This is a genomic window from Shewanella sp. ENK2 (assembly GCF_043568515.1).
In the GTDB taxonomy this organism is placed as follows: domain Bacteria; phylum Pseudomonadota; class Gammaproteobacteria; order Enterobacterales; family Shewanellaceae; genus Shewanella; species Shewanella japonica.
In genome coordinates, this window is the sequence record NZ_CP171406.1 from 3,048,843 (window position 1) to 3,106,513 (window position 57,671).

Annotated in this window: 59 protein-coding genes and 1 pseudogene (1 of these 60 only partly in view); 25 read left to right on the forward strand and 35 right to left on the reverse strand. The window is 40.9% G+C overall.

What is annotated here, in order from left to right; genetic code table 11:
• Positions 1-239: 239 nt before the first annotated feature.
• Complete coding sequence (locus ACGEDC_RS13265; RefSeq protein WP_282167319.1) at positions 240-1,490, forward strand: sensor histidine kinase; 1,251 nt, start codon at positions 240-242, stop codon at positions 1,488-1,490.
• Positions 1,491-1,503: 13 nt separating this feature from the next.
• Entirely contained in the window at positions 1,504-2,025 is a 522-nt protein-coding gene (locus ACGEDC_RS13270) for a response regulator transcription factor (RefSeq protein WP_394493777.1), read from the forward strand.
• A gap of 48 nt (positions 2,026-2,073) precedes the next feature.
• Here the strand turns inward: ACGEDC_RS13270 and ACGEDC_RS13275 are convergent, their stop codons facing one another.
• Positions 2,074-2,988 carry a LysR family transcriptional regulator gene (locus ACGEDC_RS13275; RefSeq protein ID WP_394493779.1) on the reverse strand — a complete coding sequence of 305 codons (915 nt, stop codon included), beginning with the start codon at positions 2,986-2,988 and terminating at the stop codon, positions 2,074-2,076.
• 143 nt (positions 2,989-3,131) lie between these two features.
• Between ACGEDC_RS13275 and ACGEDC_RS13280 the strand changes: the two genes are divergently transcribed.
• Positions 3,132-3,572 carry a PACE efflux transporter gene (locus ACGEDC_RS13280; protein ID WP_394493781.1) on the forward strand — a complete coding sequence of 147 codons (441 nt, stop codon included), beginning with the start codon at positions 3,132-3,134 and terminating at the stop codon, positions 3,570-3,572.
• 57 nt (positions 3,573-3,629) lie between these two features.
• On the opposite strand, the gene ACGEDC_RS13285 is transcribed toward ACGEDC_RS13280, so the two are convergent.
• On the reverse strand, positions 3,630-4,079 hold the full coding sequence (locus tag ACGEDC_RS13285) for a hypothetical protein (protein ID WP_394493783.1): 450 nt from the start codon (positions 4,077-4,079) through the stop codon (positions 3,630-3,632).
• Positions 4,080-4,353: 274 nt separating this feature from the next.
• On the opposite strand from ACGEDC_RS13285, the gene ACGEDC_RS13290 reads away from it, so the two are divergent.
• The 3 genes from ACGEDC_RS13290 (at position 4,354) to ACGEDC_RS13300 (ending at position 6,705) form a co-directional block, all read left to right on the forward strand.
• Complete coding sequence (locus ACGEDC_RS13290; RefSeq protein WP_394493785.1) at positions 4,354-5,373, forward strand: M14 family zinc carboxypeptidase; 1,020 nt, start codon at positions 4,354-4,356, stop codon at positions 5,371-5,373.
• Positions 5,374-5,432: 59 nt separating this feature from the next.
• Positions 5,433-6,191, forward strand: coding sequence for an alpha/beta fold hydrolase (locus tag ACGEDC_RS13295; RefSeq protein ID WP_394493787.1), 759 nt, complete (start codon positions 5,433-5,435; stop codon positions 6,189-6,191).
• Positions 6,192-6,330: 139 nt separating this feature from the next.
• The gene (locus ACGEDC_RS13300; protein ID WP_394493789.1) at positions 6,331-6,705 is read left to right on the forward strand and encodes a hypothetical protein; all 375 of its coding nucleotides are present in this window, start codon (positions 6,331-6,333) and stop codon (positions 6,703-6,705) included.
• A gap of 11 nt (positions 6,706-6,716) precedes the next feature.
• Here ACGEDC_RS13300 and ACGEDC_RS13305 read toward each other — a convergent pair whose 3' ends face one another.
• Both ACGEDC_RS13305 and ACGEDC_RS13310 read right to left on the reverse strand, forming a co-directional pair.
• Positions 6,717-6,845, reverse strand: coding sequence for a hypothetical protein (locus tag ACGEDC_RS13305; RefSeq protein WP_394493791.1), 129 nt, complete (start codon positions 6,843-6,845; stop codon positions 6,717-6,719).
• Between the two features lie 49 nt (positions 6,846-6,894).
• Positions 6,895-7,086 (reverse strand): DCC1-like thiol-disulfide oxidoreductase family protein, encoded by a 192-nt coding sequence (locus ACGEDC_RS13310; protein WP_394493793.1) that lies wholly within the window; start codon positions 7,084-7,086, stop codon positions 6,895-6,897.
• A 339-nt stretch (positions 7,087-7,425) separates the two neighbouring features.
• Here ACGEDC_RS13310 and ACGEDC_RS13315 point away from each other — a divergent pair, with 339 nt between their 5' ends.
• Positions 7,426-7,599, forward strand: coding sequence for a hypothetical protein (locus ACGEDC_RS13315; protein ID WP_394493795.1), 174 nt, complete (start codon positions 7,426-7,428; stop codon positions 7,597-7,599).
• 121 nt (positions 7,600-7,720) lie between these two features.
• On the opposite strand, the gene ACGEDC_RS13320 is transcribed toward ACGEDC_RS13315, so the two are convergent.
• Entirely contained in the window at positions 7,721-8,611 is an 891-nt protein-coding gene (locus ACGEDC_RS13320) for a LysR substrate-binding domain-containing protein (RefSeq protein ID WP_394493797.1), read from the reverse strand.
• Between the two features lie 191 nt (positions 8,612-8,802).
• Between ACGEDC_RS13320 and ACGEDC_RS13325 the strand changes: the two are divergent.
• Positions 8,803-9,764, forward strand: a pseudogene (locus ACGEDC_RS13325) (TDT family transporter).
• On the opposite strand, the gene ACGEDC_RS13330 reads toward ACGEDC_RS13325, so the two are convergent.
• The 6 genes from ACGEDC_RS13330 to ppiC form a co-directional block, all read right to left on the reverse strand.
• Positions 9,761-9,919: a hypothetical protein gene (locus ACGEDC_RS13330; protein WP_394493799.1), complete on the reverse strand. Its 159-nt coding sequence runs from the start codon at positions 9,917-9,919 to the stop codon at positions 9,761-9,763. The pseudogene ACGEDC_RS13325 and the gene ACGEDC_RS13330 overlap by 4 nt on opposite strands.
• Complete coding sequence (locus tag ACGEDC_RS13335) at positions 9,916-10,524, reverse strand: penicillin acylase family protein (RefSeq protein ID WP_394493801.1); 609 nt, start codon at positions 10,522-10,524, stop codon at positions 9,916-9,918. Before ACGEDC_RS13335 ends, ACGEDC_RS13330 begins: the two co-directional genes overlap by 4 nt.
• A 29-nt stretch (positions 10,525-10,553) precedes the next feature.
• Positions 10,554-12,212, reverse strand: coding sequence for a penicillin acylase family protein (locus tag ACGEDC_RS13340; RefSeq protein WP_394493803.1), 1,659 nt, complete (start codon positions 12,210-12,212; stop codon positions 10,554-10,556).
• Between the two features lie 157 nt (positions 12,213-12,369).
• Positions 12,370-13,086 carry a DUF2057 family protein gene (locus ACGEDC_RS13345; RefSeq protein WP_394493805.1) on the reverse strand — a complete coding sequence of 239 codons (717 nt, stop codon included), beginning with the start codon at positions 13,084-13,086 and terminating at the stop codon, positions 12,370-12,372.
• A gap of 123 nt (positions 13,087-13,209) precedes the next feature.
• Positions 13,210-13,872 (reverse strand): sulfotransferase family protein, encoded by a 663-nt coding sequence (locus ACGEDC_RS13350; protein ID WP_394493807.1) that lies wholly within the window; start codon positions 13,870-13,872, stop codon positions 13,210-13,212.
• Between the two features lie 143 nt (positions 13,873-14,015).
• The gene (gene ppiC, locus ACGEDC_RS13355; protein ID WP_065109995.1) at positions 14,016-14,294 is read right to left on the reverse strand and encodes a peptidylprolyl isomerase PpiC; all 279 of its coding nucleotides are present in this window, start codon (positions 14,292-14,294) and stop codon (positions 14,016-14,018) included.
• Positions 14,295-14,598: 304 nt separating this feature from the next.
• On the opposite strand from ppiC, the gene ACGEDC_RS13360 reads away from it, so the two are divergent.
• Positions 14,599-15,096, forward strand: coding sequence for a DsbA family protein (locus tag ACGEDC_RS13360; RefSeq protein WP_394493810.1), 498 nt, complete (start codon positions 14,599-14,601; stop codon positions 15,094-15,096).
• Between the two features lie 171 nt (positions 15,097-15,267).
• Here ACGEDC_RS13360 and ACGEDC_RS13365 read toward each other — a convergent pair whose 3' ends face one another.
• Both ACGEDC_RS13365 and ACGEDC_RS13370 read right to left on the reverse strand, forming a co-directional pair.
• Positions 15,268-15,495, reverse strand: coding sequence for a cytochrome c3 family protein (locus tag ACGEDC_RS13365; RefSeq protein ID WP_055025796.1), 228 nt, complete (start codon positions 15,493-15,495; stop codon positions 15,268-15,270).
• Between the two features lie 396 nt (positions 15,496-15,891).
• Complete coding sequence (locus tag ACGEDC_RS13370; RefSeq protein ID WP_394493813.1) at positions 15,892-16,533, reverse strand: SOS response-associated peptidase; 642 nt, start codon at positions 16,531-16,533, stop codon at positions 15,892-15,894.
• Positions 16,534-16,967: 434 nt separating this feature from the next.
• Here ACGEDC_RS13370 and ACGEDC_RS13375 point away from each other — a divergent pair, with 434 nt between their 5' ends.
• Both ACGEDC_RS13375 and ACGEDC_RS13380 read left to right on the forward strand, forming a co-directional pair.
• Positions 16,968-19,205 (forward strand): acyl-CoA dehydrogenase, encoded by a 2,238-nt coding sequence (locus ACGEDC_RS13375; RefSeq protein ID WP_394493815.1) that lies wholly within the window; start codon positions 16,968-16,970, stop codon positions 19,203-19,205.
• A 239-nt stretch (positions 19,206-19,444) separates the two neighbouring features.
• Complete coding sequence (locus tag ACGEDC_RS13380; protein ID WP_394493817.1) at positions 19,445-20,020, forward strand: hypothetical protein; 576 nt, start codon at positions 19,445-19,447, stop codon at positions 20,018-20,020.
• An 88-nt stretch (positions 20,021-20,108) separates the two neighbouring features.
• Here the strand turns inward: ACGEDC_RS13380 and ACGEDC_RS13385 are convergent, their stop codons facing one another.
• Positions 20,109-20,354 carry an NINE protein gene (locus tag ACGEDC_RS13385; protein WP_055025792.1) on the reverse strand — a complete coding sequence of 82 codons (246 nt, stop codon included), beginning with the start codon at positions 20,352-20,354 and terminating at the stop codon, positions 20,109-20,111.
• Positions 20,355-20,370: 16 nt separating this feature from the next.
• Positions 20,371-20,673 (reverse strand): NINE protein, encoded by a 303-nt coding sequence (locus ACGEDC_RS13390; protein WP_055025791.1) that lies wholly within the window; start codon positions 20,671-20,673, stop codon positions 20,371-20,373.
• 375 nt (positions 20,674-21,048) lie between these two features.
• Between ACGEDC_RS13390 and ACGEDC_RS13395 the strand changes: the two genes are divergently transcribed.
• Positions 21,049-22,332, forward strand: a complete 1,284-nt coding sequence (locus ACGEDC_RS13395) for a metal-dependent hydrolase family protein (RefSeq protein WP_394498347.1) — start codon at positions 21,049-21,051, stop codon at positions 22,330-22,332.
• 115 nt (positions 22,333-22,447) lie between these two features.
• On the opposite strand, the gene ACGEDC_RS13400 is transcribed toward ACGEDC_RS13395, so the two are convergent.
• Together ACGEDC_RS13400 and ACGEDC_RS13405 are read right to left on the reverse strand one after the other, a co-directional pair.
• On the reverse strand, positions 22,448-23,776 hold the full coding sequence (locus ACGEDC_RS13400; RefSeq protein WP_394493820.1) for a histidine kinase dimerization/phospho-acceptor domain-containing protein: 1,329 nt from the start codon (positions 23,774-23,776) through the stop codon (positions 22,448-22,450).
• Positions 23,777-23,784: 8 nt separating this feature from the next.
• Positions 23,785-24,480, reverse strand: coding sequence for a response regulator transcription factor (locus tag ACGEDC_RS13405; RefSeq protein ID WP_055025789.1), 696 nt, complete (start codon positions 24,478-24,480; stop codon positions 23,785-23,787).
• Positions 24,481-24,607: 127 nt separating this feature from the next.
• Here ACGEDC_RS13405 and ACGEDC_RS13410 point away from each other — a divergent pair, with 127 nt between their 5' ends.
• Genes ACGEDC_RS13410 through ACGEDC_RS13420 form a run of 3 tightly spaced genes read left to right on the forward strand, consistent with a single transcriptional unit; the run spans position 24,608 to position 27,704 of the window.
• Positions 24,608-25,801 (forward strand): glycosyltransferase family 2 protein, encoded by a 1,194-nt coding sequence (locus ACGEDC_RS13410; protein WP_394493823.1) that lies wholly within the window; start codon positions 24,608-24,610, stop codon positions 25,799-25,801.
• Between the two features lie 56 nt (positions 25,802-25,857).
• Positions 25,858-27,243, forward strand: a complete 1,386-nt coding sequence (locus tag ACGEDC_RS13415) for an ArnT family glycosyltransferase (RefSeq protein WP_394493825.1) — start codon at positions 25,858-25,860, stop codon at positions 27,241-27,243.
• Positions 27,243-27,704 carry a GtrA family protein gene (locus ACGEDC_RS13420; RefSeq protein WP_394493827.1) on the forward strand — a complete coding sequence of 154 codons (462 nt, stop codon included), beginning with the start codon at positions 27,243-27,245 and terminating at the stop codon, positions 27,702-27,704. Before ACGEDC_RS13415 ends, ACGEDC_RS13420 begins: the two co-directional genes overlap by 1 nt.
• 363 nt (positions 27,705-28,067) lie before the next feature.
• On the opposite strand, the gene ACGEDC_RS13425 is transcribed toward ACGEDC_RS13420, so the two are convergent.
• The 6 genes from ACGEDC_RS13425 to ACGEDC_RS13450 all read right to left on the reverse strand — a co-directional run bounded on the left by ACGEDC_RS13425 (position 28,068) and on the right by ACGEDC_RS13450 (position 38,186).
• A complete protein-coding gene (locus ACGEDC_RS13425) occupies positions 28,068-30,146 on the reverse strand; it encodes a cation:dicarboxylate symporter family transporter (RefSeq protein ID WP_394493829.1) in 2,079 nt (692 codons plus the stop codon).
• A gap of 103 nt (positions 30,147-30,249) precedes the next feature.
• The gene (gene bshA / locus ACGEDC_RS13430; RefSeq protein ID WP_394493831.1) at positions 30,250-31,407 is read right to left on the reverse strand and encodes an N-acetyl-alpha-D-glucosaminyl L-malate synthase BshA; all 1,158 of its coding nucleotides are present in this window, start codon (positions 31,405-31,407) and stop codon (positions 30,250-30,252) included.
• A gap of 398 nt (positions 31,408-31,805) precedes the next feature.
• Positions 31,806-33,974, reverse strand: coding sequence for a cation:dicarboxylate symporter family transporter (locus ACGEDC_RS13435; protein ID WP_282167298.1), 2,169 nt, complete (start codon positions 33,972-33,974; stop codon positions 31,806-31,808).
• Positions 33,975-34,290: 316 nt separating this feature from the next.
• Positions 34,291-35,316, reverse strand: coding sequence for a dihydroorotate oxidase (locus ACGEDC_RS13440; protein WP_394493834.1), 1,026 nt, complete (start codon positions 35,314-35,316; stop codon positions 34,291-34,293).
• Between the two features lie 189 nt (positions 35,317-35,505).
• Positions 35,506-36,237 (reverse strand): oxidative stress defense protein, encoded by a 732-nt coding sequence (locus ACGEDC_RS13445; protein ID WP_394493836.1) that lies wholly within the window; start codon positions 36,235-36,237, stop codon positions 35,506-35,508.
• A gap of 293 nt (positions 36,238-36,530) precedes the next feature.
• Positions 36,531-38,186 carry an amidohydrolase gene (locus ACGEDC_RS13450; RefSeq protein WP_394493838.1) on the reverse strand — a complete coding sequence of 552 codons (1,656 nt, stop codon included), beginning with the start codon at positions 38,184-38,186 and terminating at the stop codon, positions 36,531-36,533.
• A gap of 306 nt (positions 38,187-38,492) precedes the next feature.
• Between ACGEDC_RS13450 and ACGEDC_RS13455 the strand changes: the two genes are divergently transcribed.
• The 10 genes from ACGEDC_RS13455 to ACGEDC_RS13500 all read left to right on the forward strand — a co-directional run bounded on the left by ACGEDC_RS13455 (position 38,493) and on the right by ACGEDC_RS13500 (position 47,132).
• Entirely contained in the window at positions 38,493-39,350 is an 858-nt protein-coding gene (locus ACGEDC_RS13455; protein WP_394493840.1) for a GGDEF domain-containing protein, read from the forward strand.
• Between the two features lie 173 nt (positions 39,351-39,523).
• Positions 39,524-39,904: a TetR/AcrR family transcriptional regulator gene (locus tag ACGEDC_RS13460; RefSeq protein ID WP_394493842.1), complete on the forward strand. Its 381-nt coding sequence runs from the start codon at positions 39,524-39,526 to the stop codon at positions 39,902-39,904.
• Positions 39,905-40,320: 416 nt separating this feature from the next.
• Positions 40,321-42,042: a pepsin-like aspartic protease gene (locus ACGEDC_RS13465; RefSeq protein ID WP_394493844.1), complete on the forward strand. Its 1,722-nt coding sequence runs from the start codon at positions 40,321-40,323 to the stop codon at positions 42,040-42,042.
• 2 nt (positions 42,043-42,044) lie between these two features.
• Positions 42,045-42,551, forward strand: coding sequence for a GNAT family N-acetyltransferase (locus ACGEDC_RS13470; protein WP_394493846.1), 507 nt, complete (start codon positions 42,045-42,047; stop codon positions 42,549-42,551).
• Positions 42,552-42,654: 103 nt separating this feature from the next.
• The gene (locus ACGEDC_RS13475; protein WP_394493848.1) at positions 42,655-43,455 is read left to right on the forward strand and encodes an SAM-dependent methyltransferase; all 801 of its coding nucleotides are present in this window, start codon (positions 42,655-42,657) and stop codon (positions 43,453-43,455) included.
• An 84-nt stretch (positions 43,456-43,539) separates the two neighbouring features.
• Complete coding sequence (locus ACGEDC_RS13480; protein ID WP_394493850.1) at positions 43,540-43,812, forward strand: hypothetical protein; 273 nt, start codon at positions 43,540-43,542, stop codon at positions 43,810-43,812.
• A gap of 117 nt (positions 43,813-43,929) precedes the next feature.
• Positions 43,930-45,606 (forward strand): GGDEF domain-containing protein, encoded by a 1,677-nt coding sequence (locus ACGEDC_RS13485; RefSeq protein WP_394493852.1) that lies wholly within the window; start codon positions 43,930-43,932, stop codon positions 45,604-45,606.
• 244 nt (positions 45,607-45,850) lie between these two features.
• Complete coding sequence (locus ACGEDC_RS13490; RefSeq protein ID WP_055025776.1) at positions 45,851-46,207, forward strand: DNA polymerase III subunit psi; 357 nt, start codon at positions 45,851-45,853, stop codon at positions 46,205-46,207.
• Between the two features lie 70 nt (positions 46,208-46,277).
• Positions 46,278-46,778, forward strand: a complete 501-nt coding sequence (gene rimI / locus ACGEDC_RS13495) for a ribosomal protein S18-alanine N-acetyltransferase (protein WP_394493855.1) — start codon at positions 46,278-46,280, stop codon at positions 46,776-46,778.
• Positions 46,779-46,913: 135 nt separating this feature from the next.
• Positions 46,914-47,132, forward strand: coding sequence for a DUF6500 family protein (locus ACGEDC_RS13500; protein WP_394498349.1), 219 nt, complete (start codon positions 46,914-46,916; stop codon positions 47,130-47,132).
• 127 nt (positions 47,133-47,259) lie between these two features.
• Here ACGEDC_RS13500 and lipA read toward each other — a convergent pair whose 3' ends face one another.
• From lipA to holA, 12 genes are all read right to left on the reverse strand, one after another.
• A complete protein-coding gene (lipA, locus tag ACGEDC_RS13505) occupies positions 47,260-48,225 on the reverse strand; it encodes a lipoyl synthase (protein WP_394493857.1) in 966 nt (321 codons plus the stop codon).
• Position 48,226: 1 nt separating this feature from the next.
• Positions 48,227-48,877 (reverse strand): lipoyl(octanoyl) transferase LipB, encoded by a 651-nt coding sequence (gene lipB / locus ACGEDC_RS13510; protein ID WP_394493859.1) that lies wholly within the window; start codon positions 48,875-48,877, stop codon positions 48,227-48,229.
• A 93-nt stretch (positions 48,878-48,970) separates the two neighbouring features.
• The gene (gene ybeD / locus ACGEDC_RS13515) at positions 48,971-49,237 is read right to left on the reverse strand and encodes a DUF493 family protein YbeD (protein ID WP_055025773.1); all 267 of its coding nucleotides are present in this window, start codon (positions 49,235-49,237) and stop codon (positions 48,971-48,973) included.
• 157 nt (positions 49,238-49,394) lie between these two features.
• On the reverse strand, positions 49,395-50,570 hold the full coding sequence (locus ACGEDC_RS13520) for a serine hydrolase (RefSeq protein ID WP_080917405.1): 1,176 nt from the start codon (positions 50,568-50,570) through the stop codon (positions 49,395-49,397).
• A gap of 224 nt (positions 50,571-50,794) precedes the next feature.
• The gene (locus ACGEDC_RS13525) at positions 50,795-51,607 is read right to left on the reverse strand and encodes a septal ring lytic transglycosylase RlpA family protein (RefSeq protein WP_394493862.1); all 813 of its coding nucleotides are present in this window, start codon (positions 51,605-51,607) and stop codon (positions 50,795-50,797) included.
• On the reverse strand, positions 51,597-52,634 hold the full coding sequence (gene mltB / locus ACGEDC_RS13530) for a lytic murein transglycosylase B (RefSeq protein WP_394493864.1): 1,038 nt from the start codon (positions 52,632-52,634) through the stop codon (positions 51,597-51,599). The genes ACGEDC_RS13525 and mltB overlap by 11 nt, the downstream gene beginning before the upstream one ends.
• A gap of 89 nt (positions 52,635-52,723) precedes the next feature.
• Complete coding sequence (gene rodA, locus ACGEDC_RS13535; protein ID WP_394493866.1) at positions 52,724-53,830, reverse strand: rod shape-determining protein RodA; 1,107 nt, start codon at positions 53,828-53,830, stop codon at positions 52,724-52,726.
• On the reverse strand, positions 53,831-55,687 hold the full coding sequence (gene mrdA / locus ACGEDC_RS13540; protein WP_055025768.1) for a penicillin-binding protein 2: 1,857 nt from the start codon (positions 55,685-55,687) through the stop codon (positions 53,831-53,833).
• A 95-nt stretch (positions 55,688-55,782) separates the two neighbouring features.
• Positions 55,783-56,253, reverse strand: a complete 471-nt coding sequence (gene rlmH, locus ACGEDC_RS13545; protein ID WP_055025767.1) for a 23S rRNA (pseudouridine(1915)-N(3))-methyltransferase RlmH — start codon at positions 56,251-56,253, stop codon at positions 55,783-55,785.
• A complete protein-coding gene (rsfS, locus tag ACGEDC_RS13550; RefSeq protein ID WP_394493869.1) occupies positions 56,253-56,582 on the reverse strand; it encodes a ribosome silencing factor in 330 nt (109 codons plus the stop codon). Before rsfS ends, rlmH begins: the two co-directional genes overlap by 1 nt.
• A gap of 88 nt (positions 56,583-56,670) precedes the next feature.
• Positions 56,671-57,324, reverse strand: a complete 654-nt coding sequence (gene nadD / locus ACGEDC_RS13555) for a nicotinate-nucleotide adenylyltransferase (RefSeq protein WP_394493871.1) — start codon at positions 57,322-57,324, stop codon at positions 56,671-56,673.
• On the reverse strand, positions 57,321-57,671 hold the 3' end of the coding sequence (gene holA / locus ACGEDC_RS13560) for a DNA polymerase III subunit delta (RefSeq protein ID WP_394493873.1). Its footprint extends 681 nt past the window's final position; only the last 351 of its 1,032 coding nucleotides appear in the window; its start codon lies off the right edge, out of view; it ends in the stop codon at positions 57,321-57,323. The genes nadD and holA overlap by 4 nt, the downstream gene beginning before the upstream one ends.

The following is a 57,671-nucleotide window of genomic DNA, read 5'->3' on the forward strand; positions in this document are numbered from 1 at the left end:
CTTAGTATTGGTTTTCATTATAAAAATTGATTAAAAAATATTCTTTGATTTCGGTCAGTTTAATTATTTCTCTTGCCTGTGTATGTTATGTAAATTACATATTTGTTGTTTTTGTGGTGTTAGGTAACGATTTTTTAAATTGATGAGGCATAAAAGTCGACTGAGTAGCGTTTTTATTTTTGGGTTCGTGATTAAATCTTTGGTACTTATCTATGCTATTCAAAGGTATCGAAGTATTCATGTTTGAAAAAACAAGTGGCTTTGAAAGGAACAAAGAGCAACTCGCACTACTTAGACTCATTAATTGGTTATTGAAATTAGGGTTGATTTTTTTCGGCACAGAGTTATTCGATTTAACTTGGCCGCCCAAAGAGTTGAGCTATGTACTTTTAGCCGAGTTCATTTATGTCGTAGCCTGCTTCCGATATCGATTCCAATGTATCAATACACCTTCCATTTTATTTAGTACCTTACTGTTAGATACATTGTTCTGGGCTATCTGGCTGTTTTATACAGGTGGTGCGACGAATGCGTTTGTATCATTATTGCTATTACCCATTGCTATTGGTGCTGTCACTCTTTCTCGCTGGGCCCCGTGGGTACTGACGTTCCTCTCTACTGGGTTATATACCTTGATGATGTTTACTATGCCTGAAAACCGTATCCGTCATCATGGTATGGACATGAGTTCGCATTACCTTGGAATGTGGTTTAATTTTGTTATTTCAGCCTTGGTGCTCACAATTACTGTCGGTTATATCGCTAAGCGAGTCAGGCAAAAAAATGCCCAGCTCAGCTACTTGCGAGAGGCGCAACTTAGACAAGAAAAGTTGCTTGCACTCGGCACAGCCTCTGCCCAAATAGCACATCAAATGGCTACGCCTCTGGCTACGTTACGCTTACTTGTTGATGAATTAGCTGAAGAAGGTGTCGCAACTGATATCGAACCTGATATGCAACAAGCCTTACTTCGATGTGAGGCGACATTGGCTGATTTGCGTCATGCAACAGAATCGATAAGAGAGCAAAAACGTGTTGCCACACCTATTCATCATTTTGTTGAAGATTTACGCGATAGAGTGCAATTACTGATGCCAGAAACGCAATTGGTGATTGAGCAAAGTGAATTGCTCCATTCAGCCACTATCAATACTGATGCCAGTGTACTGCCTGCTTTTTTAGCCTTAATCGACAACGCAGCTCGTGCGAGTGTTGAAAATATCAATCTTGCTAAAGTGATGCTGACTGTTGTGAGCTCTTCTCCACAAGAGGTGTGCGTTAATATTCGCGACTTTGGCAAAGGAATGGGGGCACAGCAGTTGGCTGAACTAGGACAGAATGTCGTAAGCGATCCAAAAGGAATGGGAATAGGGGTGTTATTGAGCCATGCCAGTTTTGAGCGTTTGGGCGGTCAGTTTAGTTTGTGTCAGCATCAAGAGGGCGGAACGATTGCATCAGTGACCTTGCCTGTGACCAATAATAATTTATAAGGTGGTGTGCAGTATGAACAAATTACTGATTATTGAAGATGACCAAGCATTATCATCAACTTTGGCAAGGCGATTAACTAAACAGGGATTTGAATGCGTTCAATGTCATGATGTAAGTAATGGGTTACTCATGGCGAGGCAGTTTATGCCGAGCCATATTTTACTTGATATGAAAATTGCTGATCACAATGGCTTAACCCTGATTAAACCGTTACGTCAGTACTTGCCAAAGGTCAAAATGGTACTGCTTACTGGATATGCCAGCATTGCCACAGCGGTTGAGGCAATAAGGTTAGGGGCGGATAATTACTTAGCTAAACCCGTAGATACGCAAACCTTGCTAAATGCGCTTGCAGCAGAAGTCGAACCAGAGGTTCAAGCTGAATTTACAGAGCAACCATTAAGTCCGAAGCGATTAGAGTGGGAGCATATTCAGCAAGTGCTGGCGAATAATAATGGTAATGTGTCAGAAACTGCCAGAGTATTGGGGATGCATCGCCGTACATTGCAGCGTAAGTTACTTAAAAGCCGGTAGCGGATAATCGATGTGCCTAATACGATTCTCCTTGTATTGTTTATTTAGTTAGTGGTTAATTTGGAAGTTATTGTGTAAGTTTTGCAGGTTCATATAGTCCTTAATCAACACCATAGCACGTTCATAAACTGGGCCTAATGGATAGCGGCGACTAGACAAGCAATCGACAGTGTTTATCCAGCCGTTGGGTTCGTAATCAATATCGAGTTTGATAAGCCTTCCTTGTTCAATGGCGCTTTGCACCATCTCCTCAGGCAATATCGACCAACCAATGCCTTGCTGAGTTAATTCATTAATGATGTTGTGATTGCTGGCATACCAATGTTGCGAGCTAATACCATTGCTAAACCAAAGCTCTTGCCCTTGAGTAGCACGAAGGACTACCTGACGATGATGGCGAAGGTCTATATCTTTAATACCGTGCATGTTTGATAACGGATGCTCAGGCGCCGCCACCGTGATAAAACGTGTATAACCCACCGTAGTAAAGTCAGCTTGATGGTGGATTTTACCATCCGCGTAAACAATGCCGATATGAGCGCTACCTTCTTCAATGAGTTTGCCGATATCTAGTGTCGATTCAGCAATGATTTCAATATTGGTGATAGGAAACTCATCAGCAAGCAATGCCAGTTGCCCCAGCAGGGCAGGGCTAATTAGACTTTCTTCAATGGCGATAACTAGCTCATGTTCATGTTGCTGCTCAAGCGAGGCAATTTTTTGTTCTAAATGGAGTTGTTGCAGCATCAATGCCTTTACGACAGGTAAAAGGGCTTCACCTTCAGATGTCAGCTCTGGAATATTGCCACTTCGGTCAAATAAGGTTTGATTGATACTAATTTCTAAATTGGCGATCGCTTGGCTAATGCCTGATTGAGCTCGGTTGAGTTTTCTTGCAGCGGCTGAAAATGACCCTGTTTCACATACTGTAATAAATATTCTTAGTTGCTCGAAACTATACATTGCTCGCTCTCAATCTTTATCTCAACCCTGTTAAGGTATCACTATTCGTGATGGCTGTTAACTTTTGTTGATGGATTACGCTTGCCATAATCTCGCTTGTTTTCAGCTATAGAGTCGAATCTATAGCATCAGCAGAGGTTAATATGTCTACGTTAGAGCGTGTGTTTCATGCGGTGTTGTTTGAGTTTTTGGCCATTATTGGTTCCGTGATTGGATTGATGTTGTTTACTGAACATGAATTGGCTTCCCTTTCAGGAACAATGATAGCTATTGCGACAATCGCCATGGGCTGGAATTTTGTATTTAATCTTGGGTTTGACCGTTTCTTTACTGGAGCTCGTGAAAAGAGAACCGTAAAACAGCGCGTATTACAAATTGCCTTGTTTGAAAGTGGCTTATTGATACTGACCATTCCTGTGATGGCCTATATTTTAGAAATTAGCCTGATAGAGGCTTTTTGGCTAGATATCAGTGTGACCTTGTTCATCACAGTCTATGCCTATGTTTACAATTATGCTTATGATCATATTCGCGCCAGCATCATCAGTAAACGGCAAGCTCATGAGCCCTTAGAGCTATCATGATATTGCCGCTTTCTAAGCGCATGTGCATATTGTAGTTAGTCGTATGCGCTAAAGGTGTTACTTTGGCGCATCGGCTTTTTTACTTGCGACTACTTCAGAAGCCAGCTTAACAATAGGAACTAATGCGGCGATTCCTCCTTCACTAAAGGCTTTAATATCTTTGCCAATGCGCTGCATTCGCTCGACTGTAATGGTGACATCTTCAGCAGTGTTCGTGAGTTCTGTTTTGAGGCTGTCAGCAAGTGCATCCCTAATTTCCATAGCAGCTGCATCAGTTTGATGATTTGAATGGGCAAGCAGCAATAATCCAGGAATAACTGTAAATGTGCCGTTCAAGGCCACTAACCACCATGCTTTTTGTGCATATATGCCTAGGTCTGCAATGCTTAGATAAATAGCGACATTTAGCGCTAATACGGTTAAGGCAAAAAAAGACATGGCAATGGCCAGTAAAAAAGCGGCTTTGCGTTGATGTTTAATCTCAGTTTTTAATAAGCTTTTTTTCAAGGCTATACAGCATTTGAATTTTTTCAAAATCCATCTTCATGTTGAGTCCTTTTGGAAAATTCTGTTGCAAAAATTAAATGAAAATATTTAGTGAATTTAATTTGTTATGGCAATCAACTAGAGCTGAGTATGGGGGAAATGTAACTTTGCTCGCTGATATGAGTCATTTAACGATAAAACATTAAACGCATTACCAGTGTTTGTCATCAAGTTGTATTACTGCCTCAATAACCTTATGCCAAGGTGACAAAAGTAAGTTAATTAGGCATAGAACATGGGAAAGTTTTCGTTTGAGCATTCTTTTGAAATAGACACTTTGCAGCGGCTGATTGCTAAACACCAAGGGCTATTTCGTCACCAATCATTATTTGATACCCATTATCGAGGAAAGCCGCTTTCAATTACCGCCATTGAGCTTGGGCATCAAGAGTCACCTTGCCCGACAGTGTTGTTTGTTGGTGGTATTCATGGGGTAGAGCGCATTGGCGCCCAAGTCGTATTGTCATTTTTAGACAGTTTATTGAATCGATTAGCGTGGGATAAGCACTTACAAATCTTGTTAAAGCAAGTGCGGTTAGCTTTTGTACCAGTGGCTAACCCTGTGGGCTTTTTACAAGGCTCACGCAGTAATGGTAACCATGTTGACTTGATGCGTAATGCTCCCATCGATGCTGAAGAAAAAGTTACCTTCCTAGTCGGTGGACACCGCATCAGTAGCAAGTTGCCTTGGTATCGTGGTCAAAATGGCATGGAGGCAGAAACTCAAGTATTAGTCGATTATGTGCGCGAGTTACAGGGCACCAGTACCAGTGTCATCGCGCTAGATGCGCACTCTGGTTTTGGCTTAGCAGATCATATTTGGTTCCCTTATGCTCATACTCGCAAGCCCTTTGAAGGCATGGGCTATATCTACCACTTAAAGCAATTGTTCGACCGTGGTTATCCGCATCATGGGCATTATAAAGTTGCACCGCAAAGTCACTATTATCAGACACACGGTGACATTTGGGATTACCTTGCCAAAACTCATCCCACTAAAGTCCCTTTTGTGCCACTGACATTAGAGATGGGCTCCTGGGCTTGGGTAAAAAAGAATCCACGGCAAATATTTAATTTTTCGGGTTATTTTAATCCGCAGAAACCCCACCGTCACCACAGGATATTGCGCCGTCATGTTGTATTGATGCAATTTTTGATTGATGCGGCTTTTTCTCAGACCCTCGAAGGAATCAGCGCCGAGCAATATTTAGGTTTACAAACTGATGCACAAAGGCATTGGTCTAAAAAACGTTAAGCGATATATTAGTGTCACTATAGTTTGTTGGTAGGTTAAATTTCACACTGGGGTAGTCGATGGCAACGTGGGTTTTACTGCGAGGGTTAATGCGAGATAGTCGTCATTGGTATGGCTTTGATACGCAATTACGTCAAGCGGGCATTAATTTGCTGACACCTGATGCCACTGGCAATGGGGAACTTGCTGATAGAAATAGTCCGTTAAATATCCGAGATTATTGCGATGATATCTGGCACCAAATAGATAAAGGCTTAGCTAAGAACCCAGAATATAGTCGAGAGTTAGTGGTCGTTGGCGTGTCGATGGGGGGCATGATCGCATTAGAAATGGCAAGACAACGTCACAAACAAGTACGTCATGCTGTATTGATTAATTCAAGTGCAGCTAACTTATCCCCTTGGTATCAGCGCTTTCAGTTAATGCCGTTAGTGAATGCTATTTGGCATCGCCATAAAGCAAAAGAGTTAAGTTTTGTAGAATCCTGCGTGCTTAACTACACCACAGTCACTAAAGCCCATGATGAAAAAGTCATTAAAGATTGGGGAAACATGCGTAGTCAATTACATACCCGAGTACTTAATGGCGCAAGGCAGATATATGCAGCTGCTCGTTACCAGTGTTCTTGGTTTGGTCACTGTAAAGTGAGTATTATCGTGGCGAATCAAGATAAGTTAGCCAACCCTAAATGTAGTGAAGCATTAGCTAAATTTTATCACACTGAATTGTTGCGTGTAGAACACTGCGGCCATGACGCAAGCCTAGATCAGCCTGAACAAATACAACAGCTTATTGAAATGGCGTTATCAAGGTCTTGATTTATGCTTTAGCGTTAATTGAGTCAACCTTGCTTGAGGTCACTGCTTTTGCTTATTACTGATTGCTGTGTGCTAGATAACGTTAAATTAATCAAAACACAGTATAATCAAAGCTAGGTTATGTTGATTGGAAGATGATGTGCTGACAAAAATACTAGTCACGTTATTAGTTATAGCGGGGGCTTTTGCCTATATTCGCAGTGGTCGAGGCACTAAAGTGAGCAACAATGATAAGTTGCTGGCAGGTGAAAATTCACCTTTTTTCAGCCGTGTTGTTATTTACGCCATGATTGCCGTATCCATGTTGGCCACTGCTGGATATTGGGGCTGGACTTGGTATGACGATAACACCATCGTTGAAGTCACAATTTCCTCTCCAGTTGAAGCCATGTCTGCTAGCTATCAAGTTCGCAAAAAAGACATTGAAGCCCAGCGCATCACCACAGTCGATGGTATTCAAATTCGATTATCAAACCAAGAACGGTTAACGGTAAAAGCAACAGAGAGTCAGTAATAGCCAGTAAACTATTGGTCTAAAAACTTATGTTGTAACGCAGCTGTTGGTACCATACACGCCTGTTTTTTACCAAATAGGCGGTATCGATTTTTGGCAACTAAACGATAGGCGTAATCCCGAATTATCTTGGGTAACACGCGAAACCCCTACATAAATGCCAAAATCCAGATAGATCTTTTGTTATCTCTAACGCTGCATCACTGCGTAAAAAAACTTATCACCTTTGATTAGAATAAATGAATCATTACTGACCGCCTCCAACTGATGTTTGGCGATTAGCGATTGTGCTGTTTGGCTTTGCATCGGGGTGAACAAAAACACATCTTTATGGTCACGTTGAATGATAAAGCTAACCGCACCATTGCAAAGATTGCACACGCCATCGAAGATAATAATATGCTTTGGGATGAGCTGAGCCTTAATGTCTTTTTATAGGGAAAATTATTGTACTCGAAATATTACCTTGGTTGTTTACTGAGGTATTATTAATTGGCTAAACTCAGGCGTTTCATTTTAAATGAGTTTGTAGCGTGCATTAAAACATGGATATAGCTCTTACAGCGACAAATTAAGCATAGTAGTCAGTTAAAGGGAGTTTAACGATGGCACTTTTTCTATTTCAATTGGGGCAATATTATTTTTAGTATCATTAATTTGGATGGTGTTATATACCCAATTATCTTCGAGTGATAACGCATTTTTTGGGTTATGGTGGGAATGCTACCGATTATATTCGGTTTATTTATTGCGATTCCTAGTACCTTATACCGCACCATTTTTGTATTAATAAATAAACCTAAGCAATCATTGATAGAGAAAGTCATTTTAACGATGGGCTTAGCAATGACACTGCTGTTTGGGGCTGCCTTAGTGGATATTATTTTTCGATAACTTACCGAAAAACAGCACTTCTACTCTTGACTCTCTACCGCTATCACCATTCGCCTAAAACCATACTTTCAGCCTATTCCATAGAGGGTAAAGCCTTATATCAATGACTCTATTTTTGTTGTTACTTGCCCCAATTGACACAATATTCAATAAAGTGTTTGAGTAGCGGGCTCTGATATTTGTCTTTGTGAAGTAATACCCAAAACTCTCTTGGCATTTCAATCGGGACATTCACCTTGCTGACGCGTTGGCTTTTTAATGCATGCTGGGCTGCGATATTCGATAAGCAGCCAAACCCAAGTCCTGCAGCCACGGAATTGATCAGTGCCTCTGTGGTATTAAGTTCAATACTTTGATGCCATTGTTTAATGTGTGGGGCTAAGTTTTGAATAAAACTGTCCCTAGAGCCTGAGCCTTGCTCTCTGAGTACCCACTCACTGTTTTCAAGTTCTGATAATGCAACATGTTCTTTTGCTGCTAATGGGTGCGATGGAGCACAAATAATACACATGGCATCGCCACTAAAAGGCACCGCAATGATATCAGGGTGATGTGGCTTACCTTCGATAAGACCAATATCGAGTTCATAATCAATGAGTTTTTGGCAAATATGTGCAGAGTTTGAGACAAACAAACTTTGGGTTTGCTGGGGTGTTTTTTGCTTAAATCCGCTTAATATACTCGGCGATAAATGATTACCTATGGTGTCACTGCTTCCGACCCGTAAAACGCCTGATAAGCCTTGGTCTTGGTCAAACACATGATTGATGTGTTGTAGGCGGTTAATTAACTCATCGGCCAAGGGGAGTAATTTTTTGCCTTCTTGATTCAAGATTAAGCGATTATTTACTCGGTCAAATAATGGGTGGCCGAGTTGTTTTTCTAGTTCGGCTAACGACAAACTGACAGCCGCTTTTGAGACAAATAATGTTTCAGCAGCAGCGGTGAGCGTTTTGTGCTGAGTAATCGCATTGAAAACATTGAGCTGTTTAAACGAGATATGTGCTGACATAACGTGAGCCTTAGTGGTTTATAAACCTTATTATAAACGGTTACCTTAACCGTTAAGTATATCTTAACCTGGGTTTAAAATTGTTAGATATAAATAAACGTTTAGCAAGCGTAAGATCAACTTAATTGAAAAAGACAGCTCGTTTGCTCCAATGGTTTTTGAGCAAGTAGATCAACGACATTGAGGTGATTATGTTACAAACCGCCAAAGTTAAATTGCTTGCAGCACCAACACCTATGGCAGGTCTTGCACTTGGCATTGCGAGTTTAGGTTGGTGCTGGGAAAATTATGCAGACATTCAAGGATATGGTCAGTTACTTGGCGCCTTGCTAGCCAGTGTGTTGCTGCTGGTGTTGACCGTAAAATATTTAATTCATTCTGACACCCTTAAAGCTGATTTAGCTCATCCTGTGGTCGGCAGCGTTGTGCCAACTTTTGCGATGGCCTTGATGGTCGTATCAAATGCGTTGGGGCATTACTCACTGATTTTAGGTGATAGTTTATGGCTTGTGGGTCTTGGGTTACATGTCGTCTTTTTAGTCACCTTTATCTATCATCGCGCAAAGGATTTTGAGCTCCACCACATGGTACCAAGTTGGTTTGTGCCACCAGTTGGAATTATCGTTGCTGACGTATCGTTTTCAGGTACAGGGGCGCTCAGTTTATTGGCAAATTCTGCCTTAATATTTGGTATGTTGGCTTATGCGGTAATGCTGCCGATGATGATTTATCGCTTAATGTTCACCCATGAAGTCCCAGATGCCGCGAAACCAACAATTGCCATTTTGGCCGCGCCTGCCAGTTTATCGTTAGCGGGATATTTAACGGTAACAGCGTCACCATCACCACTTATTGTTGCTTTACTATTTGGTATTGGCGTATTGATGACAGCGATTATTTACTTAGCTTTTTCAAATTACTGCAGCTCCCATTTAGCCCAGGTTATGCGGCTTTTACCTTCCCGATGGTGATTGGTGCGACAGCGTTATTTAAGATGATTGAATGGATGCAAAGCATTGGCATGGCCAGTCAATATATTCAGCAAGTACAGTTACTGGCAACGATTGAGCTGACCATTGCTACGCTAGCGGTGAGTTATGTGGCAATCAGATATGCGTACTTTTTTAACAGCCAGCGTCATTTAACGGTTTAATCTGCCGTTGACTTAACGGCTTCACTATCTTGGGTATCTGATTGAGCCTCAGTTATATCGGTTTCAGTTAATGAACCATGATTATCTTTTAATGGCTCAATCATCAAGGTGTGCTCAATCTCAGTAGGTAATAATGGTGTACTTTGATGTGTCACATATTGCTGATAACCACTTCGGTAGTAAGGCGACAAAGGGTGACCCGATTGCCCCCTGGTATGGTCATAATTGCATCTTTCTCAGCACCTGGCTGTACAATAAAGCGCTGTGAAGCACCAAACGATTTACCTTGAACTGCAGGCATAAAGCTATCACCAAAACCGTCAACACTTGGCATATCTAACCAACGACTGAGTTGAGGGATCTGTTTTGAAAAAGGGTGTTGGATTAGCAGTTGGTTGACCTTTCCCCAGCGTAGATCTGATAGCTTTTGATGCTTACTATATTTGGCGAATAAAGCCTGTTTGGCATCGTTATATGCGCTTAGTGCAAAGGCCTGCCAATGAGGTTGAGCTTTAGGTAGCCAACTGGCTGGTTGCTGCTCGATGATTTGCCACATTGGGGTTTCAAGGTATCGTTTTATCACTGACAAGCCGCTTTCTCTTTCTTTGAGCTCTGTTTCGATAGGGGCAAATGTTTGATCTATTAGCGCCGTTCTAAAGTGTCTGACTAATGTGTAGCCCACTGAATCAGCACAAGCGCAGTGGCCCCAATTGGCAATCAGTTTTATGTCTTCGGCATATTCGACAGGGTATTCACTCAATATTTGCAGTAAATATTGCTGCCAAGGTGCTAAAAAAGTGCTTCATTATCGAGCTGTAACTGATAAAAATCGGCTTCGCTAAAGTTGGAACTTGCTAATAGGCGATCACGTATCTGTACGCCGCGAGCGCCAAGCGCATAACCGCCATCTCCAAAGCGTAATTGCTCTTCGCTAGATAAAACGCGAGAGTTTGCTGTCCATATACGTTGGTTATCTGGATTTATCACCTCAGGCATAACGGCTTGTTGCAGTTGCCATTTTGATGATTGAAAATTGCTTGGTGACTGGGCTGTATTCGAAGGGTTATCACGAGCGGGAACTGCCCCTGCGATTGTCCAGCCTGCATTACCTTGATTATCTGCCAGCAACATATTTTGTGCTGGGATCCCAATTTCTGTTGCAAGTGCGCTGGCTTGCTCAACAGTCTCTGCGGTTTCTAATGACAATAACGCCATGTTAACCGCGTAATCAGCATGTCCCACCCAAGATAGTGCATAATTAACGCCGGCTACTGTTTTTACTGGACCAAATTCACTCACTTGAATCGTATAGTTCACTTGATCGTTAGGCAGTTCGATAGGTTCATATTCAATATCGATTGCTGTATCAGGGCTAATTTCAATCCAGTCCGCCGTGTCGATGTAACTGTTGGTAAAGCCCCAAGCGAGTTTGCCATTAGAACCAACGACTATCGCAGGTGCGCCCGGAAGGCTTACTCCTGTGATTTGGTGTGATGATTTATCTGAAACAGGTGGATTAGATTTTGCTGAATCTTGAGCTGCACTTGTTTGGTAATTGAGTTGTGCACGATACCAAATAATGGGTACCGCAAAGGATAAATGCATGTCATCGGACAACATTGCACGGCCGGAATCGGTTAATTGCCCCGTTACTGCCCAATTGTTACTGCCTACTTCTACTGGCTCTTCAATCGCCTGAGTTATCGCACTCAGTAAAATATCGTCCTCGAGTGCGGGAATATCTCCTTGATACAGCGGTATTTGGCTGTCATCTAAGGCGGCTTGGTGATGACTTGACTGGATTAGAAAATCGACCATTTCGTTGCCAAAGGCTTGCTGCAATTGGGTTAACGCCATATCACGTTTAATTGTATTACCTTGTAAATCTAGGTACATACTATAAATCACTAACAAGCTGTCAGTTTCATGCCATTCTCGTGGGCTAGACTGTGTCAGCAAGTACTCAAATGAGCGCACAGTTTGTTCTGCTAATGCATGATTTACCCCTTGGGTATATGCACTAAGCATGGCTTTATCTTGTAGTGGTAGTTGCTCAAAAATGTTTTGTGCTCGCATTCTTAATTGATGAAAACGTTTGTTTTTATCCAATTTAAGTGCGGCTTTGCCAAATATTTCAGCCAATTCGCCAGCGGCATTTCGGCGCAATAAGTCCATTTGAAAAAATCGATCTTGGCTATGTGCATATCCCAAAGCATAGGCTGCATCTTTGCGGTTACTGGCGGTAATGATTGCGGTGCCTAATGTGTCTCGTTCAATGGTTAGTGGAGCTGAAATGTCGTCACTCACTACCGTGGCTGATAACGAGGGCATGCTTAAACGCAGGGTGCTATAAATAGCCAGAATGATAATACCGACTAGCAATAACACTATGGCTAGTGAATATTTGGTGAACTTAGATTGTAAAACCCGGTTAAGGCTAAAAGACATGATTTCTTACCCAGTAAAGTGAACCTGTCTATCATAACCAAGGTTATCGAATTGTTAAAAGTGATTTTTGAATATAGTGTGTAAAAAAGCAAAGTAGAAAGAATCAGTTAGCCTCACTTTTGGGTAAAGCTAACGGTTTCGAAGAAGGCGGGTTGCGTTACTGACTTATTTTGGCTTTAAACTTCGCTTTGGTTTCTGCATTGGCTTTGCTGTACCAGTAATCCAGCATTTCACTGATTTCAGCTTGGTCTTCAGCAATTGTTTTTGGGGTAATCACCTGTGGTTGAGCAGGCGCAACTGTACTGGCTGACGCTACGTTAGTCGGTACTGTGTTCGTTGATACTGTATTAGTTGATACTGTGTTAGTCGGTACTGTGTTCGTTGGTGCAAATGCAGCAACCGAGGCAAGCTGTTGCGTTTGATTGTAGGTGAGTAATTCTTCTTGATAATCTCGACCTAGCTGTAATCCATTCTTACGTAAAATGTCGGCTTGATATGCCACTGAATTACTTTGATTACTGCTCAGAGTGACTGATGGGGTTTTATTGAATTTATTCGCTGCATTTTTATTGCGAATGCTAGGTAGCGATAATTCATATTCAGCGTTTTTGGCATCAAAGGTTAAAATGACAGGGTCTGAGTTAAACTGGGTTTGCATGCCACTATCGCGGTAATTTATGACGTAGCGAAACACGATTTGGTTAGTGCCTTCTACTAAAGTGACTTCACGGCCGCCATCAAACGTCTGGCCATTCAATACTTTGACTTCGGCACTGCTAGGCAATTTCAATATGCTGGCAGCAAAAGACATAGGGCTGACGAGTGATAAAAATAGTGTGATAACGAGTGTAGTGAAAAGTGGCTTAGAGGTCATAGTATTCTCATTTAGGCAAGGGTAGCTAACGCAGCTTGTACCTTGTATTAATGTATAAAAGCTCTGGTTAAGTTATAGCAAATCTTGCGATAGTTACATAATGACAAAATTGTTATTTAGCGATTAATGACTCAAACCTAGCTTTTTATAATCAAAGAACTTTCTATGTTCTGGACCTGCCAAATTAGTATTAACCTTATTAGGGTGCTTATGTTCGCCCCAACTAGCCACATGCGTGCCGACATTTAACACAGGAAAACTGTGGTTAAGGCTGGCATTAATACGATTTTCGCTTACTCCAATAAAACGTAGTAGTTGCGTTAGGCTGTCTGGTTCGCTTAGTGTAATTGTGAGTAAATCATCACGCTGCGCAAAATAATTGGATACACCTTGCTGATGCCTTAGATAGCATGCTTTAAGCCGTGCTTCATCGAGTAAGTTGTCAGCGTTAATATCCCCAAAAGTTTGTTTAAAGCTACGTTTTAATATTGGATGAAACGTGCCAGTTTTTTCTAGCAAGTTAGGTTTCATTTTAGTGAGTAACATTTGAATTGAGGATACCCACTTATCAAGCGGCCTATCGATATAAACAAATTTGGCATCAGGAAACAGCTTGTCTAATTGGGGATAATCACAAAAGCAAGGTACATCGGATACCACATCTGCAACTTCAAAGGCACGTTTAGTGAGCCCAATATGGGCGACTTTAAACCCGTAATCTAATAATGCAACACTGACGCTGGTGGTGCCGGTACGTGGCAAACCAATAATAAAAACTTTACTCATAAATGCACTCAGGTTGGCAAAGGGCGATATAGGGAAGGTGGTCAAGTACCACAATGACTGTCACTTTTTATGCTTGTATTTGACGTCACTGCTTGCTGCATTAGGCATTGCAACTATCAATAAATAGCAAGCCGAACCTTAACTTAGGTTCTGTACAGCACTTTTATGACATGCCAACCAAATTTGGTTTTAACAAGGTGAGGTGTGATGAGTTCACCTGTAAAGCACACTTTATCAAACTGAGGTACCATTTGACCTTTTTTGAACTCACCTAAGTTACCGCCATTTTTACCCGATGGACACGAAGAGTGTTTTTTGGCGAGCACATCAAACTTGGCGCCTTTCTCGAGTTGTTTGATTAAATCTTCTGCTTGTTGCTTATGTTTAACGAGAATGTGCAAAGCAGCCGCTGTTCTGGCCATGATAAATACTCATTTTGACGGGTTGGAGATGAATGACGGGATTATAGCGTGATTTGCCTATGAGCGGCTACCAATGGCGTTACACTTTAACCTTGTCCGTTATGTTGTAGATAGAGCAAGGATATTTTAAGCTCGAGAACTATCCCTTATAAATTGATAATTAAGCGTATTTTATGACTTCTGATACCACAAAACTTAAATATGTGTACGACCCTATGTGTAGTTGGTGCTGGGGGTATCGACCCGCTTGGATAGCACTCAAACAGTTAATCGCAGAGCGTGATAACGATATCGAAATTGAGTATTGTCTAGGGGGTTAGCAGCAGATTCTGACGTACCCATGCCTGATGAGATGCAGGGCTTTTTGAGCCAAACTTGGCATAAAATTGCAGCGCAATTAGGCACTGAGTTCAATTACGATTTTTGGCAAGTGTGTCGCCCTAGACGTTCAACTTATCCTGCATGTCGCGCCTGTATCGTTGCCAGAGACCATGGCCTTGAGCAGCAAATGATACTGGCAATTCAAACTGCCTATTATTTAGAAGCAAAAAATCCATCAGATATTGATACTTTAGTGGAGGCTGCGGTCAGTATTGGCATTGAAAGCGCTGCTTTTAGTAAAGCAATCATGTCAGATGAAGTAAATCAAAGATTGATGGCAGAGCTCACCGCAGTGCATCAACTGCCAATAAGAGGCTTTCCATCATTAGTGCTCGAATATAAAGGGCGAAATTACCCTATTGCGCTCGATTATCGAGAAGCGCAAGTGACCTTTAATGAAATTAAGGCATTGATGGCCTAGAAAGGGGGAGCTTGATGTGCTGGTTAAGGCCTGCTTAAATTGGGGGTATAAAAAAACCAGCTGAGCAATCAACTGGTTTTTATTCTCTTACAGAGATAACACTTGATTTAGTGAACGAGCAACGTCAAACCTGGTAAAAGACAGTTGCAGTAAATCAAGGTTTATACGAGATTAAAGCTCGTGACAATCAGCACATTCAGTGATTGTTAGGTCAGGAGTGTGCAAGTCTGCATCTAACTCATGAGCGTCAGCAAAGCTGTGACAATCATTACAAGTTTCGATGTTTGCTTCCATCTCAGCATGCTCTTCAACGTTGATTTTTTCGTGACAATCTACACAATCAACAGCAAAAGCAGAACTAGCGAAAACTAGTGTAGCGATCATAGCTAAATATTTCATAGTAACTCCATCATCAGTTAAGGGGCTTTATCGCCCGTGCTAAGTGCCAAATTCGGCCTTAACAAATCGCGCATAATCAATGTACAACTATCTTAATGAAAATAAATCCGTTACTTCAAAACTAAGAACACTGAAAATTGGTTAGCACATTTTAATTTATTGTTTAAAGCAATCTAATAAAATGAAAAAAGGCTGATTTCTGTCCAGAATCTTAAGCGCTTTCTTAAATTCCAAGTACTTTACTCAGCTACCATCTTATTGATTTAACTTAATTGAAACTTAAAATGGCCTGCAAAGCCAGTATTTTGCATTTTCTAGCATACTTATTTCTCAAGGTTGTGATCTGCTTAATAAAATTCTACATTTTTTAAATGTGTTTTGAGTAATGGTTGGACTTCAAATTTGTGTTGAATCAGTGATTTTAATCCAATGTTCAGGCAATGGATTGATGAGTTCAGACAGATTGTCGGCTGGCTGAGTTAGCCAATGATTTATCTGAGTTGAGGCGATAAATAAGGGCATTCTGTGGTGATACTGAGCACACTTAGTATTGGGTTTAATCGTTAACGTCACGACTTGTTGCCGATCGGGATACATCACGCCAGCCATGAATAATGGCTTATTTCCCGCATGAGAAAAGCGGTATTTGTGCTTTTGTTGCTGACTTGAAATAGGGCGAGTATCAGCGCCGTTTACCAGTTCTTGGTCAAGACTCAATAAGTCTGTTGTCGGTTCTTGTCGCCATTCAAACCAACCACTACAAGGAATAATGCAGCGATGCTGAGCAAATGTGCTAGAAAACGTTGGCTTTTGTGAAACGGTTTCAGCCTGAGCATTGATAATCAGTTTTTTCGACCAGTCAGGCTGTATTCCCCATCGCTGCTGGCTAGAAATGATTTTACCTTGTCGGTGACTAAGCGTCGTAATGGGATCGGTGGGACGTAAATCAAGGTTATCTTGAATCGTCAGCGGCTGCTCGAATAGATTGTCTAAGGTCGACTGCATTCCACTTAGTAACACCTCAATTCTACCGCACATTGGTTGTCTCCTTAGTCCCCATACTTTGGCACGTTATCACTGTAAGCTGCTGTTGGTTATTTTTCCAATCATTTTCGGCGATGTATGTAAGGTTTGCGTTAATCTCATCGACAGGGCTTATTGCGTATTGTTCAAATTTAATCGCGTAATTGAGTCAATAATCTCTTCCTATTTTTGACTCGCTATTTTGAAATGTCTCAGCCTAAATAGCATCGTTTTTGCTTAAAAAATGCAAAAATTCAAACGAGCGTATAAATTTTTTAATTTTTTTTCATTTCAGCGTACATGTGTAAGTCTATGAAAAGTTGGTAATTATTTTTGTTAGCTGCTTTGTTACTGTAAATAAAGGCTTTATTTTTGAATTAGAATATTTGATCTAATTTGTTTTTTGTGACGTAATGCACACTATTATTCTGGTCTGATGAGTATGAACTATGAGCATAAGAACAACATTTAAAAAAGTACTGCCGAGTATTTCAACGACTGAACAAGAAGCGTTAGATGCTGGTGACGTGTGGCTTGAAGGCTCTATCTATCAAGGTATTCCTGATTTTGCTGCATTGCGTGACATTCCTAATGCGACCCTGTCGGCGGAAGAGCAAGCTTTCTTAGATGGCCCTGTGCAAACCTTAATTGAAATGGTCGATGATTTCGATATTCAAAACGGGAAGCATTTGCCTGAAGACGTACTCACTTTCCTAAAAGAAAATAAATTCTTCTCTCTGATTATTCCAAAATCATATGGTGGACTCGAGTTTAGTCCATATGCTAACTCAACCATTGTTGCGACAATAGCGGCGAAAAGCTCGGCTGTTGCAGTAACAGTAATGGTACCTAACTCCCTAGGCCCAGGTGAGTTGTTAATGCATTACGGTTTAGATAGCCAACGTGACTTTTGGTTGCCTCGTTTAGCTAACGGGCAAGAAATCCCTTGTTTTGCATTAACAAGTCCAGAAGCAGGTTCTGATGCCGGTGGTATACCAGATATAGGTACTGTCACTATGGGCGAGTACGAAGGTAAAGAAGTACTTGGCTTATCGGTAACTTGGGACAAACGTTATATTACCCTAGCACCTATTGCGACAGTATTAGGCTTAGCATTTAAGGTTGAAGATCCTCAAGGTCTATTAGGCGGTAAAGAGCAACTTGGTATTACTTGTGCGTTGATCCCAAAGGCACATCCAGGTGTGCAATTAGGTAATCGTCACGATCCAATGGGTTGTCGTTTTTATAACGGTACGACACGTGGTGAAAATGTATTCATTCCAATGGACTTCATTATTGGCGGCCAAGACAATATTGGTCGTGGCTGGCAGATGCTTGTGAGCTGTTTAGGTGCTGGCCGTGGTATTTCGTTGCCTGCATTAGGTGTATCAGTGAGCCAATGTTCATTTAAATCGTCTGCTGAATATGCTGCAGTACGTGAACAATTCGGTTTATCAATCGGTAAGTTTGAAGGTATTCAAGAAAAGCTTGCTGATATTGCTGGTAAAACATACTTGCAAGAAGCGATGCGAGTGCTGACAACGGAAGGCTTAGGTCTTGGATTAAAGCCATCTGTAGTCACCGCGATTGCGAAATACCATATGACTGAGTTAGGCCGTGATATTTTAGATTCAGCGATGGACATTCAAGCGGGTAAAGCGATTCAACGTGGCCCTCAAAATACGCTAGCATCTGGTTATGTTGCACAACCAATTGCGATTACGGTCGAAGGCGCTAACATCCTAACCCGTAATTTGATGATTTTTGGTCAAGGTGTGATGCGTTGTCATCCTCATTTACAAAGCATGGTTGAGTCTATTCACAGTGATGCAAGCGATGCGGATAAAACCTTTAATCGTATCTTCAGACAAACCATTGGTTACAGTGTTGGAAACAGCCTACGTGCATTTAAATTAGGTTTATTACCATTTACTGCGCCAGCTCAATCAACGCTTCCTGAGGTTGTTGGTTACGAAAAGTCGGTACATAAGCTGGCATCTAAACTCGCTGTATATGCCGATTTCTCGTTACTTGTATTAGGCGGTAAGCTGAAACAAGCTGAAATGCTGTCAGCACGCTTAGGCGATGTGATGAGTTATTTATACGCTGCAATGGCATCAATTCGTTTTTACGAGCAAAAAGTGACAACTGATGAACGTAACGAAGCAAAGCCTTACTTTGAATACGCAACGCGTTGGGCATTATGCAAAGCGGAAGAAGCATTATTGTCTTTCCTTGAGAATTTCCCATCGAAGCCAACACGCCAGTTTATGCGTTTAATTACCATGACTTACTCAGGCAAAATGGTCAAAGTGAACGATGATTTAGTACGCGAATTAGCTGAACAAGCGCAACTAGATACTGCTTTCAAAAAGCAGCTGACGCATCTTGTTAAACCAGTTGCTGGTGATGGTAATTATATTAATGAGCAAGCTTACCTTGCTAAAATGACCTGTTTACCATTGCTTGCTAAAGTCAAAAAAGCACTTAAACAACGTATATTTAAAGCGGGTGTTCGTTTTTCAATTACCCTTGATAATGCATTAGATGCCAAAGTCATTAGTGCAGACGAGCATAAGTTGCTGCAAGATTATAACTTAAAGCGTGAACGTGCTATCCGTGTTGACGAGTTTGATTTTGATTTAAATCTTATCTCTGATAAAGCGGATTTAAAAATCGCTAATTAATTATTCGTTTCATTACGTTGAAATAAAAAGCCGCTAATTAGCGGCTTTTTTGTTGGCTCAAACTGTGCGCTGAATGAGTTTGTTGTCGATATTTCTTTGTTTGTTTTTTAACCTGATCACAGTTTGGTTATCTAGTTTCTCTATTTTAAAAACAAGCTTACAAAGTTTGATCTAGCTTGCGTTCCCATTACCAATAATAAGTGATGATTAATTAAGGTATCACTGAAATGGGAGGGCGTATGGCGGCAAAAAAGCTCATTAAAAGTCTGGTTATATTGTCTTTATTCCCGCAATTTTCTTATGGTGCTGATAAGATTATTGGTGGGGTTGTCGGTTATCATTATGCAGAGTTGTCAACATTTTCAGCCTTGCCGTCTAATGTAAATGATATCCAATTAGGTGGGATTAACTACCAGTTACGAAACGGAGTCGCCTTTGACCAAGCGAGTCGGCTATACGGCACTTACTCATTTAGTTCTGATGATTTAAGTCATCATCAAGGGGTTTTAGTTTCCTATGATTGGTTATTTCCCTTTGATAATGCCGGACTGGTTAGTTTATTTGTTGGGGCTTCTGCAGGGTTAAGTAGTCAAGAGACCCAATACACAGATAGTGAACAAAGCTATTTTGATACTCGTAGTAGCTATGTTTTTGGCGGACAAACTGGTGTTGTCTTTGAGCTGAGTGATCAGTTTACATCAGAGGTGGGTTTTAGGTATTTGATGCATAACTTTACTTCGTCAGGGGACAATGTGTCATCTCTGTCGGTAAATGATGCTGAACAAGTTTATTTGGGCATTGATTATATGTTCTAACGCTTAAATGCGAGTTTCAATATCGTTTCGCTCATAAAAAAGCCACGTTAATTAACGTGGCTTTTGAGTCTTTACGGATAAAACAAGATTAGCTTGCTTTAATCGCACGACCTTGTGAGTCTTTAAAGTTACCAACTGCAATAATAATGAAGTCGATTAACGTCCAAATACCTAAACCGCCAAGGGTTAACAGCATTAAGATCCCAGTACCAATTTTACCTGTGTAAAAACGGTGCACACCTAGAGAGCCTAGGAAAAAACACAAAAGAAGAGTAGGTACAAAACCTTTCTCACTTAGTTCTACTGGTGTTTCAGCTGTTTGTACTTCTGACATAATTAAAATCCCTTAGTTATAATTTTTGTCCCGGATAGGTGATTAACTTACCTTGTCCGTCTCTGTAGCTTCCAACTAGAAGCATAAATGTCACTACGACTGTATGAATGACATCAATAAAAATAAGACCTGCACCGATCAGGGTGAGCGTAACGTCTTCAAACTGCAATAACGTAATGCCAACAATGGCTAGTGTTAAATCAAAAAAACCATGCAAAACTCGGCCACAATAGAAATGGTGAACTCCAAAAATCCCGAAAATTCCCGATAAAATAACTGCAGTCGCATAATTTTTGTCAGATTTGACAGATTCAGTCACTTTCAACCTCCCTGATGAAAATCTTAAATCTTTTATATAGCAAAGGCTTAGGTTAATCAAATACAAATGTTAAATTTACCTATGTAATGTGCTCGAGATCTAGCGAATTGGGTTAACTTGGTTTGCAATTGAGTAAGGTTTGGTCGATGCGTTAGTGCTGGGTTAGTTTGAGGTTATAGCTTGTTGCGGAGCTTGATGGTAAATAAAAGTTGTTAAGCAAGATTGTAAAGCGCCCTTAAGTTAGGCATGTTAATAGCTTAGGACAATGAAACACATTCAGGGATTAATATGCCTCAAACAACGCGTAACGCTTCTATTTTAACGAGCTTGAAATCAACGCTTAAGGGTTATAAAAAAGCGACTAGCAAGGCAACTATGTTGCTATTGACCATAGGGATGTCTTCAGCAGCTTTTGCTGCCGACTACAAAGTGATTCATGCCGGTGAACTATTAACTGTAGCTGGTAAATCCACACTGAAAGCACATTCGGTTGTGGTTAAAGATGGCAAAATCTCTACCGTCGAAAAAGGCTTTATACAAATAAACGACAATGAATTAACAGCAGCTGACACGATTGAGTATGTCGATTTAAAACAGCAATTTGTAATGGCTGGCTTGATGGATATGCATGTGCATCTTCAAGGTGAACTGGGACCCAAAAATGACAGTGAATCTTTAAGGATGTCTGATGCCGACGTGGCGATGAGAAGTGCTTATTTTGCTAATAAAACCTTGATGGCTGGATTTACCACCGTACGAGATTTAGGTGCAAAACCTGAACAGATTTATGCGCTTAGAGATGCCATTAATAAAGGATGGTTAGCAGGACCTCGTATTATTGCTTCTGGTGGTGTTTCGGTGACTGGCGGCCATGGTGATGTAGATGGTAAAAGTCCTGATCTGTTGGATATGCTGACATCTAAAACCATTTGTGATGGCCCATTTGATTGTCGCCGAGCAACTCGTCGGGCAATTAAATATGGTGCAGATGTCATTAAAATCACCTCTACTGGCGGCGTTCTTTCCGATACCAATACAGGTACAGGTCAGCAGATGGCAAATGATGAATTAAAAGAAGTCATCGATGCGGCTCATGCACTGGGAAGAAAGGTTGCCAGCCACGCCCATGCTGCAGAAGGGATTAATGCTGCTCTACGTGCTGGTGTAGACAGTATTGAACACGGCAGTTACGCCAATAAAGAATCAATTAAGCTGTTTAAGAAGTCTGGTGCATATTTGGTTCCCACTTTATTAGCTGGTGATACGGTCGTACAAATGGCTAACTCCAGCGGTAACTTTATGTCGGAAGCAATTAAAGCCAAAGCTATTCGTGTGGGCAATGACATGCAAAACAACTTCGGAAATGCTTACAAAGCGGGTGTTAATATCGCTTTTGGTACTGATAGTGGCGTATCAAAGCATGGCCAGAATGCCAAAGAAGCCATACTGATGCATCAAGCTGGCATGTCTAATCAAGATATTCTTATTTCAGCCACGATTAATGCGGCTGACCTTTTGGGGATGTCAGATGATATAGGCACGTTAGAGCCTGGTAAACAAGCAGATATTATTGCACTTAACACCAGTCCAGTAGAGCAAATAGACGCCTTACTGGATGTACCTTTTGTGATGAAGTCTGGAGTCATTCATAAACGCTAACCCCCGTTGATACAGATAAACGAATGGCTAACGCTGTAATGAGAGTTAGCCATTTTTATTCTGAGCTGTTGTTTATGTTTTGGCTTAGCTTAATGGCTTAGCTTAATGGCTTAGATTAAAGGCTTAGAGCAGGTAAAGATAAGGTCGCAATGCAGCCTCTTGGGTGGTTTGATTTTAGGGTAAATTGCCAGTTATATCGATGGCATAAAGTATCAATAATCACTAAACCTAAACCGTGGCCTGACATATCGCTTTGTTGCTGACCTTTCTCAATATTAGATAAACCCTGTCCGTTATCTTCTACCACTATTTGATTGTCTAAAATGGTAATCTTAATCCAGCTCGTTTCATCGTCAGGCAAGTTATCACCGCGAGCATTAATTGCGTTATTCAGCAAATTACTAAGTAACATTTTAATCACGGCTGTATTGGGCTGCACATATGGGTTACCTTGCCAGTTAACCGTCACTTCAATATGCTGTTTTTTAGCTAAGTTCACTGCTGTTTCAATGGCTTGGTTGAGCTCTTTTTCAGTCAATTGACGTGGTGGATTACTATTGTCAGACTTTTCCTGCTTAACAATATTCAATAAGGCGTCTACTGTATTTTGCATGTCTTGGGCTGCACGAGTAATGCGCTCTTGCTGGCGCAACTGAAAATCAGCATCGGGCTTTTTAGAAAGCAATTTAGCCGCGCCAACAACGATACTCAATGGGGTACGTAACTCATGACTGGCATACCTGGCAAAGGCTTGTTCTTGTTTGATTAAGGTTTCATTTTGCTGACGATAACTATTTAAGCTATCGGTTAGAATACCAAACTCTTTGGCTGCACTCGTATTGACGCTAAATGTGGTTGGCAAAGGTTGCTTTGCGAGCTGTTTGCTTAAGTCATTGATGGGTTCAATTAAGCGTTTTGATAATTTGATCAGCGCATAGCCAAGTAAAATTAATAGCCCTAATGTGAATAGCAATGAGAAGGTACTAATACTTTTCCATTGGGCGTTAGAAAGTTCAACATTGTCAGCTGGCATAGTCAGGTATAACTGAACGACTTCTCCATCCAGTAAAAACTCATCTCGATGCAAAAACAGCTCATGAGAATCATCATTAATTTCACCATTAAAGCCAAGTGGATAGTTTTGAAGCTGACCATACTTTTTCGGAATAAAATTGGTACTGTAAAAGGCGGTAATATTAGGCGGCAATACCAAAGGTTCTGGGGTACCTGATTGAAATTGCTTTACCACATACGGGGCGCTTTCTCTGAGGTTATTTAAGCTTACTTCATCCTCAACCCATTGCAGTATGAAAATCATCGTGACATAAATGATCCCAGCAGCCAAAACACCAATGAATGCAAAGTAGACGCTTAGCCTACCAACAAAAGATCGCGCAGTGGTATTACTTGTGCTGGTACGACTTACTTTGGGTTGATTTAGCATAGTTGTATTCACTCGGTTAAATTCGTATCAGTAGAACCTTGGTCGAGGCGTAGACCGACTTTGGGGACTGTCACTAGCATAGGTTGACCAAACGGCTTATCGAGTTGATTACGAAGCTGATATACATGACTGCGCAAAATATCTTTTCCTGGTGGGTGTTGGCCCCAAAGCTCGTCGATAAGTTGCTCCCTTGTGACAACATTTGGTGCATTCTTAATGAGCAAACGCAGTATTTGATAGGTGGTGGGAGTGAGTGGCAATATCATACCTTGGCGTGTGACTTGGTGACGTGCGGTGTCGACTTCAAGATCGCCAAAGCGCAGCTTAGCTTGAGCTACATTTCCACGGTGGCGTTTAATCAACGCCTTGATTCGAACATCCAGCTCATCTAAATCAAAGGGTTTACCTAAGTAGTCGTCAGCACCACTGTCAAATCCGGTCATTAAATCCGCTTTATTGTCTAAGGCTGTTAGCATCAGTACTGGTGTAGAGCACCCTTGTTCTCGCAGGGCTTTACACAGAGTGAGTCCATCCATTTTAGGCAGCATTAAATCTAAAATAATAGCGTCAAAATCGTCAGCGAGAGCCAGAGATAGCCCAAGCTCACCATTCGTTGCAAAGTCAATTTCAGCATCTTGAGCTTCAAAGAAATCGCCTAAGATCCCCGCCACATCGTGGTTGTCTTCAATGATAAGTAGTTTCATTTGTTGCTCGTTGCCTTCGAAATGGAGGCTTATTATCAGTCATTTTTTGTCGAAGAAATGTCAATGACATTTCTTACACTCGCTATCATTCAAGATGTTGGCATATTTTGATTCACAGGAATAGTCCATGCGTCATCAATCCTCAGCCAGCCAGCAATCCGAAGTCTGCTTATCGATCATTATCCCAATGTTTAATGAGGCGCAAAGCCTTGATGTGTTGATGCAGCGCCTTGACCGAGTGCTCTCAACCATGCCCGAGCATTGCGAGTTAGTGTTTATTGATGATGGAAGTACCGACAACACTTGGGCGCTATTACAGCAATTACGCATGAGTCATGGCGAGCATCAATGCATTAAACTCAGCAGAAACTTTGGTAAAGAGGCTGCGCTTTCTGCGGGCCTTGCTCAAGCAAGAGGCCTTGCGGTTATTTTGCTTGATGCAGATTTGCAAGACCCACCAGAGCTTATTCCACAGATGTTAGCCACTTGGCGTGAAGGCTATGAAGTGGTGAATATGCGCCGAAAAAAACGGTTGGGCGAAACCTGGTTTAAGCGCTTTTCAGCAGGTTGTTTTTATCGATTAATGAATGTGATGTCAGACTCTCCTGTGCCTGAAAATGTTGGCGATTTTAGGTTGCTAAGTCGTCAGGTGGTTGATCATATTAATGCAATGCCAGAACGTAATCGCTTTATGAAAGGCATTTTAAGCTGGCCAGGATTTACCCAAACTACGATTGAGTTTGATCGAGATCCTCGCAGTGTAGGGGAAACCAAATGGAATTACGGCAAGCTGATTGGTTTAGCGATGGATGGAATTACCTCGTTTAGTTTTAAGCCCCTTCGTTTAGCCACCTGGTTTGGTGTCACCATTGGTTTAAGTTCGTTGATTTATGGTGTGTGGGTGGTATTGAAAACCTTGGTATTTGGTGAAGCTGTCGCGGGATATGCATCAATGATGGTGGTGCAATTATTTTTAGCGGGAATTCAATTACTGGCGATTGGTTTAATTGGCGAGTATCTGGGACGGGTGTTTATGGAGGTGAAGCAGCGGCCAGTATTTATTGTAGAAGAGGTATATCACCAACAAAGTATTCCTAATACGGTTGTGAGTTTTAAAAAGCCGCTCACGTCAATGACCAAAGCAACGACTCATAGCAAGCAAGCGCTAAAGCGTGCTAAGTCGATTTCTATAAACCATGTAAATCAATTCAGTAACGGTGATTTGCAAGCGAGTGTTCTGCAAGGGAGCCATTTGCAACAAGCATTTTTTGTACAACCAACAAGTTACAAGCAAACCTACAACTATGGTGGAAATGTCTAAATGAATGCGCTGCAATCACCCTCACATAAATCTAACCCATTGGGAACGAACTTATTATGGCTTTTAATGGGGGGTTATTAGTGCGATTAGTATCATTAGCCTTATACCCGTTAATGGATACGACAGAGGCTCGCTATGGTGAAATGGCAAGGCTTATGGCAGAAACAGGAAATTGGCTCACACCTCAATTTGATTATGGTGTTCCATTTTGGGGAAAACCGCCTTTGCAAAATTGGATGAGTGCCAGCTTTATTGAGCTGTTCGCCAATAATGAGTTCTTTTTACGTTTACCGCATTTCATTGTCGGTGTGCTGAGCCTTGCCTTGGTGGTTAAATTTGCGAAACGATTTTCAATCAATGGTTTAACCGTTGCCATCATCTATGCGACCACAACCGTTTTTTATGTGTGCTTAGGCACAGTTATGACGGATATGGGCTTATTACTCGGGTTAACGTTAGCGTTTATTGGTTTTTATTTAGCATGGCAAGGTGAGTATTTTTGGGGATACGCAGGCTTCGCTGGATTGGCCATAGGCCTAATGGCCAAGGGCCCTGTTGTGATTGCGATATTTGGCATCGGTGTTTCTTTGTGGATGCTTTGGGCTGTAGGCCCTATCAACATGTGGCGCGAGTTATGGCAAAAAGTCCCCTTGTTATCGGGCCTGACTTTGATGCTGAGCTTAGTGTTACCTTGGTACGTGATGGCCGAGCAGGCTACCCCTGGCTTTATTCAATACTTTATTGTTGGCGAGCATTGGTCAAGGTTTGTTGATAGCGGCTGGAAAGGCGATTTATACGGCACTGCCCATGATGAAGCACGTGGTACGATTTGGATGTATTTTGCCGTAGCGTGTTTACCTTGGTCATTTTTCTTGCCACGTGGACTCTATCGATTATATCAAAATAACAGTGGGGTAAATACTGAGGTTAGCCAGCAAAATAAAGGGTTTGATTCTTTCACTAAATTTCTGATCTGCTGGATGATATCGCCTATGGTGTTATTCACTTTAGCGGGAAACATTCTACCTGCTTATGTGTTACCCGCAGCGCCAGCGTTGGCATTACTTATTGCTTATGCTTGGAAAGGTGATGTGATTAGACGGTTTGTGACCATAGCAACTTCTATTCCCTTATTGCTTATGGTTGTCGTTGGGGTACTTAATACTGGTGTCAGTAAAGAAAAAAGTGATAAGTGGTTGTTAGAACAACGTTTATATGACTTACCAGTGTATTACTGGCTACAGCAACCATTTTCGTCTCGTTATTACAGTGAGGGTAAAGCGGTGGTGGTCAATGATGAAGATCAGCTAATTCGTCTGCAAAATACTCCTTATTACATTGTTGTGACTCAAACACAACTGACAAAATACGATAGTTTTGCCACCTGTAAGTTAGAAGTCGAAACAAAGAAAAAAGTGCTAATGTTGTGTGGTGAAAGCTAATGCCGCACACACCGATGTTATCCCAACCAGCCCAAGCTATGCCTGTGTTTAATCGGCAAAAACTTAAAACCATGAGCTGCTTTTTACTGGTAGGTGGTGGGAGTTTTTTAGTCGACTTAATGCTCTTTTTAAGCCTATTACATTTAGCTAAATGGCCTGTTTTATTGGCGAGGTTTGCCGGATTTAGTATTGGATTAGGGCTAACTTGGTGGGGGCATAGATGCGTGACATTTAGCCACCGCAAGCAGCTACAAACCTGTGCACAAATGAAATGGGTGGTTGCAGTAGCGATAGTCGCAGGAATGGCTAATTTACTGAGTTTTAGTCTCATCAGAACTTGGTTACCAACTTCGATTAGTTTTGAGGTATTTAGTGTTGCATTTGGGGTCCTGATTGGACTGATTGTTAATGGGTTAGGGGCTAATTATCTGACATATCGTTCACAACCCGATGGAGACTAATATGATTTATATTCAATATCGGCTTTATCTGGTTCAAGTGATCTTAAATACCGCGCTTTGGCAGTATTACGTCACTCATCGCTCGTGAGTATTGTTGCTCGTAAATAACGTAGCTCGTAAATAACGTAGCTCGTAAGTACCGTTGCTCGTGAGTATCTTGACTCTTGAATAAAATATAAAGCCTTAACTATTACAGTAAGGCTTTATGTTTAACTCGCTATTTTCCGCACTAGTCGACCCAATGTAATACATCCTTTATGACTGACCATCTTGGCTGCTTAGGCTGGGCGTTTTCTCCTAAAATCCAGTAACTATAAAGTGTGTCTACATAACCGGATGATTGCTGAATTGCCAACCAGCTATTTAAAAAGGTGTGCAATGAGGTATTCCCTTTTGCAACAGCGTAGGATGCTGGGAAAGATTTAATTTCTTCACGGTTATATAGGGTCGTGTATTCAGGGTATAAAATGGTCCAAGTTTGACCCGCTTCAAGGCTAATAAGCAGTCCGTCCCAGGTTTTGCCATCATCTTCAAAAAGAGTTTGTCAGAGTCGATTGAAGTAAATTCAATGTTATCGAACTTCTCTTTTAGGTAAGGGATAATTGAATATTCTCCTACAGACGCAACTCTGATTTTATCGGCTTGATGTATAAGTTCATCAGTTTTAAATTCATCAGCACGGTAATCTTTAACAACAAACGAATAGTGAAGATCGAGCACTGGGTTAGTGAAGTCGACTAAACCGATTCGAGTCGTGGTCATTTGCAAGCCTGAGACTGTGATATCAAACAAGCCACTGTTGATTGACTCTAAGGCATTTTCGCTTGAGTAAGGGATAAATGCGATTTGTAAATCAAGTTCAGCAGCCAGTTTTTTCATCAATTCGATATCAAACCCGACAAGTTCATGCTCGGCATTAAAAAATGAAAAGGGGACTTGAACAGGATTATATCCGACTCTTAACGTCCCGCTTTGCTTAATTTGTTCCACAGAGCGGGGGCCATTAACAACTAATTCTTCTGACCAATTAAAGGTTGTCACATCTTCAGGTACTTCTGCAGCAGAGCTCATTTGTGCTACCACTTCATCCATATTGTATTCAGTATCAACAATACTATTAAGCAGCCAGCTGGTTCCCAGTAAAGTGATGCCAAAAACAATCGGTGTCAGGGCGCTGCACATTATCAGTTTTTTCATGCTGACTTTTGCGATACCAGCCAGCATCGCTGTACCGCCAATCGCTAAAATAAAGATATTCATTGCAGCGAGTAATGAGGTAAAACGGCTAGTGAATAAACTCGACACCATATACAGCTGGAATAAATCCGAAGACAGCTCTAACGAATCCAATAGCATAGGAATGGTTAAATACACGCTGCCAAATAAACTGATTAAGCCATTAACAGACATCGGAAAATAACTAATAAAATCGAGCTCTTTGCCTGAAAACCAAGCGGCAAATAACACAAAAACGATGGTTAACAACTTGCCCAAATTAGGAAAGCTAAACACCACAGGAATAATAATATTGGCGTAATCATCGGTTTGCGCATTACCAATCTTGTATTTGTGGAATAGCTCCTTGGTGCGTTGAATAAGCAATGGCAAGATTATAAAAATATTACCGGCTGCAAATGCTGTAATCATGGCATCTTTCGCGATACCAGTAATGTCACGATAGGAGAATGGTGTGATCACCATAATGATGGCGGGTAAAACCCAGTATGTGAGCAATATTGTCATCACCACATGAGCGATAAAATAAACCTGTAATTTTTGAAACTCATCAAAATCCATCGTGCCAGCTGTCGCCGCTGTCATGGCAAAAATACCAATTGGCATCAGCATGACAATACTTTGTGTGACCTTATTAAAGGAGGCGCCAAGTAACTGCAATGGGCGCATTAATGACTCTTTATTATCAATGGATATCAGCGCAATCCCCGTGGCAACACAAAAAAGTACAATTGCAGGAATATAACTATTAGACAGTGAGAAAAACGGGTTAGAAGGGATATATAAATCCAAAAGGTTGACCGAATTAGGATCTTGTAATGCCGTTAAACTAAAAAATTCACCCGCTTGCCATTCAGGGAAGGTGTACTTGATCAAGTACATACTTAACAGACCGAAGAGCCATATCACTAGCATCAATTTACCGACTTTTACACCTAATGACTTGGCTTGTTCTAAGGTTAAACTGCCTAAACTAGAGATTAACGATACGATAATGTAAGGAATGATGGTCATCTGTAATAACTTGATAAACGCATCGCCTATGACCGACATCCACGCCAGCATTTCACCGAAAAACAATCCTGTAATAATACCGCCTGCAAATGACAGTAATACCCAACTCGACATACTGATTTTTTTATCTTTCTTAACCGGTGCTGATTGATTTTGTTGTTCGGTGTCCGTTTGCGTGCTGGCATTAGCCATATGATTCCCTTTTACTTATTGTTTTTGTCGACTTTCATGGACGTTGCTGACATGAGTTAACATGCCAGCATTACTGCTATAGCAATAACAAGCGTTAAATCGCTTAACTTGCGACAGCTGAGCGGCTAAATCTAGCTAAGGTCTGGCGGTAACAGTCAACGTATTGTTTGATTTTATTGTCGCAATTAAAGTGCGTTATGGCTCGCTCACGCCCAGCTTGACCGAGTCGTTGCTGTATTGAACTATCCGAGAGAATATGGCTAATTGCAGCTGCCATACTAGTTGAATTTTCAGGGGGAAATGAGTAACCCGTTACGCCTTCATCAACGACTTCGGGAATACCATCAACATTACTGCTAACCGTCGGAACCGCACACGACATGGCTTCTAAAATCACCATGCAGAATGATTCCCTAAAGCTAGGTTGGATAAGGCAGTCAGCATTGGCAATATAACGTTCAACCTTATTAACTGAACCGGTAAAAGTGACACGGTCGAGTATGTTTAATTGCTGGCATTGCTGTTTAATCTTTCCAATATCAGGGCCATCGCCCACTAATACTAACCTTACAGACTCACTGCAGGTTAGTTGGCTAAAGGCATCGACGACTGTTGATGTGTTTTTAAGGGGTCTAAAATTGGAGACATGCATTAAGATTTTTTCGTCATCTTGAGCTAACGTCGCTCTTAACGTTTCATCTTGAAGTGCTGGGGTGAAATCGTCTGCATCAATAAAGTTATGCACTACGTTAATCGGTTGCTGAATATCGAACTCTTGCAGCATGTATTGACGCTGAAATTCAGAAACTGTCGTTAATAAGGCACTTTGATTCATGCTAAATGTATTTAAGCGCTTAATCGCATCGTCTTGGCCAACGATGGTGACATCCGTGCCATGAATTGTAGTGACAATTGGGAAGGGATAACGAGCAATATTACTGGCTAAATGGGCGCAAAGTGAGTGTGGAATAGCATAGTGAGCATGCACAATATCTAACTGGTATTCTTCCGCAACTTCAACAATTTTTGCCGTTAACGAATAGGTGTGCAGCGGGCCTTCAAATAAGGGATAGTTCACTTCATCTACACAATGAAAGACAACATTCTCTATGTCTTCAGGTAATTTAAACGGGCGCTTGTGTGCAATGATATGCACTTCATGGCCAAATTTTGCCAAACCTAATCCCAATTGGGTGGCAACCAAGCCTGAACCGCCAATACTGGGGTGACAGACAATACCTATACGTAACTTATTCATCATTCTTCACTAGTATCTTTACTAATTGGAGCGCTAAATATCAACGAGGTGTTTAACAAAAATGCTACAGTTATTTTTAGGTTAACTTTACAAGGTTTGCAATATTTTTAATCGTTTTCAATCTATTGATTGTCACCTGATAGAAGGCAATAAATTCACAATTTATTGCAATCACCATAGCGTTATACTGTAGTCGGTGAATATGACAGTTTTAGGTAGGCTTAATTGCCGTAAACCTAGTGACAAAATGAAGTGAATATAAACATAAAGCCTAACAAGCAGATTTGTTAGGCTTTATGTTTTTTGGGATTGAGGCATATTATTCAAACTAAATAATATTCAAACTAAATAATATTCAAACTAAATAGTGTTAAATTACCAGCTTTGAGGGACTAAACGGGTTAATCAACCCAATGCAGTACATCACGAATGATTGACCATCGAGGCTGCGGTGTCGTGGCGCCTTTACCTAGCATCCAGTAATCATAAAACTCCTGTTGGTGACCATCGACTTTGCGAAGCTTTTGCCAGTTATTGATGTAATTCAATAATGATTGATTAGTTTGAGCAACAGCATAAGCAACTGGGTATCGATTTTTACCTTCTAAAATAGCGATACCGTAGCCAGGGAAGAACAATGTCCAAGCCGACCCCGCTTCAGCACTAATGACCACCGCATCATACTTATCGCCTTTCTGTCTAAAGAAGTCTTTGTAGCCATCAATTTTTACAAAGGTTAAGTGCGGTAACACCCGCTTTGCTTCTTTAATTTTGTCATCATGTTCGACGTAAGCAATGGTGGTATTTTCCATTTCTAAAATCGATTGATTAGTTTTAAAGCTATTAACTCTATGGTCTTTGGTGGCAATCGCAACGTTTAGCTCAAGTACTGGATCGCTATAGCTCAAGCTGTCCATTTGCTTAATATCCATTGCGAGTCCCGACATAGCAACATCAAAAAAGCCTGCATCTAGCGAGGCTGATAAGGTCTTTTTACGAAAAGGAATAAACTCTACTTCGACATTTAAATCTTCAGCCAGCTTCGTTGCCATAGCAGAGTCAAAGCCGACTAATTGGCCTGCGTTATTGTAATAACTGAATGGCACATTGCTTGGAATGTAACCAACTCGAAGTACGCCACGTTTAATAATGTCTTGTACGCCAGCGATTGGTTGCGAGGGGGTTTTTCCGACTTCAGGAAACTGTCGTTTAACTTTTGTAGGAACCTTATCAGCCACTTGCATATTGGCAATCACACCGCTGGTAATTTCAGGACTATGAATAAATAAGCCCATGCCGACTCGACATATCAATATCGTCACGACAGTGCTAATCAATAAACCCGCGGACATTTTAATTAATTGAGGGGGACGCAGTTTAAGACAGCCTTGGAATAAGCAAACGGTGAGCAAGGTTAAGGCAAATAGATTCATTACCGCAGCGATAGAGTTAAATTTACCGGTTATAAACCCAGACATCACAAACAGTTGGAATAGGTCTGAAGGTAAATGAACCAACTCAAGCATAAACGGAATTGCCACATAAACACTGCCAAATAAAGACAATAAGCCACTAATAGATAATGACGGCATTGCACTCACTTCAACAGGCGTTCCATTAAACCAGCCTGCAAAATAAACAAATAAAATGACGGTCAGTTTGCCAATATTGGGGAAGGTGAAGGCGATAGGTACGAGGATTTCAATTAGAGTTAACCCATCTTCGCTTAGGTTATTATGCTCACGCATGATTTGCTTACATTCTTCAATGATCACAGGGATCACAATAAAGATGTTACCTGTGGCAAATGCTGTGACTAAGCTGGCTTTTGTTATGCGCACTGTTTGGGCGTAAGTAATAGGCGTTAATGAGCACACAATCCAAGGTAAAATGACAAACGTGAGCAATAAACACAGTACAAAATAACTGATTAAGTACACCTGCATACTGGCAAATTCATCAACCCCCATCGTGCCTGCTGCTGCCGCTGACATAGCAAAAATACCAATAGGTAAAACTTTGACTAAACCTTGAGTAATACGAGAAAAGGTTTCTGTAATGGTATGCATGAATGACAACACTTGGGTCTTGTTGTCGCCTTCCATACCGATAAGCGCCAGTCCCATTGCAATACTGAACACCACCATTGCTGGTACATAGCCTGCAGCCATTGATTCGAATGGGTTTGAAGGAATATAGAGTTTGAAGTAGTTAATTGGCTCGACAGGTTCAACAATACTGGTACTAAAAAAGGAGGCCGATTCAATAAAGGGAAATGACAGTGGCATTAAAGCGGTAAGCACGATTCCGACGAGCCAAAGCAGCAGCATAATTAAGCCTGCTCGACTAAAAATAAGAATGGCCGTGCTTTTTTGGAGCTTACCTATACCGCCGATAAGTGAGACAACAATGTAAGGTAAGACGGTCATTTGCATTAACAAAATAACGCCATTGCCAATGGTGCTTAACCAGCCAACAGATTCACCAAAGAAAATCCCTACAGCAAAACCCACAAACATAGCGACCAGCATTTGGGTAGAACTGGTCATCGCAAGTAATTTTTTAAACACAATTAATATCCATTTATTCGATTATGCCTGCGGCGATTGAGTGCTATGACTCTGTATGATCTTTCAGCCACTTTTGATGAGGTTGCTAAAAGTTTGCTAACCATTAATTGTTAAGTGGTGAAACTGTTAATTTTTATCAATATTAACAGTGTTATTATCGAATAGTCAGGTTTTATGGAATAAAATTATCGTGAACTTTAAGTTAGCAATTGCTAATTAAAAGGCGGGTTGATTGGGGATATGTTAACAAGCAATAGCCAGAACAAAGGCGAACTGGCTATTGCAAAAAATGCACGTTTAAGTCTAATACGACCAACTAAAGCGGTTTTAATTTTCCTTTCGCATCTGCAATGCATTGGTAGTTTTTCGACTTCATAAACTCAGCAAGCTCTGTTTCAATTCGTTCAAAACAGGTCTCGCCTTCTTTTTCAAAACAAGTGGCTATTTGCACCGCATCAGCACCAGCTAATAAGTATTCAAACGCATCAATCCCCGTTTTTATGCCGCCTACGCCAATGATTTGCACATTGTCATCAAGCAGTTCTCGAAAAGCTCTCACATTTGCAAGACCAACAGGTTTGATATAGTCACCGCATAAGCCGCCGAATCCGCCTTTAGGTTTGATTATTGGCTGCTCTGTATAAGGATCAATGATTAAAGTGTTACCGATTGAGTTGATGCAGGTAATAAATTTAACGGGGTATTTTTTAATAACATTTGCGGCGGCGACAAAGTGGGACATATCAAAATAAGGAGCTAACTTAATCCCTATAGGCTTATTTCCTAATGCGGTAATCGCTGCTAATGCCTTATCTGTTTGTTCAAAGTCATAGGCAACTTGTGCTTTTCCCGGGATATTAGGGCAAGAAAAGTTCACTTCAATTAAATCAACATCACTTTGCTGAAAAGCCGTCACCATTTCGATGTTATCTTCAACGCTAAAACCCGATACGCTTACAATCACAGGTTTTCCTAAGGCTTTCAGTGCTGGGATCATTTCTAGATAAGCTTTATAGCCTAAGTTTGGTAAACCCATTGACTGAATTGAGCCAAGTGGCAAGTCTTGGTAACGAGGCTCTGGGTTGCCCTCTCTAGGGGCGATGGTACAAGATTTGGTGACCACAGCCGATGAATGAGATTGCGCTATGGTGTGTAATTCTTCCCAAGTGGTGCATTTAGGGCCAGAGGCATTCATCAAATAACTTTCTAGTTTAACGCCTGCAACGTGAGTGGATAAATCGATTTTCATTAATGCGTCCTCTTGACTAAATGAGTATGGATAAACATGACGACCGATTTGAGGAAATAACTGTAGGCTGCATTGTTGCGGTGTAAGGCGCATCTAGCTAGCTGTGAAATTAATCTCCGACAAATTGCGCCATAGTTTATGGAGCAAAACAATGGGGATATTGATTAGAAACAAGAAAACAGCAAAATAATGGTTAAATTGTCAATAGTGTTAAGCTGAGCAGACAAAAAGCGATCATGCTTAAGATGATCGCTTTTTAATATTACAGTGAACTGGCTAGTATTATTTTAAGCGATAAACCACTTCCACACGTTCTTCCACATTAACCTCCCCATATTGATAGCTTTCCATTGTGTCACTTTGCACAGCAGACATTCGCATCATTACAGGTTGTACAGGGTGTTGAGTTAAGTAACGGATCTCCCAAACACCATCTAGCTTACGGTCAAAACCCTGTGCCAAGGATTGGGCTTTTTGTTTAGCATCGTTAATTGCAGCTTGTCTCGCTTGTTCAATTGCTTTGGTTTCATCCGATGATTTAAGGGCAATATTTTGTACACGGTTTATGCCTTCTTCTAGTGCAGAGTCGAGAATGTCGTTGAGCTGGTTAAGCTTCATTACTGTCACTGTTAACTGACGGCTTGCATGATATCCGGTTAACTCTCTAGGCTGCTTTGAAGGATAATGATATTGCGGCTGGATTTGTAAATTAGCGCTTTGTATATCATCGGTGCTTACGCCAGCTTCTTTTAAGCGAGCAATAAATTTAACCACGGCTTCATCAACCGCCGATTTTGCCTCTTTCGCTGTTGTTTTAGTAAGGCTCACTTGCACAGAGATTTCAGCCATGTCTGGCGCTACCTGAACTTGGCTTATGCCGACAGTTTCAAGGTGAGGGAAATCATAATTTGCTGCTATAGCTGATTGGCTACCGATACCAAATAATAAGGCTGCACATAATGCTGAGGCAAAAATTTGAGTATTGAATAAAGGTTTTTTAACAGAATAAGTCATGGTGTTCTCCAACAATAAAACAGAAAAATCAATCGGTGTTATTGCTATAAACGAGAACAAATTGGAAAAGGGTTATTTTTCTTTTATTTTTCTTATTTTTCTTATTTTCTGTTACTTATTCTTCCTTGTTTAATGCACTTGTCTAAAGCACTTATTTAATACGGCGCTAGTTAACATACCTAATGGTTAACCAAATACTGGCTACGAAGATTTTATGGGCTTACTAAAAAAGCCCTACAATGCTTAAACCAGCTGAAGGGCTCTTGTTAGTATGTTTAATCTTGATTGATTAATTAATGAACTCGCTTGCCATTGACCCAAGTTTCGTTGACTGTGACTTTCCACATATCTTCATATGGGGTGGTAAAAATATCATCCTCAATCAAAATAAAGTCAGCCTTCATTCCAGGGCGTAGCTCACCAATCATTGATTCTTGATGCGCCGCATAGGCTGCATCAGAAGTAAAACTGGCTAAGGCTTCTGTTAGGTTCATTTTTTCCTTTCGATACCATCCATTAAACGGCTGGTTTTGATGATCTTGTCTGGTGACCGATGCATGTAAACCATAAAATGGATTTGGTGACTCAATAGGAAAGTCAGAACCTGCTGCAATAATCGCACCCGAAGTCATCAACTTTCGCCAAGCATAAGCTCCTTGAATACGGGTGTTACCAATTCTATCGACAGCCATGTTTTTGTCGCTGGTGGCATGGGTTGCTTGCATCGATGCAATCACATTAAGTTCTGCAAATCGAGGAATATCACTTAGCTGCAGTACCTGAGCATGCTCAATGCGGTGACGTAAATGACGTGACTGAGTTGTTGCTATGAGGCGCTGGTATTCATTTAATACAATGTGATTAGCAAGATCGCCAATGGCATGAGTATTGACCTGAAACCCAGATTTCATTGCAATTTCGATAGTATCGATTAAGGCGTCATTAGAATACAGCAGTAACCCTTTATGACCTTTTAAGTCGCTGTAATCTTCAATTAACGCTGCACCTCGGCTACCTAATGCGCCATCGGCTGAAATTTTAACGCTATTGATTTGCAGCTTATCTGAACCAGCAGCGATGGGGCCTGCCGTCATTAACTGAGCAAAATTCGGATCTTCGGCATCAATCATCGCATTCACGCGGATAGGTAACTTATTAAAGTTTTCTAGTGTTTGGTATGCCTTGATTGTGTCGGAGCCAACGCCTGCATCATGCACGCTAGTTAACCCCATTGCAGCTAACGCATTAAGTGCCGTAAGTAATACAGTTTGTTGCTCATCAACTGACAAGCTTGGAATATTGTTGGTGATTAAGCTCATGGCATTATCAACAAACACCCCTGTAGGGCGTCCATCACTGTGGCGTAAAATCTCTCCCCCTTCAGGGCTTATTGTCTTGGCATCTACCCCAGCAATTTGCATGGCTGCCGAGTTGGCCCATCCAGCATGTCCATCGACTCGTACAAGCCATACTGGTGTGTCAGGAAAGGCTTTATCTAACGATGCTGCAGTAGGGAAGGTGTTACTTGGCCATAAGACTTGATTCCAGCCTCTGCCTTGAATCCACTGCATATTGCTGTGTTGTTGACGAAATGCTTTGACCATATTCACCGCATCATTTTCTGATTGGCTAGTACGAAGTTGGGCACGCATTAAACTTAACCCATAGCTCAATACATGCCCATGCGCATCAATTAAACCAGGTAGTAGTGTTTGGCCTTTACCGTCTATTCGAACAATATTAGCTTGGGTGCTGTAAGGTAAAATGTCATGTTCGGTATACACTTCTTCAATGGTGTCGCCGTTAAATTGTAGCGCTTTAAATTGAACAAGTTGTCCATCTTTAATGGTATAGCCGTGGATATTACTTATTAACTGACTTTGTGCAAACAGCGAAAAGCTGCAAAAGCACAAACAAGTAATAACAATCTTTTTGCTGATATTAATCATGTTATTAATCGATCCGTGTTGTTATTATTTATTGTTTGATACTCAAAATGGGTAGAAGGTAAATCAACATCTTCCTGATTGATGTTGACATAATGTTAACTGCTTTTTAGGTGAAACACGAATTAGCTGATTTAAAGGCGAAAAAGTCGCTGACAGCCGCAAGTTAATGGATAACTGCTACACTAAATATGGAGGATTAATGGCACTTTTTTCGATTTTTCCACTTTACTGTCTGGCACTTAGCTTTGTATTCAGTCAAAACGGCTAAGCATAAAACAAACAGCACTGATACCCACAGGAGTCCACATGGATTTTTTTGCGCTTACAATGGTATTACTTGGGCTTGTTGGTCTAGCACTGTCTTTACGACCCGCTTACGATATCTGTGCTTACTCGCAATTTAGTAGTAAAGGTTGGTTGGCTTTACTGATGATGATTGTGCTATTTGTGATTGGTTATTTCAGTTATTTATCTTTATTGCTGCAGCATCAAGACCGCGTTAATTTTATTGAAGTGATTGTGGCAGGTATTTTTTTAGCTGGTGGATGGTTTGTGTTTTTAGTGACCAATTTAAGCAAGCAGACTATTGAGAATTTGGATGACATTTTGCAGCAAAAAGCCCATCAAGCGAGCCATGATATATTAACTGGGCTCCCTAATCGGCAGCAGTTTTATCAGCAACTCGATAGTGCCATTGCACGAAAGCCAGACTCGTTTTATTGCATGATGTTAGATATTGATAACTTCAAAATGATCAATAACACATTTGGCCATGTCGAAGGTGATAAAGTGCTAGAAGTGATAGCAGACAGGATAAACCAAACCGTCCCTAGTGATGGCGTTATAGCCCGCATTGGTGGCGACCAGTTTGCCCTTATCGTACCTGATATTGAAGCGCAAAATATCACTGTCGTTGCCAAAGAAATAGAGCAAGCACTATTGGTCGATATTCCTTGTTCTGGTCATATGATAGTGGTTGGCGTCAGTATCGGTATTTCAAAATACCCCGACAATGCTCAAGATAGAAAAACGCTCATGAAAACCGCAGATAATGCGATGTATCATGCTAAAGAGCATGACATTGCCCATCATTATTATCAGACCGATTTACAATCCTCTCAATATGCGAGTTTTACCGCAGATCCCCATGGCCGTCGCTTTTAGCCTTTGTTATGTTTGTGACAGAAGTAGCTAATCGTATATCATGCCGTAACCTACTTAAATTACCGCTTTTATTGCCCTCACATTGTATTTTTTGAGTGACTGCGTACATTTGCTATACAAGTGTTAACTCAGGTGTTATACAATGTGGCCAAAATTAATGATATGGGGGTATCATGACAACAGAGCAACGTTTATTAAATGCAGCAAAAGACCTTATTCTAGAACATGGATTAATCAATTTTTCTATGTCTGATGTACCTAGAGCATGTGGGTTATCTCGCGCATGTTGTTATCAAAATTTTAGAGATAAAAATGAAATCCTTGCAGCGCTTTGTATCGAAGAAGTTCAAGTCAATATTAAAGCGATTCAAGAGCAACGATTTTCTGATTTAATTGGCACATTTAGTATGGTGCTTCGCCCGCTTATTTTTAATCATTTAAAAGACAAAGATCGCTTAGCATTAGATCACGTTTTTGCAGAGCTGCTCGCGCTTATCCATGGGCTTCCAGAAAAAATGAATTCCTCTTTTAAAGCGTGGTTTCGAGTTCATTGAATTAGAAAGAACTCAAATTAAAGCCAATATCGCTTAAACTTTCACTTCATCAATTGATTCATAACGTTAATGTTGTAAAGGACCTTTAGGTTTGTACAACATTAACTGTTTGCCTATTCCTACTCCCACCTCAGCCAAGCTTTAATACATCAGCCCTATATAGCCTTAGACTCGCTTTTCTCATCGGTTAAGGTGTCATTATGTTCATATTTGATGACAACTCTTAATGAGCTAAGTGTATTAAAAATAACCTAATAACCATCTAATGAGTGACAAAGGTCATCATGTTAATTTAAAGTAACGGTTCAAGGAGTCAAAAAGGCTCTTTTTAGATAATCTCTGTAAATTACTGAAAACCAGTAAAATACAAGCGATAGCATATTGAATAGTATCAATAGCAAGGAAGCAACACCTGCATGAGCAAGCAAGATCACAACGATACTGAGACTTTAGATGAAGCGACAGTTGCACTAGAACAAGCAATAAACCAACAAGCTGCACAACAAGCCTCTGATGATGATCACCATCAACACCTTCTAGGCCATTGCCATCATCATAATCAAATGCAGCAACATTTAGATGATCAAGCTAATCCTGAAAATCTTGATGATTATTGCTCTGAAAAAACATCTACAGCCAAATTCACCGCCCAATCAATACAGCCTAGAACCGTAAAGTTACCCCTAGTTAACGTGTTTGCCAAAGGTGGTTACTGCGTGCAAATGCGCCTCGGTAGTAAAGGTAGTCCTGCAAATCTAATCGTTGATACCGGTAGTAGTACTTTAGTAGTTAAAAAGCAGGTGTATCAACCACATCAAGATGATTACTTAGAATCTAGTACCTTTGCACAGCAGGTCATTTATGGCGCTGGTGGCTGGGATGGACCTTTAGTGCATACTAAGGTGAGTGTCAGCCAAGATGGGTTAAAACATGACTTGTTAGCGCAAGATTCATTAGATAAAAATACTTCAACCCATGTGCCGCATCTTAATCTCGCTCATCAGCCGCTTGATTTAGAAGGCTGTCCGGTAGCAATTGTACCCTCATTAGAACATCAAAAAACCTTTGCTGATGCCGATGGAATATTGGGTCTGGCTTATTATGGCTTGAACAAGAGCTACGATTTAACAGCCTATATTGAAGAGCATAAAATCAATCCAGCATCGACATTTCCATGGCCATTTTCAGAGCCAAATTCTGTGTGCCCAGCACATAGTGAGCATGAAACGAAGAGCTGTGATGAATCTGACGAGCAAGAACGCTTTAGTGGCGAAGATTTAAAACGCTTTAGGAAGTTTCTTAAAAAGCAGCCTCAGCAGACCGTCATACCTTATTTTACCCGTTTGAAAAATAATGGCTTAACGGATAATCGTTTTGCTTTTCATTCAAAACGCTCAAGTATTCATATTGCCAAAGATGATTATACCCAAGAGCAAATCGCAGCAGATCCACTTAACAAAGGCTGGTTGATATTGGGCGGTGGCAAAGAGCACACCGAGCTGTACCAAGGTAAATTTAAAACCATTGATGTCGTTCATAATCGCTATTACAACGTCAAATTATATTCCATGAGTGTCGGCGACCAAGAGCCTGTAGCCGCCCCAGCATTGCAAGATAAATACATTGCTTCCCATAAAAGTAACGCCATTATTGATACTGGCGTTTCAGGGATTTTGCTCACCAACTTATTGTATGAAGCTATGTTGAAAGGCTTTAGCAATGTATCAGAAGAGTTTGTGGAGTTAGTCACCCCGTTTAAAGATATCCGCTTGCAAGAAGAGGGGATTGATATGACTGAGCTATTTAAAGGCCGTGACATGACAGGCCAGCACCCAGATGATTTAAGCCATTGGCCTACACTGAATTTTACTTTTGATGGCGAAATCACCAACGAATGTCCTGATAAAGAAAATGAAGTGATTGATAAAGCGATAACCATCAGTTGTAAGCCTGAGCATTACTGGCAGTTGAACTCACCAAGGCCTGGTAAAGCATGTTTTAAAATTTTAAGTCAGTTACCACGTTGGCCTAATCAATGTTTATTAGGGTTACCATTACTCAATGACTATTACGTGGTTTTTGATCGTTCAGCCCATGAAACGGGCGTAATTCGATTTGCTGAGCAGAGTGAAACCTAATTATGGAAGATAAAAAGCATAGTTTTGAGACCGATAGGTTAATTATTAGGTTACTTGAAGAAGGTGATAGAGATTTTTTTGTGAGTTTATATACAGACCCCAAAATTATGCGTCATATTGGGGAGCCTTTTTCGGAAGAAAAAGCGAACTCATCTTTTAAAACTGCAATTAAGTTAAATACTGAAATCCCTATCAAGCAGTTACTTTGGGTGATTAACGACAAATCTTCGAGAGAAACTTGTGGGATTCAAAATTTGTCATTTCATTATGAAGACAAAGGTAAAGCTGAAGCAGGCTTGATTCTTGCTCGAAAAGCTCAAGGCAGATTTTATCCGGAAGAAGCATTAGTTGGAATGGTTAACTATGGTTTCACCCAACTCGGTTTGAGTTCTATATATGCTTATTCCTCAGTCAGGAATAGAGCTAGTAAGCGAGTTGTAACTAAAGCAGGCTTCCACCAGTTTGATGAAACTGAAAGTAAAGTAAGTTTTAAAATAGAATCGGAATGATAGATATAAATTGAACATTTTGCGAAGCAATTTCATTACAAGTTGATAACTGTTATCTTACAGTTAATTTGATGTTTTTCATTCAAAAAATAAGAGTAAGTTGATGACGGGTAGTTTAACTTGTGTGGGTTTAGGTATGACACTAGGGGCGCATATTTGCCCTATTAGTAAAAGTTACATTGAAAATGCGGATGTCGTATTTTCTGCTGCTTCCCATGGCGTTACTGAGTTGTGGGTGCAAGAAATGCACTCAAATGTTCGTAGTTTGCAAGAGTATTACCAAGAGGGTAAGTCGCGGCAAATAACCTATAACGAAATGGTTGATGCGATGATGACTGAAGTCAGAGCAGGTAAAAAAGTAGTAGGTGCTTTTTATGGCCATCCAGGAGTGTTTGCGCAAGCTCCGCATAAGTCAATTGCAATGGCAAAAGCTGAAGGATTTCCTGCAAAGATGATCCCGGGTATTTCTGCTGAAGATTGTTTAATTGCAGACTTAGGAATCGATCCTGGTCGTTTTGGTTGTCAGCAATTTGAGACAAGCCAATTTATGTTTTATAAACGCCAATATGACCCTTCTTGTTATTTGATTTTATGGCAAATAGGCTTAGCCGGAGATAGGTCATTGGCTAAGTTTTCAACGGGGGCTGCCCATCGACAAGTGTTAATCGAGTTGCTCGGTGAAGTTTACCCAATGGATCATCAAGTTATTTTATATGAGGCTGCGGTACTTCCCATAGATAACATTCGCATTGAAACTTTGCCTCTTGCAGAGTTGGTCACAGCTGAGATTCATATGCACACAACTCTTGTGATCCCGCCGAGTAAAAAAATGCAGCCAAATGAAAAGCTTGTAGCACGTTTGGCTGAAATTGAACAAGATTTAGCGCAGCAAGATATCGCGTAATCAAATAGTGTATTAGCATAATAACTTATGCTGCATTATAAAAAATGCCTATTTATCGGCAACTTAAAATTTCAAGGAGATATAATGTCAAGTGTAATCGATTTATTAGAATGTTTAGGGCAAGATGCAAATTTATCCACGGCAGATGAGTTTAATGAAGCAATAAACAAAGCTGATTTAACTCCTGAGTTGAAAAGTTCGCTTTTAAAGAGAGATGTAACTTCATTAACGAAACAATTGAACATAAGTGCTGAGTTAGTTTGTGGTTTATTACCTGCTGATGAAGACGAAGGAGAAGAAGAAGGTGAAACAGAATCACCGTCTGAAAGCAAATCGTATAATGAAGAAATAGCTTAAGAAGTGAAGCCAATGATTAAGTTGCTGTCGACGATTATTTTAATATACTTATCAATCAATTACTCATTAGCGGGTAATGCTGATTTCGAGCTTAAAAACTCAGATGTCGATTATTTATTGAGTGAAGCAGATAATATTAGAAGTCAACATCCTCAGCAATTTAATCAGTTTTTAGACAAAATAAAAACAAATGAATCTAGTTTAACAATTGAACAAAATGATTATTATCAATATCTATTGGCTTATCAATATGGCTATAACGGTGACTTTTATCAAGCCCAAGCTATATGGGAAAAAATTAGTGAAACAAGCTTATCTACAGAGCTTAAGTTTAGAGCAAATTTATCTTTGATTAATATCTTTGCATACACTAAACAGTGGAGTGAAGGTTTAACATATTTAGAAAATAACTTGAAGAATCTGCATTTAATAACTAATCCTGAAATAAGCCAGTTAGGTATATCTGCTGCCGCAATTTTCTATAACCAATTAGGTCAATATGAGTTGGCATTGAAGTATGCTAATCAACTTAACCTCTTAGAAATTGATGGCAGAAATTCTTGCATAGTAAAACAACAAATTATTGAATCTAAGTTCCATTTGAAAACTTTAAATATAAACTCTGAAGAAATCAAAAATGCTCTTAATTTATGTTTAATTAATAATGAAATTGTTTGGTTTAATTTAACTAATACTTTTATTGCGAAACTTCATTTACAGGAAGGAATGAATCAAAAGGCAATTGACCTCATTTTAGAAAATATAGCGGAAGTTAAAAAATCAAATTACATTCCTATACTTTCTCAATTTTACTCATTACTTTCAAAGAGCTACCTTGCTGTTGGGGAAGTTGATTCTGCTAAGTTTTATGGTAATGAAAGCGTATCAATCAGCGGTGGTATTTTAAATTCTGAGCCCTCAATGATAGCTTATGAAGTATTATATCAAGTTGCTGTTCTTGAAAAAGATTTTGAAACAGCGCTACTTTTCTACATCAAATTTGCAGAAGCAGAAAAGTCTTACTTTGATGATCTAAAAACCAAATATCTCGCCTTCCAGTTGGCGCAGCACAAAGCGGTTGAGCAAAAAGTCCAAATTGAACTGCTGAATAAACAAAATAAATTATTAAAAGCTAGCCAGCGTCTAGCTGACAGTGAAACCGAAAATAACCGCTTGTTTATGGCGTTATTAATCATGGTCATCAGTTTGCTTGCTATTGCGGCTATTCGTTCTAATCGAAATCAGAAACGCCTGAGACATTTAGCCGAGTACGACTCTTTGACTCAAATTTATAACCGTGGTCATTTCACCTCCGCTGCGCAAGATGCGATAGTAGCTTGTCAAACTAACCAAGATGACATTAGCTGTATCTTGTTTGATTTAGATAAATTTAAAACTATTAATGATAATTATGGCCATGCTTGTGGCGATTGGGTATTAAAAACCGTTGCTAGCACTTGTAAAAGCATTGGCCGTAAGAATGATATCTTTGCCCGCTTAGGTGGTGAAGAGTTTTGTATTATCTTGTCTCGTTGTGATGCCAATACGGCGATGAAAATTGCAGAAGATTATCGTAGAGCGATTGCTGCTATTGATAGCACGCCAAGTGGTAAAACATTCCCGATAACTGCAAGCTTTGGGGTAACAGATAGTCACCAGTCAGGTTACAGCCTTGAAGCGTTAACTGGCCATGCCGATAATGCTATGTATCTTGCTAAAGATACTGGCCGTAACCAAGTATGCAATTATGCCGATGTCGTAGCCAAAAACGATGCTGAACCGGTGGTGATTTAATTTAACGGCTAAGCTATTACTCTTGGGCACTGATTCTTAATCAATTATTCTTGGGCGCTGATTCTTAAACAATGCCCCTTAAATATTGACTCATTAAACAATCATAATTGTATATAGATAAAGCGATTACGTTGAAAAGCGTCAATCGCTTTATTTTTGGTTAACAATCCCGTTCATGAGCTGCTATTCTACTTGTTCTGTTATCAAGTCGTGTTAATCAAACCTTCACTGAGGGAGAATTCTTTTGGAAAAATCAGCTTATTTAGATGCAATGGGGGTAACTCGTTGGCGTAGTGCTGATGCGAAAGGAAAACCATATTTAATCATTTATGACAGCGAGGCTGATAATAATGGGGCTGATATTAGCCTGCACCCGTTAGTTACAGAGGTGCTATCTTTATTGAATATCGCACTTGCTGATTGTGATTTTGATACCGAAATGGTCAAGGGAATGCAGGTTGTCTGGGATATGCGTAAGTTAAAAGTGCGTCCCCGAGTGGCTTGGTTAGTATCGTCCCCTTTAGATGAACTGCAGCAAGGGCATCAAGCCAAACGTGAACTGTGGCAGCAGATTTACCAACATTTATCAAAAGCAGCTTAGGTTTTAGCGGTTTTTAATACCTAAAGTAAGTCATTCAATTCTCATCATTACCATATGAATCCAACATCTTATGTCTGATAATTCATCGCTACCTGAACATCAAAAAATACCTTCTTCTTTAACGATAACAATCCGTCTACTGGAGCTTGAGAACGCTCCTGAGATGTTTAATATTGAACAGCAGGCTCACAGTCACCCTTGGAGCCTTACAAACTTAGCAGACTGTTTTGGGCGTTTATATCGAGTTTATGGCGCTTATGATGGGCAGACATTAGTTGGTTTTGCCATAGTGCAGCAAATAGTTGATGAACTAACCTTGCTGGATATTTGTATTGTGCCAAATTATCAAGGATTAGGGTTAGGTAAGCAATTACTTGACCATCTTATGATTGATGCAAGGCAGTATGACGCAGTAGTTGTGATGCTAGAAGTTCGGCAATCGAATCAAGCTGCGATCGGCTTGTATCATAAATTAGGATTCAGTGAGTCTGGTAGGCGTAAGGGCTATTATCCGTGTGATACTGGCCGAGAGGATGCCATATTAATGGATTACTCGATTGAAGCTGTCTGATATGACCTATCATGTTAGGTTGATTTAACTAAGCATTATAGACGCCATTATATAAGAGTAAGAAGTCGTTAGGCTGTTTGAAACACGCAAAGGCGATGGCTGTAAGCACTAACTGAGTATGAGAATTAAGTGGATATGAGAGCATCATTAAGAGCCAAAATCATTGAAGTGTGTGATAAAAAAATTGCGGTGAAAGGGGATAATGTTGGCGTGTCATTTTATGCGTTTTTTGCTAATAAAAATGATGACCCTCAGTTGTTGATGGAAGCCGCAACTTGGTGGATTCAAACACATAAGCTCGACCATTTTGTTAAAGCCAAGATAATCAAAAACATGGTTCAACAAGGGCGATAAAATCAGCTAATGCAAATGAGCTGCCGTTTGCGGGTAAGCTTGTCATTTGCCAGTTAGGTTAACTTATGGCTCATAAAAAACGGCGCGATGCGCCGTTTTTTTGTTTAAATCGACCAGCTTTAACTACTTACTTCACTTCTTTACCTTGAGCTTGTAAGTCTGCATGGTAGCTTGAGCGAACTAAAGGGCCACAAGCTGCGTGGGTAAAGCCCAATTCGTCAGCTAAATCTTTTAATGCATCAAATTCTGCTGGCGGTACATAACGTTCAACAGGTAAATGGAACTTAGAAGGCTGTAAATATTGACCTAAAGTTAGCATTTCAACGTCATGAGCACGTAAGTCGCGCAGCACTTGAGCGATTTCTTCGTTAGTTTCACCGAGTCCCATCATTAAGCCCGATTTAGTCGGTACATTAGGGTGGCGCTCTTTAAAACGTTTCAATAAATCGAGTGACCATTGATAGTTCGCACCAGGACGCGCTTTACGGTAATGCTTAGGCGCTGTTTCTAAGTTGTGGTTAAACACATCAGGTGGCTCAGTGGCAATGATGTCTAATGCTGCATCAATACGACCACGGAAATCAGGCACTAAAATCTCGATTTTGATATGCGGATTTAAAATACGGATTTCACGGATACAATCAGCAAAGTGCTGTGCGCCGCCATCACGTAAATCATCACGGTCAACAGAGGTAATAACCACATACTTAAGCTTCATATCCTTGATGGTTTGCGCTAACTTTTTAGGCTCTTCTGCATCAGGTTTTAGCGGACGCCCATGGGCAACGTCACAGAAAGGGCAGCGACGAGTACAAATGGCACCTAAGATCATGAATGTAGCTGTACCATGGTTAAAACATTCAGCAAGGTTTGGGCATGATGCCTCTTCACAGACTGAATGTAAGCCATTTTTACGCAGTGCTGATTTAATTTCAGTAATACGTTGGTTCGATGCAGGTAGCTTCACGCGTAACCAATTAGGTTTGCGCAACATGGTTTCTTTTTCAGAAGGAACCACTTTTACTGGAATACGTGCGACTTTTTCGGCATCACGCAGTTTTACACCAGGTTGTAATCTTTCAGGCCTATTCATATTATTCTGCTAATCCTTGATGATGTACAAGTTCTTGGTAGCCCAATACTTTGCTTAATGTTTGAATCAGTTTTTCGCCAGCTTCCTCAACGGTTTGTGGACCGCCTAACGCTTTGCATTGCACCATTTCAAGCCCTGCATAACCGCAAGGGTTAATACGCTGAAACGGCGCTAAATCCATATCGACATTGAGGGCAAGGCCATGAAAAGAGCAGCCTTTACGAATTCTAAGCCCTAAAGAAGCCACTTTGCGTTCGTCAACGTAAACACCTGGAGCATCAGCTTTAGCGTATGCATTGACATCATACATAGCCAACATATCGACAATGCTTTGCTCGATGCTATTGACCAGTTGTCGTACGCCTAGTTTACTGCGCTTGATGTCGATAAGAGGGTATACAACCAGTTGACCTGGACCGTGATAAGTCACTTGACCGCCGCGGTCGACTTGTATGACGGGAATGTCACCAGGGTTGAGGATGTGCTCGCTTTTGCCTGCTTGGCCTTGGGTGAATACGGGCGAGTGTTCAACAATCCATAATTCGTCATTGCTGTCGCTGTCACGATTATCGGTATAGGCTTGCATTGCATGCCACACTGATTCGTAATCTTGGCGTCCAAGATGTCTGATATGTAACGCTTGAGTTTGCAAGGGCAACCTCTCCCCTCAAAAAAGATGGCTTATTATACGCACCTAACACTAAAAAGACATTAAAGTGTTAGGTTGATCACGTTTTAAACGCAATTAAAGTACGCGGTTAACGCCTTCAATTGCTGCAAGATCTGTATAAACTTTTTCGATGTGCTCTTTGCTCGTTACAGTTATACGAATAGAAATAGCGTAGTACGTACCTTTGCTTGACGATTTTACTGTTGGGGCGTAATCGCCTGGAGCAAGCTGTTGTGCAACGGCAACAACACGATCGGCTAGCGTATCATCTGCTGCGCCAATGACTTTGAATGGGCAAGAATTCGGGAATTCCATTAATTCGCCAAAGTTTGTATCTATCATGTGTGTGCTCTCTGCGGTTGTGTTTTGTGCTTTGTGTTCTATATGGGGTAATTATACTGTAATACAAGGCTAATGCGGTTAAATAAAGCGGTAAAAAATAAAGTCACCCTAAGGTGACTTTATTTATATGAAGCGAGGTTATGGTTTTTAGCTAGGTTTAGCCAAACCAACCTTCAAACATTTGCTTGAAGTAATCCATAAGTTTACTAAACCAGCTGCCTTCGTTCACTTCATTAAGAGTAACAAGTGGGAACTCAGCAATATCTTTTCCGTTAAGTTGGAAGAAGATACGGCCAACCGTCTCACCTTTAGCTAAAGGCGCAGATAAAGGCTTAGTTAACTCGAAGTTAGCTTGTAAGTTTTTAGCTTGGCCACGATTAATGGTAATTGGGGTGTCAGTGACCACACCTAAATCTACCGTTTCACGATCGCCATACCAGATTTTTTGAGTTACAAAGGTGTCACCCGCTTTATAAGGGGTAATCGTTTCAAAGAAACGGAAACCATAATTAAGTAACTTTTTGCTTTCCGCTTTACGAGCTGACTCACTGCCCGTACCCATCACAACAGTGATTAAACGCATGCCGTCATTGGTTGCAGAAGAGACTAGGTTATATCCAGCGCCAGAAGTGTGGCCTGTTTTAATACCATCAACATTTAAGCTGTTGTCCCATAGCAAGCCATTACGGTTGTACTGTTTAATACCGTTAAAGGTAAATGACTTTTCAGAGTAAACACGGTATTCATCTGGTACATCACGAATTAATGCAGCACCTAATAATGCCATGTCGTATGCAGTTGTTTTGTGGTTGTCAGAATCAAGACCGTGTGAGTTTTCAAAGTAACTTTGGGTCATACCTAGCTGTTTTGACCAAGAGTTCATTAAATCGACAAAGCCGTCTTCTGTTCCGGCAATATGCTCAGCCATGGCGACACAAGCATCGTTACCCGATTGAATAATAATGCCTCGGTTTAGGTCTTCAACAGTGACTTTTTTACCTACTTCGATAAACATTTTCGACGAATCTGGGAAGTTTTTAGACCATGCTTTTTTACTTATGGTTACTTCGTCATCCAGCGAAATGTTGCCAACTTTAACTTCATGACCAATAACGTAGCTGGTCATCATTTTGGTTAAGCTAGCAGGGTTAAGTGACTCATAGGCATTATTTTCAGCAATAATGCGGCCAGAGTTGTAATCCATTAATACGTAAGCTTTAGCGGCTACCGTTGGCGCATTTGGCATAACCATAGGTGCGTTGGCTGCTTGAGAAGAAAAAGATACAGCGGAAAGCAGCAGCAAAGATTTAAGCGGTGTGTTTACAATTTTCATCATTGAGTTTGCACATCTCTGGTTAGTCATGAAAGAAGTCGAGTCGTTAATCAATATTTAATGATATTACAGCGAGTTAAACATAAAGTAGCTAACTACTTCAGTTGATTTACACACTAAAACGACACAATTAAAACAATTATATCATTAGTCGACCATAAATTGGCATTTAGGTTCATTAACAAGGGTTAATTTACAGTCGGTAATGACAGGTTATTATCGATTTATTTTTTTGTCGGTGTTCTCAGGTAACTTTGTGGGTAACCGTCTTGTTTTATCTGGGTTAATAACTTATTGGCTAGGTAGGTTTGCGCTATCGGTCCTAGCAGTAAGCGGTAAAAGCCATTTGCACTTTCTACTATTGCAGGCACCTTGTATTTGCGCTCAAACTCTTTCGCTAATACGTTAATTCTTACTTGGTCTTTAGAGGCCACAACTTGAATGATATGTACGCTGTCATCTTTTAGCTCATCTAGGGCCATAGATTCAGGTGAGTCAATATGAATGGTTTCAATACTTACTTTGGCAGTACCGCTACCTAGCATGTCGAGTTTATAGGCCGCAGCATATGACAAATCAATAATACGCCCTTCGTGAAATGGGCCGCGATCATTGACTCGAACGATAACCTGTTTGTTATTGGCTTCATTGGTCACTTTAACATAGCTAGGTAAAGGCAAAGTCTTGTGCGCCGCAGACATTGAGTACATGTCATAGGTTTCGCCATTTGAGGTTAAATGACCATGAAACTTAGAGCCGTACCAAGAGGCGTAACCACTTTGTCTAAAGTCTTTTGCTGTCGGTAGTACAGTATATGACTTACCACGCACGGTATACGTTCGCTTATTGCCTTGTCGACTGTAGGGCTCATATTTGGGATGGGCATCTTCAACTTTACTGACATCTGGGGCACTTTTCGGAGCCCGATCATTTTTCATTTGATAACGATCATCTTGGCTTGAACCAGAGCTTGAACACGCGCTGAGCAAAGCACATAAACTCACGATGACAAGGCTTAAACGAGTGTTATTTTGCATGATAAGCTGCTTCTAACTGTTGGCTAAACTGGTAAACGGCCATAGCATAAAGCGGGCTACGATTATAACGAGTGATGACGTAAAAATTATTTAAACCTAACCAATACTCGTTCATCTCAGGTTGTTCAAGCTTAATTAATAATGCAGCTTGTGATGCATCGATGTCTTTAGATTCTGCCAGACTTAAACTTGGCGCTAAAATGTCTGCAACGGTTTGTGTTGGCTTACCCTTAACCCAAACACTTGCAGCAGGTGCAGTGTCACTGGTGTGGTTTAATTTGAGTGTAACAGGAGCACCTTTTTTCCATCCGTGTTGATGAAAGTAGTTAGCAACACTGCCAATGGCGTCTTCTTTACTATTGAGTAAATCTCGACGTCCATCGCCACTGAAGTCAACAGAGTAATGGCGATAACTTGAAGGAATAAATTGACCATAACCCATTGCGCCAGCGTAAGAGCCTTTTAGATTATCGTTATCTAATTGTTCTTCTTTGATCAGTGACATCAAGTTGCCAAACTCACTGCGGAAAAAGGTCGCTCTTGGCGGGTAATAAAATCCTAAGGTATATAAAGCATCTTGAACCTTATAGTTACCCATGTAACCGCCGTAGAAAGTTTCAATACCAATAATGGCCACGATAATTTGTGGGTCGACTTGAAATTTTTCAGCTGCCTTTTGAATGGTCTCAGCATTTTCTTGCCAAAATGCGAGGCCTTTTTCTAATCGCTTATCAGTTAAGAAAATGGGGTAATATTGATGCCAAGGTTTGGCTTCCCAAGGTTTTGAAATGGCATCTAATACAGCTTGATTATGGTTAGCACTGGAAAGAAATTGCTGCACTTCTTGTTCAGTAAACCCTTTACTGACTTGGGTGGCGATAAATTCTTGTTTTAGGGCGAGGACTTCTGCGCTATCTGTCATTTTAGCGCTATCAGTCACTTGCGCATTTACCGTATCTTCAGCTTGAAGGCTGGTGCAGCTCAGTAGCAATGCTAATCCAGCTGCGAGTCTTGTTTTAAAGTGCATTAACAATCCTATTGTTTAATGTTTATTAGCGACTTATTGTAATGCGAGCCGTTGTGATATGACTCGAGGCATAATATACAGCGCAATACTTAACGGTCTATGAATCGTCGATGAGTATGAATACTCATTAAGATGCCAAATCCTATCATCAATGTCATCATCGATGTTCCGCCATAGCTGACTAACGGCAGTGGTACGCCCACTACAGGTAAAATGCCGGAAACCATGCCAATATTCACGAAAATATAAACGAAGAAGGTCAGGGTAATACTGCCTGCGAGTAAGCGGGCAAAACTGGTTTGTGCTCGTGAGGCGATAACAAGGCCTCGGCCAATGATATACAAGTACAAGCCTAATAAAATTAAACTACCAATCAAACCAAACTCTTCGCCTATCACGGCAAAAATAAAATCAGTGTGGCGCTCAGGTAAGAATTCTAATTGTGATTGTGAGCCCTGTAGCCAGCCTTTACCCCAAAGACCACCAGAACCAATAGCAATTTTGGATTGGATAATATGATAGCCAGCACCTAGAGGGTCACGTTCAGGATCGAATAAGGTCATCACACGTGTGCGTTGATAATCGTGCATTAAAAAGAACCACAGAATTGGCAGAAGCGCCAAAATTGCTGCGACACAACTGCCGACAATAACCCAGCTCATGCCTGATAAAAACAGGACAAATACACCTGATGCGGCAACAAGAATCGAGGTTCCTAAATCCGGTTGTTTGGCAATTAATAACGTTGGGATTAACAGTATGACTAAGCCGCCCGCTAAGTGGCGCTTTTTAGGCGGCAATGGAAACTTACTGATATACCAAGCCATTGTAATTGGGAAGGCTAATTTGATGAGTTCAGAGGGCTGAAACTCCATAAAACCGAGGTTTAACCAACGTTGTGCGCCTTTATTGATGGTGCCAAAAAAGTGCACTCCCAAGAGCAGTATTATGCCTGCAACGTAGATGGGCAGAGCCCACCGCCTGAGGATTTCAGGGTTAATTTGTGCAAATACAAACATTACGCCTAGCGACAGTGTTAAGCGAACTAACTGACGCTCCATCATGGCAGCATCTTCGCCACTGGCTGAATAAATCACAAATAAGCCAAATAGCATTAATGCTAATAGGCCCAGTAATAGTGGCAAATCTATGTGAAGTTTTTGCCAGATATTTTTTATGTGGGTGGTGAGAAGCATTCATTCTTCTACCTTCCATTCGTCACGTAACATATATTCATCCAATAGAGCACGGGCAACTGGCCCTGCATTAACACCACCCCAGCCAGCATTTTCAAGTACAACTGCTAAGACTATTTTCGGGTTCTCATAAGGGGCATAGGCAATGATTAATGCGTTATCTCGTAAATGCTCTGCAACGGTTTCAGAATCGTATTTGGCATCTTGTGCCACACTGAATACTTGCGCCGTACCGGTTTTCATTGCTGCGGTATAAGTAGCATCGGTAAAGCGAGATTTGTGAGCTGTGCGGCGCATTGCTTCATTGATGATTTCCCAGTTGTTGTCATTATCGAGCACAATTGGGGCTTGCTCATCTATCGGTGTATCAATTTTTGATGTTTCATCTTTAAATGATTTTAACAAATGAGGTGTGAAGCGCTGTCCATGATTGGCTAATATGGTGGCAGCATTCGTTAGCTGTAATGGCGTGGTTGTCCAGTAGCCTTGGCCAATTCCCACCGAAATAGTGTCACCAATATACCAAGGTTGGTTATAGCGCATGCGCTTCCAATCTTTTGAAGGCATGATGCCGTTGGCCTCTTCGTAAATATCGATGCCAGTGGATTCACCAAAACCAAATTGGGACATAAACTGGGCAATTTTATCGACACCGACTTTATAGGCGAGATCATAGAAAAACGTGTCGCAGGAATCCATGATTGAACTATACACATCTACCCAACCGTGACCCCAACGTTTCCAATCTCGGTACTTACGCTCAACATTCGGAATTTGCCAAAAGCCAGGATCCCAAATACGGGTTTTCTCGGTAATGGTTTTTTCTTCTAGCCCAAGCAGTGCAACATGGGGTTTAATCGTCGATGCCGGTGAATATTGACCTTGTGTTGCACGGTTAATCAGAGGTCTAGATTTATCATTAAGTAATGCGCTATAGGCTTTAGAACTAATGCCATGTACGAATAAATTAGGGTCGTAAGTTGGGCTAGAAACCATGGCGAGAACACCACCATCTTGCGGGTCAATAGCAACAACAGAGCCACGGCGACCATCGAGTAACTCCATGGCTTTTTGCTGCAGTTTTAAATCTAATGTTAAGTAGATATCTTGACCCGGTGTCGGCGGAGTGACTTTTAAGGTGCGGATCACTCGACCACGGTTATTCACTTCTTCTTCTAAGTGGCCAGGTTTACCTAATAATAAGCTTTCGTAGAATTTTTCGATGCCTTGTTTGCCAATGTCATTGGTTGCGGCATAGTTTTTCCATTGTCCTGAGCTTTCAAGTGAAGCACGGTCACGAGCATTAATTTTTCCAACATAACCCAATACATGGGTCATTAAGCCTTCATATGGGTAATGACGTTTAAGGCCTGCCTCTACTCTAAAACCAGGAAATTGGTGTTGGTTAACACTAAATGTGGCAACTTGTTCTTCAGTGAGACGGGATTTAATTGTAAGTGGCTTAAAGCGGCGATGGTAACGCAATCTTTCAGTGATGCTTTCTCGTTCATCTGGGGTGAGTGCAATGATCTCATTGAGTTTATCCAGCGACTCAGTTATTCCTTGGGCTTTTTCTGGGATCAGTTCTAACGTATAAAAAGGTTGGTTTTCAGCCAGTAACTGTCCGTGTCTGTCATAAATAAGACCACGACTAGGGGCAACAGGCACCACACGAATACGGTTATCATTGGAACGTGTTTCGTAATCTTGGAAAGAGACAACCTGCAATTGGTATAGATTAGACAGCAGGATACTGATTAGGACAAATACGCACAGGAAGGTAAACAAAGCACGACGTTTGAATAGCGACGCCTCGGCAGCGTGGTCGTGCATGGCAATGCGCTTTTTTGGCGACACTTAAGCTATCTCCGATAGGGGTAAGGCAGAAAAAATTCAGAATAGCTATATTAGCTGAATTAACTTCACTTTTACCAGCGCTTTACCAATTAGGTTTATTCTCTGTGGTAGGGGTGGTTGTTATTTATGCTCCATGCTCGATAAAGGCTTTCTGCCACCAAAACTCGAACTAATGGATGGGGTAAAGTCAGTGCAGATAAACACCAACTTTGGCTTGCTGCTGCTTTACAGTCAGGAGCAAGACCTTCAGGACCGCCAATCAATAAGCTGACATCGCGGCCATCAAGTTGCCATTTACTGAGTTGCTGAGCAAGTTGGGGCGTTTCCCAATTCTTGCCTGGCAAATCTAGGCTTACAATGTGATTGCCTTTGGGCACTGCTGCTAGCATAAGTTCGCCTTCTTTTTGAAGAATGCGTGCTATATCAGCATTTTTACCGCGCTTTCCTGCGGGGATTTCAATCAGTTCTAACGCCATATCGCGAGGAAAGCGACGTTGGTACTCTTCAAATCCGCGGGTGACCCAATCTGGCATCTTAGTGCCAACAGCAATCAGTTGTAACTTCATTATGCGTCGCTATCAGTCCATAGTTTTTCTAGGTCGTAGAATTCGCGTGTTGCTTGCTGCATCACGTGTAAAATTACGCCACCTAAATCAACCAGTACCCATTCGCTGCTATCACGACCTTCAACACCTAACGGTTGCATGCCTGCAGTTTTAGCTTCGACGATCATATTCTCTGCGATTGCACGAACATGTGTTTTTGATGTACCAGAACAAATTACCATAAAATCAGTAATATGCGATTGGTTTGCCACGTCTAATATCACAACGTCTTTGGCTTTTAGGTCATCGATCTTATCGACAACAAAATCTTTTAATTCCGTGCTCTGCACGTCACTTACCTCGATCTGTTAAAACAACGGGGCATTATACGCAAAATACCCCTGTTAGCGCAATTGAACTGGCGTGCAAATGAACAGCTTAATTAGCTTGATACAGACTATGTTGGCAAATGTATTGCTGAATGACCTCAGGGAGTAATGCATTTAGCTGTGCATTGTTTGAGTCTTGGCGTTCTTCGACTGTTAAATTGCTCAGCAATTGGCGTATTTGTGTCGAGGAGATATCTTGCGGCTGTACTTCGATAGGGTAGATTTTTCCTGTCAATGCACTGGTACTGACGAGTTGGTTATCTGCTAATACGCTTGCCATTGGATGTTCAGCTGTTAACTGCCAGCCTGGTCGCTGACATACGACGATATGGCATAAGTCGAATAATGATTGCCAGCGATACCAAGTGGGTAATTGGATAAAGGAGTCGGTTCCCATAATGAAGTAAAACTGATGCTGGGGATATTGCTGTTTAAGTAATGCTAACGTTGCTACCGAATATGATGGTGTGTCACGATTAATTTCAATATCACAAAGTGCAAACTCATCATATAGCTCACAGACAGCTTGAGTCATTGCAAGACGATGTTGTGTGCTGACTGTCGTTGATTGTTTGTGGGGCGGTATATGATTTGGCATTAACCAAATTTTATCGAGATTTAGCTGATGCAAGACTTCCAATGCGGGCTTGATGTGACCTAAATGAATTGGGTCAAAAGTGCCGCCTAGTAATCCTATTTTCATGTCTGCAGCTCAATATGGGCAAGGCGGCGATGTGCATTTGGATCAAATAGCAGACATAAATGGCTCATAGCTGTCCAATCTTCAATACCCTGTTGTTTGAGATTCATTTCCATTTTTGAAGCAAAGGCAAGCATGTGTTCGATTTGGCTTAGGGTTAAGCGCGTTAATGCTGCTTGATAAAGCGGTTTGCGTTTATCCCATATTCGGTGCTGCTGCCAAAGACTATTAAGCTGTGCGCCTTCTTCGACCGCTGTTTTTAAACTAAGCAGTACATTAAGTTCTTTAAACAGTGCCCACATTAAAATTGGCATGGCGGTGCCTTCGCCATTTAATTGCACCAGCATGTG

Bases quoted from the DNA above. Each gene is read 5' to 3' on its own strand.
- ACGEDC_RS13265 (WP_282167319.1), top strand. From the start codon at position 240: ATGTTTGAAAAAACAAGTGGCTTTGAAAGGAACAAAGAGCAACTCGCA.
- ACGEDC_RS13270 (WP_394493777.1), top strand. From the start codon at position 1,504: ATGAACAAATTACTGATTATTGAAGATGACCAAGCATTATCATCAACT.
- ACGEDC_RS13275 (WP_394493779.1), bottom strand. From the start codon at position 2,988: ATGTATAGTTTCGAGCAACTAAGAATATTTATTACAGTATGTGAAACA.
- ACGEDC_RS13280 (WP_394493781.1), top strand. From the start codon at position 3,132: ATGTCTACGTTAGAGCGTGTGTTTCATGCGGTGTTGTTTGAGTTTTTG.
- ACGEDC_RS13290 (WP_394493785.1), top strand. From the start codon at position 4,354: ATGGGAAAGTTTTCGTTTGAGCATTCTTTTGAAATAGACACTTTGCAG.
- ACGEDC_RS13295 (WP_394493787.1), top strand. From the start codon at position 5,433: ATGGCAACGTGGGTTTTACTGCGAGGGTTAATGCGAGATAGTCGTCAT.
- ACGEDC_RS13315 (WP_394493795.1), top strand. From the start codon at position 7,426: ATGCTACCGATTATATTCGGTTTATTTATTGCGATTCCTAGTACCTTA.
- ACGEDC_RS13320 (WP_394493797.1), bottom strand. From the start codon at position 8,611: ATGTCAGCACATATCTCGTTTAAACAGCTCAATGTTTTCAATGCGATT.
- ACGEDC_RS13340 (WP_394493803.1), bottom strand. From the start codon at position 12,212: ATGTCTTTTAGCCTTAACCGGGTTTTACAATCTAAGTTCACCAAATAT.
- ACGEDC_RS13345 (WP_394493805.1), bottom strand. From the start codon at position 13,086: ATGACCTCTAAGCCACTTTTCACTACACTCGTTATCACACTATTTTTA.
- ACGEDC_RS13350 (WP_394493807.1), bottom strand. From the start codon at position 13,872: ATGAGTAAAGTTTTTATTATTGGTTTGCCACGTACCGGCACCACCAGC.
- ppiC (WP_065109995.1), bottom strand. From the start codon at position 14,294: ATGGCCAGAACAGCGGCTGCTTTGCACATTCTCGTTAAACATAAGCAA.
- ACGEDC_RS13365 (WP_055025796.1), bottom strand. From the start codon at position 15,495: ATGAAATATTTAGCTATGATCGCTACACTAGTTTTCGCTAGTTCTGCT.
- ACGEDC_RS13370 (WP_394493813.1), bottom strand. From the start codon at position 16,533: ATGTGCGGTAGAATTGAGGTGTTACTAAGTGGAATGCAGTCGACCTTA.
- ACGEDC_RS13375 (WP_394493815.1), top strand. From the start codon at position 16,968: ATGAGCATAAGAACAACATTTAAAAAAGTACTGCCGAGTATTTCAACG.
- ACGEDC_RS13380 (WP_394493817.1), top strand. From the start codon at position 19,445: ATGGCGGCAAAAAAGCTCATTAAAAGTCTGGTTATATTGTCTTTATTC.
- ACGEDC_RS13385 (WP_055025792.1), bottom strand. From the start codon at position 20,354: ATGTCAGAAGTACAAACAGCTGAAACACCAGTAGAACTAAGTGAGAAA.
- ACGEDC_RS13395 (WP_394498347.1), top strand. From the start codon at position 21,049: ATGTTGCTATTGACCATAGGGATGTCTTCAGCAGCTTTTGCTGCCGAC.
- ACGEDC_RS13400 (WP_394493820.1), bottom strand. From the start codon at position 23,776: ATGCTAAATCAACCCAAAGTAAGTCGTACCAGCACAAGTAATACCACT.
- ACGEDC_RS13405 (WP_055025789.1), bottom strand. From the start codon at position 24,480: ATGAAACTACTTATCATTGAAGACAACCACGATGTGGCGGGGATCTTA.
- ACGEDC_RS13410 (WP_394493823.1), top strand. From the start codon at position 24,608: ATGCGTCATCAATCCTCAGCCAGCCAGCAATCCGAAGTCTGCTTATCG.
- ACGEDC_RS13415 (WP_394493825.1), top strand. From the start codon at position 25,858: ATGGCTTTTAATGGGGGGTTATTAGTGCGATTAGTATCATTAGCCTTA.
- ACGEDC_RS13420 (WP_394493827.1), top strand. From the start codon at position 27,243: ATGCCGCACACACCGATGTTATCCCAACCAGCCCAAGCTATGCCTGTG.
- ACGEDC_RS13425 (WP_394493829.1), bottom strand. From the start codon at position 30,146: ATGGCTAATGCCAGCACGCAAACGGACACCGAACAACAAAATCAATCA.
- bshA (WP_394493831.1), bottom strand. From the start codon at position 31,407: ATGATGAATAAGTTACGTATAGGTATTGTCTGTCACCCCAGTATTGGC.
- ACGEDC_RS13440 (WP_394493834.1), bottom strand. From the start codon at position 35,316: ATGCGCCTTACACCGCAACAATGCAGCCTACAGTTATTTCCTCAAATC.
- ACGEDC_RS13445 (WP_394493836.1), bottom strand. From the start codon at position 36,237: ATGACTTATTCTGTTAAAAAACCTTTATTCAATACTCAAATTTTTGCC.
- ACGEDC_RS13450 (WP_394493838.1), bottom strand. From the start codon at position 38,186: ATGATTAATATCAGCAAAAAGATTGTTATTACTTGTTTGTGCTTTTGC.
- ACGEDC_RS13455 (WP_394493840.1), top strand. From the start codon at position 38,493: ATGGATTTTTTTGCGCTTACAATGGTATTACTTGGGCTTGTTGGTCTA.
- ACGEDC_RS13460 (WP_394493842.1), top strand. From the start codon at position 39,524: ATGACAACAGAGCAACGTTTATTAAATGCAGCAAAAGACCTTATTCTA.
- ACGEDC_RS13465 (WP_394493844.1), top strand. From the start codon at position 40,321: ATGAGCAAGCAAGATCACAACGATACTGAGACTTTAGATGAAGCGACA.
- ACGEDC_RS13470 (WP_394493846.1), top strand. From the start codon at position 42,045: ATGGAAGATAAAAAGCATAGTTTTGAGACCGATAGGTTAATTATTAGG.
- ACGEDC_RS13475 (WP_394493848.1), top strand. From the start codon at position 42,655: ATGACGGGTAGTTTAACTTGTGTGGGTTTAGGTATGACACTAGGGGCG.
- ACGEDC_RS13480 (WP_394493850.1), top strand. From the start codon at position 43,540: ATGTCAAGTGTAATCGATTTATTAGAATGTTTAGGGCAAGATGCAAAT.
- rimI (WP_394493855.1), top strand. From the start codon at position 46,278: ATGTCTGATAATTCATCGCTACCTGAACATCAAAAAATACCTTCTTCT.
- ACGEDC_RS13500 (WP_394498349.1), top strand. From the start codon at position 46,914: ATGAGAGCATCATTAAGAGCCAAAATCATTGAAGTGTGTGATAAAAAA.
- lipA (WP_394493857.1), bottom strand. From the start codon at position 48,225: ATGAATAGGCCTGAAAGATTACAACCTGGTGTAAAACTGCGTGATGCC.
- ybeD (WP_055025773.1), bottom strand. From the start codon at position 49,237: ATGATAGATACAAACTTTGGCGAATTAATGGAATTCCCGAATTCTTGC.
- ACGEDC_RS13520 (WP_080917405.1), bottom strand. From the start codon at position 50,570: ATGAAAATTGTAAACACACCGCTTAAATCTTTGCTGCTGCTTTCCGCT.
- ACGEDC_RS13525 (WP_394493862.1), bottom strand. From the start codon at position 51,607: ATGCAAAATAACACTCGTTTAAGCCTTGTCATCGTGAGTTTATGTGCT.
- mltB (WP_394493864.1), bottom strand. From the start codon at position 52,634: ATGCACTTTAAAACAAGACTCGCAGCTGGATTAGCATTGCTACTGAGC.
- rodA (WP_394493866.1), bottom strand. From the start codon at position 53,830: ATGCTTCTCACCACCCACATAAAAAATATCTGGCAAAAACTTCACATA.
- rlmH (WP_055025767.1), bottom strand. From the start codon at position 56,253: ATGAAGTTACAACTGATTGCTGTTGGCACTAAGATGCCAGATTGGGTC.
- nadD (WP_394493871.1), bottom strand. From the start codon at position 57,324: ATGAAAATAGGATTACTAGGCGGCACTTTTGACCCAATTCATTTAGGT.